We start from the raw sequence: 54,172 nt of genomic DNA, 5'->3' as shown, positions 1-54,172 counted from the left end.
TGTGCACTATATTGCTCACTGAGTGGGGTTGGGCAGTATACTGCGCAACATACGACGCATTGTGCGTCCCCCTCCAGTAGCGTGCAAGGTCATGACGTCGGTGAACTCCCCAATGGCTTCCTCCCGTTTTACAAGGTTCAGCAAGGCCGAATGCGTGCTGGTGCTGATCACCATGGTCTGGGGCGGTACCTTCCTGCTGGTGCAGCATGCGATGACCGTCAGCGGCCCGATGTTTTTCGTCGGCCTGCGCTTTGCCGCCGCCGCAAGCATCGTCGCCCTGTTTTCCTGGCGTCACCTGCGCGAGCTGACCCTGCTCGAACTCAAGGCCGGGGCGTTTATCGGCGTGGCCATCATGCTCGGCTACGGCTTGCAGACGGTCGGGTTGCAGAGCATTCCCAGCAGCCAATCGGCATTCATTACCGCGCTGTACGTCCCGTTTGTGCCGTTGCTGCAATGGCTGGTGCTGGGACGGCGTCCGGGGTTGATGCCAAGCATCGGCATCATGCTGGCCTTTACCGGGTTGATGCTGTTGTCCGGGCCGTCCGGTGCGTCTTTCAACTTCAGCCCCGGTGAAATCGCCACTTTGATCAGTGCCGTGGCCATTGCGGCCGAGATCATCCTGATCAGCACCTATGCCGGCCAGGTCGATGTGCGCCGGGTGACGGTGGTGCAACTGGCGGTCACTTCGGTGCTGTCGTTCCTGATGGTGGTGCCGACCAACGAAGCGATACCGGACTTCTCCTGGTTGCTGTTGTGCAGCGCGCTGGGCCTGGGGGCGGCGAGCGCGGCGATTCAGGTGGCGATGAACTGGGCACAGAAAAGTGTGTCACCGACCCGCGCCACGCTGATCTATGCCGGCGAGCCGGTGTGGGCCGGGATTGTCGGGCGCATTGCCGGGGAACGCTTGCCGGCCATTGCCCTGGTCGGGGCCGGGTTGATTGTAGCGGCGGTGATAGTCAGTGAGTTGAAGACCAAGGGTAAGGGTGCGGCGGTTGATGAAGTGCTGGAAAGCGAAAGCGGCAACTGAAGCATACAGATCAAAAGATCGCAGCCTGCGGCAGCTCCTACATTGAAATGCGTACCCTGTAGGAGCTGCCGCAGGCTGCGATCTTTTTTGCCTCCCGATGAAACAATGTGAATCAGGGCTTTTCCGTCTACCGTGTAGGATTCTGCGACAGCTTGGCGTTTGGTGATCCGGGAGCTGGCACGTATGATGCTTCACAAACTTCCGCAGATTAGAAGCCTATGTCCCTGATAGTTCTACTGCTTCTGCCTTTCATAGGCAGCTGTTTGGCGGCCGTGCTGCCGCACAATGCCCGTAACGCCGAATCCTTGCTGGCTGGCCTGATCGCCCTGATCGGCACCGTTCAGGTCGCCTTCCTGTACCCGCAGATCGCCGATGGCGGCGTCATTCGCGAAGAGTTTTCATGGCTGCCCAGCCTGGGCCTGGACTTCGTCCTGCGCATGGACGGTTTCGCCTGGCTGTTCTCCATGCTGGTGCTGGGCATCGGCACCCTGGTTTCGCTGTACGCCCGCTACTACATGTCGCCGAACGATCCGGTGCCGCGATTCTTCGCGTTTTTCCTGGCCTTCATGGGCGCCATGCTTGGCCTGGTGATTTCCGGCAACCTGATCCAGATCGTGTTTTTCTGGGAGCTGACCAGCCTCTTCTCGTTCCTGTTGATCGGCTACTGGCACCATCGCGCCGATGCCCGGCGCGGCGCCTACATGGCGTTGATGGTGACCGGTGCGGGCGGTTTGTGCCTGCTGGCGGGGGTCATGCTGCTTGGCCATGTGGTCGGCAGCTATGACCTGGACAAGGTCCTGGCCGCCGGCGACCTTATTCGCGCCCATGCCCTCTACCCGATCCTGTTGCCCCTGATCCTGATCGGCGCCCTGACCAAAAGTGCGCAATTTCCCTTTCACTTCTGGCTGCCCCACGCCATGGCCGCGCCGACGCCCGTGTCGGCGTATTTGCACTCGGCGACCATGGTCAAGGCCGGGGTCTTTCTGCTTGCACGGCTATGGCCTTCGCTATCGGGCAGTGAAGAATGGTTCTACATCGTCAGCGGCGCCGGTGCCTGCACCCTGTTGCTCGGGGCGTACTGCGCGATGTTCCAGAACGACCTCAAGGGACTGCTGGCCTACTCGACCATCAGCCATCTGGGCCTGATCACCCTGTTGCTGGGCTTGAACAGCCCGCTGGCCGCCGTCGCCGCGGTGTTCCACATCCTCAACCATGCGACGTTCAAGGCCTCGCTGTTCATGGCTGCCGGCATCATCGACCACGAAAGCGGCACCCGCGATATCCGCAAACTCAGCGGCCTGTACAAGCTGATGCCGTTTACCGCCACCCTGGCCATGGTCGCCAGCGCCTCGATGGCCGGTGTACCGTTGCTCAACGGCTTCCTTTCCAAAGAGATGTTCTTCGCCGAAACCGTGTTCATCAATGCCACGCGCTGGGTCGAACTGAGCCTGCCGATCGTGGCAACCATTGCCGGCACCTTCAGCGTGGCCTACTCCCTGCGTTTCACCGTGGATGTGTTCTTCGGTCCGCCCGCGACCGACCTGCCCCACACGCCTCACGAGCCACCGCGCTGGATGCGCGCACCGGTCGAGTTGCTGGTATTCACTTGCCTGCTGGTGGGGATCTTCCCGGCCCAGATAGTCGGCCCGCTGCTCGCGGCGGCGGCGCAACCGGTGGTTGGCGGCACGCTGCCCGAGTACAGCCTGGCCATCTGGCACGGCCTGAACGCGCCGATGATCATGAGCCTGATCGCCTTGTCCTGCGGCTCCGTGCTTTACCTGCTGCTGCGCAATCAATTCAAGCGCGGGCGCTTCGGTCGGCCGCCCGTCATCGGTCGCCTGGACGGCAAGCACCTGTTCGAATACGCGCTGGTCGCCATCATGCGCCTTGCCCGTCGCCTGGAACCGCGAATTGGCACCCGGCGCCTGCAAATGCAGTTGTTCCTGGTGGTGCTCGCCGCCGTGCTGGCCGGGTTGATTCCCATGCTCCACAGCAGCCTTCACTGGGGTGACCGGCCGAAAATCCCCGGGTCGATCGTGTTCGTTACCTTGTGGTTGCTGGCCATCGCCTGCGCCCTTGGTGCGGCTTATCAGGCCAAGTATCACCGTCTCGCCGCCCTGACCATGGTCAGCGTCTGCGGCCTGATGACTTGCGTCACCTTCGTCTGGTTTTCCGCGCCGGACCTGGCCCTGACCCAACTGGCGGTCGAAGTGGTGACCACGGTGCTGATCCTGCTGGGCCTGCGCTGGCTGCCACGACGGATCGAGGAGGTCTCGCCGTTGCCGGGCAGCCTGCGTCGGGCGCGGGTACGGCGTATCCGCGACTTGCTGCTGTCGACCTCGGTCGGTATCGGCATGGCATTGCTGGCCTACGCCATGCTGACCCGCCAGACCCCCAACGACATTTCCTCTTTCTACCTCAGTCGCGCCTTGCCTGAAGGCGGCGGCAGCAACGTGGTCAACGTGATGCTGGTGGACTTCCGTGGTTTCGACACCCTCGGTGAAATCACCGTACTGGTGGCCGTGGCCCTGACCGTGTATGCACTGCTACGCCGTTTCCGCCCGCCGAAAGAAAGCCTGCAACTGCCGGCCCAGCAGCGCTTGCTCGCGCCGGATGTGGTCACCGACCTGGTCAACCCGCGTCACGCCAGCGACACCGCGCTCGGCTTCATGATGGTGCCGGCGGTGCTGGTGCGCCTGCTGTTGCCGGTGGCGCTGGTGGTGTCGTTCTACCTGTTCATGCGTGGGCACAATCAACCGGGCGGTGGCTTTGTCGCCGGGCTGGTGATGTCGGTGGCGTTCATCCTGCAATACATGGTCGCAGGCACGCAGTGGGTCGAGGCGCAAATGAGCCTGCGGCCACTGCGCTGGATGGGCACCGGACTGATGATTGCCACGGCCACGGGCCTGGGCGCGATGGTCGTCGGCTATCCGTTCCTGACCACTCATACCTGGCATTTCTCATTGCCGCTGCTGGGTGACATTCACCTGGCCAGCGCGCTGTTCTTCGACATCGGTGTGTACGGCGTGGTGGTCGGCTCGACCCTGTTGATCCTCACCGCCCTCGCCCACCAATCGGTGCGCGGCCACAAAACCGCCGCCCAGCCCAGATCCGTTGCCGCCAAAGGAGCCGTCTGATGGAAGAAGTCATCGCAATCGCCATCGGCGTACTGGCCGCGTCCGGCGTCTGGCTGATCCTGCGCCCACGGACGTTCCAGGTGGTCATGGGCCTGTGCCTGCTGTCCTACGGCGTCAATCTGTTCATCTTCAGCATGGGCAGCCTGTTCATCGGCAAGGAGCCGATCATCAAGGACGGCGTGCCGCAGGACCTGTTGCACTACACCGACCCGTTGCCGCAGGCGCTGGTGCTGACGGCGATCGTCATCAGCTTCGCCATGACCGCGCTGTTCCTGGTGGTGCTGCTGGCCTCCCGGGGCCTGACCGGCACCGACCATGTGGATGGCCGGGAGCCCAGGGAATGATGGCGATGACTCACCTGATCGTCGCGCCCATCCTGCTGCCACTGCTGACCGCCGCGATCATGCTGATGCTCGGCGAGAAGCACCGGCCGCTCAAGGCGAAGATCAATCTGTTCTCCAGCCTGCTCGGCCTGGGTATTGCCGTGGCGTTGCTGCAATGGACGCAGACCACCGGCGTGCCCGGCTCCATCGGTGTGTACCTGCCGAGCAACTGGCAAGTGCCGTTCGGCCTGGTGCTGGTGGTCGATCGCCTGTCGGCGCTGATGCTGGTGCTGACCGGCATCATCGGTGTCAGTGCCCTGCTGTTCGCCATGGCACGCTGGGACAGCGCAGGTTCGAGTTTTCACGCGCTGTTCCAGATCCAGTTGATGGGCCTTTACGGCGCGTTCCTCACTGCTGACCTGTTCAACCTGTTCGTGTTCTTCGAGGTGCTGCTGGCCGCGTCCTATGGGTTGATGCTCCACGGTTCGGGCCGGGCGCGGGTGTCGTCGGGGCTGCATTACATCTCGATCAACCTGCTGGCCTCGTCGCTGTTCCTGATTGGCGCGGCGCTGATCTATGGGGTCACCGGCACCCTGAACATGGCTGACCTGGCGGTAAAAATCCCGCTGGTGTCCGAAGCTGATCGCGGCTTGCTTCACGCCGGCGCGGGGATCCTGGCCATTGCGTTCCTGGCCAAGGCCGGCATGTGGCCGCTGAACTTCTGGCTGGTGCCGGCCTATTCCTCGGCCAGCGCGCCGGTGGCAGCGATGTTCGCGATCATGACCAAGGTCGGCGTGTACACCTTGCTGCGCCTGTGGACGCTGCTGTTTTCCGCCCAGGCCGGGGCCTCGGCGTTCTTTGGCGGCGACTGGCTGATCTACGGCGGCATGGCGACTATCGTCTGCGCCGCCATTGCGATCCTCGCCGCGCAGCGACTGGAGCGCATGGCCAGCCTGAGCATCCTGGTGTCGGCGGGCATTCTGTTGTCGACCATCGGTTTCGCCCAGCCGAACCTGGTTGGCGCGGCGCTGTTCTACCTGTTCAGTTCCACCCTGGCGTTGAGCGCCCTGTTCCTGCTGGCCGAACTGATCGAGCGCTCGCGCTCGGCCAACGAAATCCTGCTCGAAGATGAAACCGAACTGCTGCCCCGCCCCCTGGAATCCCTGCACCCGCCCAAAGGCACCAACCTCGACGACGACCAGAAAGCCGTGGTCGGCCAGGTGATTCCCTGGACCATGGCGTTTCTCGGCCTGAGCTTCATCGCCTGCGCCTTGCTGATCATCGGCATGCCGCCGCTCTCGGGCTTTATCGGCAAACTCGGATTGATCGGCGCCCTGCTCAATCCCCTGGGCCTGGGTAACAGCGGCGACGTACCGGTTTCCAAGGGCGCCTGGGGCCTGTTGGTGTTGTTGATTGTGTCGGGGCTGGCGTCGCTGATCGCATTCTCGCGCCTGGGCATCCAGCGTTCCTGGACGCCAGCGGAACGACCATCGCCCCTGCTGCGACGCCTGGAATGCGTGCCGATCTTCGCCCTGCTGGGCTTGAGCATTGCACTGACCTTCAAGGCCGATCCGCTGCTGCGTTACACCCAGGCCGCCGCCGATGCCTTGTACAACCCGCAGCAATACGTGATGGCGGTGCTCGACACACGCGTTGTACCGAGCCCGTCGGCCGTAGCCCCGCAGGAGGTACAGCCATGAAGCGCCTGTTTCCGGCACCCTTGCTGTCGCTGGCCCTGTGGCTGCTGTGGCTGTTGCTGAACCTGTCGATCAGCCCCGGCAACCTGCTGCTGGGTGCCGCGCTGGGCTTCTGTGCGCCACTGATGATGCGCAGGCTGCGTCCGCTGCCGGTGCGCATCCGTCGTCCCATGGTAATCCTGCGGTTGATCCTGCTGGTCGGGCGCGATGTGCTGGTGTCCAACCTCGCCGTGGCCTGGAGCGTGCTCAATGCCAGTCGCCGCCCGCCCCGCTCGCAATTCATCAAGGTGCCGCTGGACTTGCGTGACGCCAACGGCCTGGCCGCGCTGTCGATGATCACTACGGTGGTACCCGGTACGGTCTGGTCGGAACTGGCGCTGGACCGCAGCATTCTGCTGTTGCACGTCTTCGATCTGGACGACGAGGTGCTGTTCATCCAGCACTTCAAGACGACCTACGAACGTCCGTTGATGGAGATCTTCGAATGAGCCCCTTGCTGTCGAACGCGATCCTGTTGAGCCTGTTCTTCTTTTCCCTGGCGATGATCCTGACCCTGATCCGCCTGTTCAAGGGGCCGTCGGCCCAGGATCGGGTCCTGGCGCTGGACTACCTGTACATCGTCGCGATGCTGATGATGCTCGCGCTGGGCATTCGCTATGCCAGTGACACCTACTTCGAGGCGGCGTTGCTGATCGCCCTGTTCGGTTTCGTCGGCTCGTTCGCCCTGGCGAAATTCCTGCTGCGTGGCGAGGTGATCGAATGAATATGCCATTGTCGTTGTGGGTGGAGATCCCGGTGGCGATCCTGCTGGTACTCGGCAGCCTGTTTACTTTGATCGGCGCCACGGGCCTGCTGCGCATGAAAGACTACTTCCAGCGCATGCACCCACCCGCCCTGGCCTCGACGCTCGGGACCTGGTGCGTGGCGCTGGCTTCGATCATCTATTTTTCGGCACTCAAGTCCGCGCCGGTATTGCACGCCTGGCTGATTCCGATCCTGCTGGCGATTACTGTGCCGGTGACGACCTTGCTGCTGGCCCGGGCGGCGCTGTTTCGCAAACGCATGGCCGGGGATGATGTACCGGCCGAAGTGAGCAGCCGGCGGAGTGAGAGCGGTAGTTAAAGCAAAATTTTGTATTGACTGGACCGGCCTCTTCGCGGGCAAGCCCGCTCCCACAGGGTTCAGCGCAATCCCTGTGGGAGCGGGCTTGCTCGCGAAGGCTATAGACCAGCCAACACAGCAAGACCGGTCTGTCTCAAATCCAGGCCACCGCCAACAACCCCGCCCCCAGCACCACACACAATGGCGAGTAAACCCAGGTGTCGAGCCGGGCGAACCTCGATCCTTTGACCTCTTTGAAAAAACCCACCAGTTCCGAATCGCCAATGGCCCGGGCAAACAGCAAAATCGCGATCGCGCTGATCACCCACTGCAACGACCAGTGATGCAAGGGTGGCAGGCACCAACCCACCCGCAAGCACACCAGCACGGCAATCAACAGCAACAACCCGGCCACCACCAGGGTGATCCAGCCTCGCGGCTTGAACGCTGGCCTCAGTTGCGCAGTGCCCTCCAGCGGTACTTGCGGGACCGCCGCCACCGCCGCCCACTCGCCACCCAACGCCCAATACACATGCACCAGACTGATCACGGCGAAGATCGTCACCAGCGACTGAGCCAACAACAGGGTCATGGTTCAGAGATCCTTGAAAGGGATATGAACAGAACATTGTAGGAGCTGCCGCCAGCTGCGATGTTTTGATTTTGCTTTTTTTAGACAAGATCAAAACATCGCAGCCTGCGCCAGTTCCTACAGGGTGGCGGAGACTTTATCCGCCACGTCCTTGGGCAGCCAGGCCCGCCAGACGTCCGGATGAGCCTTCATGAACGCCTGCGCTGCCTGACGCGGTGGCGTATGTTTCTCGCTCATCTCGGCCAGTGCTTTGTTCAAGGGATCGATCGGAAAGTCGACTTTGGCAAAGAACTCGGCAATCTGCGGATATTGCTTCTGGAAGGGGGTGGACACACCGATCGACAGCTTGGAGGCCAAAGAACGAGTCGGCCGTGGATTGGGGTTGTCGGCGTCGGTCAGGGTCTTCCAGGCTTCGGCGTCGAACGGCGGCTCTTCGAGTTGAATCAGCTTGAAGCGGCCGAGCAACGGCGTGGGCGACCAGTAGTAAAACAGCACCGGCTTGCCACGATGAATTGACGAACTGATCTCGGCATCCAGAGCCGCCCCCGAACCGCTGCGGAAGTTCACATAGCTGTCGTCCAGCCCGTAGGCCTTGAGCTTCTGTTTGTTGACCACTTCCGAGGTCCAGCCGATGGGACTGTTGAGGAATCGTCCCTTGGTCGGGGCTTCCGGGTCCTTGAACACGTCTTTGTATTTTGGCAGGTCACTGACGCTGCGCAGGTCCGGCGCCAGCGGCTTGATGCCCTTGGCCGGGTCGCCCTTGATCACATACTCCGGCACCCACCAGCCTTCGGTAGCGCCCTTGACCGTGTCGCCGAGGCTGACGACCTTGCCTTCGGCTTCCGCCTTGACCCACACCGGGCTGCGACCGGCCCACTCCTCGCCAATGACCTGGATGTCATTGTTGGCCAGCGCGGTTTCCAGGGTGATGGTGGTGCCCGGCAAGGTGTCGGTCGGCAGCCCGTAGCCCTTCTCGACAATGATGCGCAGGACATCGGTAATCAGGCTGCCGCTTTCCCAGTTCAGGTCGGCGAAGTGGATCGGCGTCTGGGCGGCAGACACCGGGACGGGTGTCGCCAGCAAACCGAAAGTGGCCAGGACCGCAGCCAGCAACCGTCGAAATCCGTTCATGCTTTTGCACCTCGTGCTGTTCACAGCAATAGCAGGATGGCCTGGCAGTAGACCGCGAAGCCTCTGAATACTCAGTCCAATGACTGTAGTAGAGGTTCCTGCTTTCGAGGTGCGTGGATCAGTTTTCGCCAGTGTCCTGCAAACGCATCAGTTCTCGTCTGACCATGCTGGCGTATGGCGCCGGTTGCAGTTGGTAAAGCTGTGACGCCACCCAGTTCAGCCAGGCTCCTTGCAGAATGGTCTTCTGCCCGAACAGCCGCCGCGCTTCGTCTTGAGCGCTGGCCAGGTTCTGCTCGTGGAAATCGGCGCGGGTCAGGGTCATCACTCGCTGGCCTTGAAGGTCACCAGCTCGCCTTTGCGCCACTTGGCCGCTTTGGCCGTCACGGCCTTGAGGGTCTTGGTCAGGCCTTCCTGCAACTGTTGATGGGCGGCGAACACCATCACCACGCTGTGACCTTCCTTGAACACGATTCCCTGACCGTCGGCCGTCGTCACGAAGGCGTAGTCGCCTATTCCGTAAACCGTCAGCTTGATGTCGCGGAACTTGATGTCCAGCTTGCCGCCTTCGCGACTGGGCAGCACGGACGCGCTGAAATGGTCGCCGACCTTGAGCTTGAGTCCGGGCTTGTCGTCCACCACCAGGGCTGATTCGGTGTCGATTTCGGCAATGTAGATGCCTTCAGCGTTCTGTTCGGTGATGTAAACGAAACGAGACTGAAACTGCTTGACCAGCTTTGCGCGCAAATCACCCAGCACAAACAAGGCATGCATATCGAGATTACTTACTGCCAAGGAAACATCCCCACATCTGAATAATGGTGCCGTGCGCGAAAAATGAACGCACAGCCAAAAAAGCGGCAATGCCGAAGGTGTAGCCAAAGAACCCGGGTTGAGAGTCCTGAATGAGCAGTGCACTCATTCATCACGAAGCTTGAGAAGACTACTGGAACGTCACTCGCGTCGTCCTGACTGGTGTTCGCCACAGACTGAAGGAAAACGCCCTTCCTGCTGCCGGAAAATTATGGACTATCAACTTCGGGGAAAAATCTCATCAAGAAAAAAACTTTTCCTACATATCGTCCGCAAAAAATTGCTTTAGATAAACATCATTCACCCACCAGTAGGGGTGATTCTAGAGCAGCGATGCTCTTGGAGACTAGCCAAAACGACGTACATACGTCGGTAAAACAATGAAAAGGACTTCATATGTGCACGCTGACACACTTTGCCTATCCCTTGGTGCCTGATTCGGAAACAGCTCCGGCCCCGCACCCGACAAGGCTCGCCCTACATGAACCGGCTCCCGATGCCTCGGCCCGCCCACGATTTCAAGTGGTTATGGCGGGCATTGCCTTCTTTCACATCAAGGATATTTCTACAGGCAGTGTAAGAGGTTTCCGAGCCAATCATAACGAAGCCTGTGCCCTCGCCCGGCTCCTCGAATCACACGGTTGACAGGCCCACCGCGCTCGCCTCTATCGACGTTTCGTCTGCCCGCCGACTTATCTCAGCCGTCGACGGGCAACTGCTGCCATACTGCCCGCCCAATAAAACGGATCCGCAGAAAATCGGGTTGCGTTGACAACAACAATGTTTTTCCAAGGGAAGTCTGCAACGTGACGGAATTTGATATCGGCGAGTTTTTCATCCGGGGTGAAGCCAGAGAAGTCGAGGGTGAATTCCAGGCCGTGATTGTCATGCGCGCCAAACCACCGCTCAAGACCGTGACCTATCACCAGGTCGAAAAGGATCGCTGGTTCAAAACCCCGGATGTCGCCGCCATGGCGGCCCAGGAATCGGCCCGGGAACTCAAGGCCGCGGTCGATGCGGGCGCATTGAAAGCCTGATGATCGGGTTGGCGGTCTATGCTCATGGTTGCACTTGAACATCGTGATCGAACTCCACCGCTGCGGCGCCCTCGAATCCTGGGTGCGCCTCGTCCCTCGACCCGACTGATGACCTGCAAGGAGATGAAGATGGAATCACCGACCCATGACTTGAAAGGCCTGTTCGACCAGCTTGGCCTGGACTCCAGCCAGAAAGCGATCGACGACTTCATTGCCGGCCATTTCCTGCCTGACGACAAGAAACTCATCGACGCCGACTTCTGGTCACCGCAACAGGCCGGCTTCCTCAAGGAACAACTTCGCGAAGACGCAGACTGGGCGCGGGTGGTCGACGACCTGAACCTGCGCATGCACCAGACCCACTGACAACCTCAATGCAGGCTGCCAGGACTTTCGGCGTTCAATTGTGCCAGCCAGGCGGCCCTGCACTCCTCCGCTTCGTCGCGACTGGAGTACGCCGTGCCCCGGCGCTCGCCATTGAGTAACACGACCCAGCAAACCTTGCGTCCCATGGAGCGAAGGTTGGCAGGTACCCCGCTGCCGATCATGACCGCGACATCAACTTTGCCTTGCATGCTGCCCCCCCTCCGAACTTAATTAGCAACCTAATTAGTAGGCATGTTAATTAGTTTTCCGGCGAGGAAACAGCAACACCCTGCACAGGTTAATTGCAGAATTCGTAACAGTCGCCCCGCAGCCTTGTTTTTTAGCGCGGCTTTTCCGGCTTGTAGCCCAGACGTAAACCACCCCAATGCCGGCCCTTGAGCATGATCGGTACCGAAAGATCGTGCATCAACTCGCCGGTATCACGGGTATAGGTTTGCAGCAGCACGGCCTTCTGATGGCTGCCACAGCGGATCCCGGTGCGGTCAGCGAACTTGCGTTTGGTCCGGTTCTGCAAGGCATCGACCTGCGCATCTCCCGTCAACGGCTGGCTGAACAGCTTGTTGTGGGTCGGCACATACCCCTGTTGGGTGCAGGCGATGGCGAACACCAATCCTTCATGACGCGGTAACAACGGCTCTTGAATCGCTGGCAATACCTGATCGGTGTAGCGGTCGAAACGTGTCTGGTACTTGGTCGGGCTGGTATTGGGGATGACCTGGTAATTGCGGTCGAACAGATCGTCGATGCTGATTCGACCGGCATCGATATCCGCTTCAAAACGCGCTGCAATCTGGCTCGCGGCTTCCCGGGCCAGGTCATAGATGCGCTGGTGATAGTCATCCAGCCCCACTTCGGCAAGACGCTCGCTGATGGTTTCGGCTTGCCCTTCCATTTGCACCGCCGCCTGGGCCAGGCGCTGTGTCTGCTGGTCGCTGACCACCAGATCGCTGCGCATCTGCCCGATGGCGTGAAACAGACTGTCGAGTTGCAAACGGTTGATGTCTGCCCCTTGGGCGATTTCCCCGACCTGGGACTCGACGCTGGCCGCCAGTCGGGCAATGTTCTCCAGGTGCTGGCCCGTGCGCTCGACCTGCTCGACGCCGGAGTCAAGGTCGCTGGACAGTTGGCGGATCTGCTCCACCACCTGCGCCGTGCGATGCTGGATGTCGGCCACCATTTCGCCCACCTCCCCCGTAGCGGTCGCCGTGCGTGCGGCGAGCCCGCGTACCTCGTCGGCCACCACGGCAAACCCGCGACCGTGCTCCCCCGCCCGCGCCGCTTCTATCGCGGCGTTCAACGCCAACAGATTGGTCTGGCTGGCGATGGACTGAATCACCAGGGTCACCCTCTGGATATCATCGCTGCGCAGGCTCAAGGCTTCGATCAGTTCACGACTGTTGCTGGCGCGCTGGCTGAGCTGATGCATGCGCGCGATGGACTCGATCAATTCCGTACGCCCGACCACTCCGCTTTGATGCGCCTCGCTGGCGGCACTGAGCGCCTGGCGACTGAGGGTCGAGGTGGCCTGTTCGGTGGTGATCATGACCTCGGCATTGCTGACGATCTGTGCCGCCGCCGTGAGCTGCGATTGCAGTTTGTCCGCCAGTTGCCGAACCGAAAACGCCACGCCGGCGGCCGACAGTGCGTTATGGCTGGTGGTGCAGGAAAGATCGCGAGCCAACTCGCCGATGGCATCGCGGTTGGCGGGGGCAGCAGCCTCAGGGGTCGCGCGCGCGCGCAGGCGAGGCAGCCAGACAATCAATATGGCCAGGGGCAGGCCAAGGTAGAGCGACCATCCGCCCAGCGTCATGCCACATAACAACAGCATCAGGGCGATGCTTTGCAGCATTGGCGTCAGCCAGCGGTTTTTCGGCAACAGCACGGGTGCGGGCACTGCCGCAACCAGAGACCCGTCTCTTGTCATCATCGTCACCCCGTAAAGCTTCTAATTGTTGTCTTCGCATTAAACGCCACCATAAAGCCATTATCCATGAGCCTTTAGTCGCGAACGTTGCAGCAGATCAATAGAAGAACCGGGAAATCGAAGACGGCAGAAAACGAAGATCGCAGCCTGCAACAGCGCCCGACTTCAATTAAGTAGGAGCTGCCGCAGGCTGCGATCTTTTCAAGGCAGCCCGGATCAAAGGGGCTGCCTCGCAGAATCAGGCCTGACGCTGGTGCTTGTCGATTTGCTCGTGACGTTCCTGAGCTTCGATGCAGTACTTGGTGGTCGGGCTGATCAGCAGGCGCTTGAGGCCAATCGCCTCGCCGCTGTCGTCGCACCAGCCGAAGCTGTCTTCCTTGATGCGCTCAAGGGCTTGTTCCAACTGAGGCAGCATGCGCTGGTCGCGATCGATCGCATTCACCAGCCAGGTGCGTTCTTCTTCGACCGAGGCCGCGTCTGCCGGATCGGCCGGGGTGTCCAGGCTTTCGATGGCGATGCGGTTCTGCTCGATGCGCTCATGGGTTTCGACTTTCATGTTCTGCAACAGCTCGGAGAAAAAAGCATGTTGCTCGGCATTCATGTAGTCATCCGCCGGCATGGCCAGCAACTTGTCCTTTGTCATTGATATCTCTATAAAAAAACGTGCATTAAGGCGAATAAGGGAGCGTTCCGGCAGACCTGGGCAGGCCATCGGAAAGGCGCCGTTTGTTCCAAGCGCCACCCGGCACTCAATTTACGAGGGGCGGCAGTCTACGGCCGACTTGAGGCCTCAGCAACCGAAAAGACTGCGAATTTGTCCGACAAAGCCCTGAAAATGCTCTAAGGCAGGCTTTGAGGCGGTAATCGGAGTGCGTTTATAGCAAGAAATTCAATCGAGCGGCTGTATATAGAAGACAAACGGCTGGCACCGGGCATTATTCACGGTCATTTGCAGGGCCGCGAACCTCAGCTAAGGTTGTCCCTCCCGAAATGGCCATATAAAGGAAAGGACCATGAAGCTGATCGGTATGCTGGACTCGCCCTATGTCAGGCGCGCCGCCATTTCTGCCAAATGCCTGGGAATCGCGCTGGAACACCGACCGGTCTCGGTGTTCCGCCACTTCGAACAATTCCAGCAGATCAACCCGGTGGTCAAGGCGCCCACCCTGGTGCTGGATGACGGTGAGGTGTTGATGGACTCGACACTGATCATCGACTACCTGGAAACCCTGGCCGGCAACAGCCTGATGCCCGTCGAGCCGGGTCAGCGCCTGCGCGCGTTGCGCCTGATCGGCCTGGCCCTGGCCGCCAGCGAAAAATCCGTTCAGCTTTACTACGAGCGCAACCTGCGGCCCGAGGATATTCAATTCGAGCCCTGGGTACAGCGGGTCGAAGGTCAACTGACGGCAGCCTATTCGGCGCTGGAGCGGGAGCTGGAAAAGCAGCCGTTGAAGACTGGCGGTTCGATTGAGCAGGATGGCATCACCCTGGCAGTGGCCTGGAGCTTCACCAACCTGGTGGTGCCGGACCAGGTGAGTGCGGCGCGGTTTCCGCGGATCGCCGCATTCACGACGTATGCCGAGGGGCTTGAGGTGTTTGTCAGTACGCCGATTGACTGACGGATTCACTTTGCCTGTTCTGCCGTCATCGCGAGCAAGCTCGCTCCCACAGGGAATTGCGGTGAACCGGTAGGTTCAGCGAGCTTGGCGCATTGACCGAAACCCGGTATGTCCATGAACTTTTATTTAGAAAGCCTGCGATCATTTCTTGGCAAAATGCTGCACAACGTTGTGAACATTTAATCAGGCCAGCCCTATGACCCGCATCTTGACCATCGAAGACGACGCCGTGACCGCCCGGGAAATTGTCGCCGAACTGAGTAGCCACGGCCTCGACGTCGACTGGGTCGACAATGGCCGCGAAGGGCTGGAACGTGCGGTCAACGGCAACTATGACCTGATCACCCTCGACCGCATGTTGCCCGAGCTCGATGGCCTGGCGATTGTCACCACGCTGCGGACCATGGGCGTGGCCACGCCGATCCTGATGATCAGCGCACTGTCCGACGTCGATGAGCGCGTACGCGGCCTGCGCGCCGGCGGCGACGACTACCTGACCAAACCCTTCGCCACCGATGAAATGGCCGCCCGGGTCGAAGTCCTGCTGCGCCGGCAGAACACCGTGACCGCCCAGGCCACCACGCTGCGGGTGGCGGATCTGGAGCTGAACCTGATCAGCCACGAAGCCAGCCGCGACGGTCAACTGCTGACGCTATTGCCCACCGAATACAAACTGCTGGAATTCCTGATGCGCAATACCGGGCAAATCCTCTCGCGGATGATGATTTTCGAAGAGGTCTGGGGTTACCACTTCGACCCCGGCACCAACCTGATCGACGTCCACATCGGCCGTCTGCGCAAAAAGATCGACCCGCCTGGCAATGCCCCACTGATTCGGACCGTGCGAGGCTCGGGTTATGTCATTGCCGAACCCGTCTAAAGGCTGGCGTTCTTCCAGCAGCCGTCTGCTGGCGCTCTACAGTTCGCTGTTCGTGATCTGGAGCGGGATCCTCATGGGGGTCATGTACTACGAGGTTTCCGCTTACCTGGACAACCTGGCCAAGCATTCGCTGATGCAACGCCAGCACCTGTTTTCGCGCTTCTCCGGCGAGCAACTGGTGGACGCCCTCGCCGTGAGTATGACCTTCGACATCCGCGGCATCGACGCCTACGGCCTGTTCGATGCCCAACACCGTTATCTCAGCGGCGCCTTGCGCTACATTCCGGACGGCTTGCCGCTCGATGGCAAGATCCACATGCTGCTCGATTGCGATGCCTCCGACGACAGCGACGAACAGACGCTGCCCGCCGACAGTTGCGACGCCGTGGCGACCCGCACCCTCGACGGCCGCTGGCTGGTGCTGGTACGCGACAACGGATCGTTGTTCGCCGTGACCCGGATCATCCTTCACGCCTTGTTCTGGGGTATGACCCTGACCATCGTGCCGGGCATCGTTGGCTGGTATTTGCTGCGCCGCCGGCCGTTGCGGCGCATTCGCGGGATTCAGGCCAGTGCCGAAGCCATTGTCGCCGGCGACCTGAGCCGGCGCTTGCCACTGTCCAATCGGCGTGACGAACTGGACATGCTCGCCGCCATCGTCAACGCCATGCTCGAACGCATCGAGCGCTTGATGAACGAGGTCAAGGGCGTGTGCGACAACATCGCCCATGACCTGCGCACGCCCCTGACCCGTCTGCGCGCGCAGCTTTACCGCATGCAACAGCAAGCCGGCGAAGGCTCGCCGCAGGCCATGCAACTGGACCTGGTACTGGCCGAGGCCGATACGCTGATGGCGCGTTTCCGTGGCTTACTGAGGATCTCCGAACTGGAAGACCGCCAGCGTCGCTCCGGATTCGTGCAAGTGGACCCGGTGGCGCTGCTGCAAGAACTGCATGAGTTCTACCTGCCCCTGGCGGAAGACGACGACCTGGTGTTCCAGTTGCACCTGCCCGCGTCATTGCCGCCCCTCCATGGCGACCGCGCACTGATGTTCGAAGCGGTGGCGAACCTGCTCAGCAACTCGATCAAATTCACCCCGCCCGGTGGTGCAGTGATTTTGCGCGGGGTCAATGATAGCGGGCACACGCGAATCGAAGTGCTCGACTCCGGCCCGGGCATTCCCGAGGCGGAACGTGAAGCGGTGTTCCAGCGTTTCTACCGCGCCGAAGCGGGCAATCACAAAAGCGGCTTCGGGCTGGGGCTGTCCATCGTCGCGGCGATTGTCAGCCTGCACGGGTTTACCCTGGAGGTGGGCAATAGCGAACTGGGTGGCGCGCGGCTGGTGCTCGACTGTAGGGAGAGTCTGATTCCTCAAGCCTGATACAAGTCCGCCTGAGCGGACACAGTACCTGTGGGAGCGAGCTTGCTCGCGATGACGATGTATCAGGTAAAAATGTATCGCCTGACACTCCGCTATCGCGAGCAAGCTCGCTCTCACAGGGGCAAGCGCTCGACTACCACCGCGCCATCGCCGGTTTCCAGCCGGCGTACCCGCCCACCTTCACTGAGCTCGCTCTTGGGAATGAACGAAATCCAATCCGGCAGCGAGTTGAAACCGCCAATCAATTGCCAGACCTGATCGGCCGATGCCTGGACCTCGATCGTTGATGATGCAGTTGCCAGGTCGGGGGCTCTCTCAAAGTTTTTGGGGCTCAGATGGCCAGGCTGTCGACGACACCGCCGTCGACCCGCAAGGCGGCACCGGTGGTGGCCGAGGATAACGGCGAAGCGATGTAGGCCACCAGATTGGCGACTTCCTCGACATCCGCCACGCGCTGGATGATCGATGTCGGCCGGGCCTTGCGCACGAACGCATCGGCTTCGTCCCGGGCGCTGCGTCCGGACTCGGCCGTGGCGTCCTTGAGCATGTCTTCCAGGCCATCGGTAAAGGTCGGGCCGGGCAGGATCGCATTGACCGTCACGCCGGTGCCGGCCAGGCGTTTGGCCAGGCCATGGGACACCGCCAGGTTGGCGCTTTTGGTCACGCCATAGTTGATCATGTCCGCCGGGGTCGCCACGCCGGATTCCGAAGACAGGAAGATCACCCGCCCCCAGCCCTGCTTGACCATGTCCGGCGTGTAATGCCGGGACAGGCGCACGCCGGAGATCACGTTGACCTCGTAGAAGCGCGTCCACTCACTGTCCGGGGCGTCGAAGAAATCCACCGTATTGAAGATCCCGAGGTTGTTCACCAGGATGTCCGCCCGCGGTTCGGCGGCGAACAGTTTTTCGGCGCCCTGAACGGTGCCGAGGTCAGCGGTCACCCCACGCAATTGCGCAGCAGGAACACGCTGGCGAATGCTCGCCATTGCCTGCTCGACCTTGGCCGTGTCGCGGCCGACCACCACCACGGCGGCGCCCGCCTCGGCCAGTGCCTTGCTGATGCCCAGGCCGATGCCGGCAGTGCTGCCGCTGACAATTGCGAGTTTTCCGCTCAAATCAATTTTCATGCTCAAGCTCCAGCAAAGGGTAAGGCAGTACGCTCGGACACAGCGCGAAAAGGTCGGAAAGAGTGTAGCCGCCGCTCGGAACAAGGGGCAGTTCACTCGTCTCGAAGGGTGTTTTACGGCTGTCAGAGCTACTTCATGAAAGCTACGGTCGCTTGCGCCGTTGCTTACGTGTACGCCAGAGTCCGCCGACTTGTGCGCACTCAGTACCGAATCGAGCCGCAATGCGCTGCTGGGCATTGTGCAGGTGATCATGCTGGATGAACTGGCGGTGAACCGGGCACTGGATCAGCTTGATCCGCCTCAGTAGCTTGGCCTGCACCCTCGCCATTGTGCTGTGAAAGCGGTCAATGGTCTGCAACGGAACTCAACGATAACGATCCGGCAAAACACTCGTCGCACTGGAAAATTGCACAGCACATGGCGGCGCCACTATCGGGGCATTGATCGCCTGCAGGAACACCGGCTCGGAGTCGCGCAGGTACACCGGCATGTCGGTCACCGGTGGCATGGCCGGAATCTCGAAGTACATCTGCACCACCCAGCCACGGTGATAGCTGGCGTGGTTGACCACGTGCATCAGCATCGCGCCGGCGCTCATGGTGCCGCTTTCGCCTGAGACAAAGGTGAATTCCAGGGGCTTGTCCAGGGAGGCATCGGTTTGCCGGGCGCTCCAGTCGCAGTACCAGCGATCGATGGCTTTTTGCGCCATGCGCAGTTCGGACAGATCGGCATGCAGCAGGTCGTGCGAGGTCTTGAAGCCATGCCCCCGGCCTTCGAGGTGCGCCTGCCAGATGCAATCGACCACGTAGACGTGATTAAGGATGCCGATCATGTTTTTGAACACCGACACCCGTTCTTTTTTGACTTCGCCCGGAGGGAGCGCCGCGAGGCTGTCAAAGAGGCGCTGATTGGCCCAGCGTTTGTAATCGGCCAGCAGGCAGGCAGTGCGTACGGTGATCATCAGAGTTCTCCGATGGCGGTAAGCGCACCCCCTAGCATAGACCCGATGGCCGCCCGGCAGTGCCAGCCCTGATCATCGGTCGTCCAGGCGTTTCACCACGTGTTCGGCGAGTGCCAGGCAACTGGTCAGTCCCGGTGATTCGATGCCGAACAGATTGACCAGCCCCGGCACCCCATGTTCGGCGCGAGCGCTGATGAGAAAGTCGGCAGCCGGCTCAGTCGGCCCGCTGATTTTCGGTCGAATGCCGCTGTAGGCCGGTTGCAGGCTGTTGTCCGGCAAACCCGGCCAATAGCGGCGGATCGCCTGATAGAAGCCCTCGGCCCTGTGAGGCTCGACGCGGTAATCGATGTGCTCGACCCATTCGACATCCGGGCCGAAGCGCGCCTGCCCGCCAAGGTCCAGGGTCATGTGCACACCCAGTCCGGCGCTCTCCGGGGCCGGATACACGAGGTGGAGAAACGGCGCCCGGCCACTGAAACTGAAATAACTGCCCTTGCACAGATACGCCCGGGGAATGAATTGCCCAGGCAGCCCGACGATGCTGCTTGCCACCTCGGGAGCGGACAGTCCCGCGCAGTTGATCAATTCGCGGCAGCACAGCGTCATGGGTTGGTTGCCGCCCATGTGCAGCTCGAAACCCCGTTCGATGCAACGGGCCGACAGCAACGGCGTGTGCAAGGCCAGCGTGGCGCCGAGCCTCTGGGCATCGCCCTGGAGCGCCAGCATCAGCCCGTGGGAGTCGACGATGCCGGTCGACGGCGACCACAGCGCCGCGACGCAGGACAACGCCGGTTCAAGCTCCCGGGCCTGCGGGCCATCGAGCCATTGCAGGTCATCGACACCATTGACACGCCCCTGCTGCAACAGACGCTGCAAAGCCGCGCGCTGCTGCTCGTCGGTGGCCACGATCAGCTTGCCCACGCGCCGGTAATCGACACCGTGCTCATCGCAATAGGCGTAGAGACGCTGCTTGCCCTCCACGCACAACCGCGCCTTGAGGCTGCCGCCCGGGTAATAGATGCCGGCGTGAATCACTTCCGAGTTACGCGAACTGATGCCCGTGCCGATACCCCCTCCGGCCTCTACCACCAGCACTTCCCGCCCGCTCCTGGCCAGCGCCCTGGCCACCGCCAGCCCGACCACGCCGGCCCCGACCACCACGCTTTGAATATCGACGTTCAACGACCTTGCCTCCCTCTCAGCCCGTTCCTCGCTAATGCCAGGGAACTCTCGGCGACCGTCACGCATCCTAAACTATGTGGTACTTCCCTTATGCTTCATGCTGTCGGAGGACACCGTCATGCGCCGGATGTTTATCATTTCTTCCCTGGTACTTTGTTTACCCTTCGGCTCGGCTCTAGCCAAAGTGGATGCGGGTGACGTCGCCACTTCCGCCGGGGTTTCCGCTTCGCTGTACTCAACGTTCAAAGACCACAAACTGATGATTCCCGCCCGGGATGACGCTTCCAGCTTCGTCGCCAGTGGCGGTGCGATTCGTGGTGCCTATCTGGAGGCGGTGTTGAAAAAAATCCGTCAGGACAATCCCGCCCTCAACAACGCAAGCGACGAAGACCTGGCCCGCGCCATTCTCGTCCAGGAGGGCGTTGCCACCGATCACTGAAGATCGTCATCGCCAGCGGTGGGGCTTGTGACACCGGGATAGCGTTTCCAGCCCTACCTGGCGTGCGTGCCAGTGGACAATCGTGCCCACCCGGCCACGAGTTGCGCGTTGATACTCACCCCGCCGCACACCACGATCACCACGTCATTGGCATCGGCAATCGCCGGGTGATCCAGGTAGGCAATCGCCAACGAAACCCCGCACGCCGGTTCGACCAGCTGACGCAAATCATTGGCGTAACGCACCACGCCCATGATCGCCTCATCATCGCTGAGCACCACGCACTCATGGGAAAAATCGCTGATGTGCCTGACCGGCCAGGCGGCCACTTGCGCGGCGCCCAGGGACGTGGCGACCGTGTCGATTTTCGCCAGTTTGACCGGGTGCCCGGCCGCCACCGCCGCGGCGAACGACGCCGCGCCTTCCGTTTCGCAGGCTACGATGCGGCAATCGGTGTGCCGATGACGAATCAGGCCGGTGAGCAGCCCCGCCAGCAAGCCACCACCGCCCACCGATGTCACCAGCACATCCACTGGCGGGCAGTCTTCAAGGATTTCATCGACCATGGTGCTGTGTCCTTCCCACAACAGCGGATGGTCGAAGGCCGGCACAAATTCACTGCGTGGGTCCTGGGCGAGTTCCCGGGCCCGTTGATTGGCTTCGTCCCAGACCTTGCCGTGGACGATCACCTCGGCGCCGGTATTGCTGATCCGCGCCCGGGTGCTTTGCGCGGTGGTATTCGGCACCACGATGCATGCCTTGAGCCCCAGGCATGCAGCGGCCATGGCCGTGGCCAGTCCCGCGTTACCGCCGGAGGGACAGACCACCTTGCGCTTGCCCTGCTGCGCCGCCCGGCTGCACAGCAAGCCGATGCCGCGTATTTTGAACGAGCCGCCAGGTTGCAGGTTTTCCAGTTTCAGCCAGATTCGGCGGGTCGGGGTCGAGAGGCCAGGGTGCAGGATCAAAGGCGTGCGGATGTGAAGCATACAGGCTCCTGTTTCACGCCACCGGCTCGCCGAACAGATCAACGAACCAGCGGTGAACGGTCCTCTCATGCAAGTTTAGTTCACGCGGCCTCGGGGCGACCGTCTCAGCGGCCTGGCGCAGGTGCAGGCCGCGATCTTTTACCCATGGAAACTCGAAGGCCAATGAACGATCAAAAGATCGCAGCCTACGGCAGCTCCTACGTAAGCCAATTCGTGGAGGCACCATGAAAATCTCGGTCAAACTGGCGTTTTTCGCCGTCGTCAGCACCCTCGCCTACCTCACCCTGGCGATCTGGGGGCTGGGTGGTTTCGCAGCCTTTTTCAGCCACGGCTCACTGGTTGTCGTTGCCCTGGCCACCCTGATCATGGCTGTCGCATCACTGTTCACCGAGGTCAACCTGAGTTCAGGGGAACGCGAAGACCGGGACAACCGCTGGGTCATCCCGGCCTTCGGCGTGATCGGGTTGCTGAGCGGTTTTCTGCCGGCCTATACCGACCGCATCGATTTCTGGACCTTTGGCGGTGAAGGCGTGCGCTGGCTCGGCGCACTGTTGTTCATCGTCGGCGGCGCGCTGCGGTTGTGGCCGGTGTTTGTGCTGGGCAAGCGCTTCAGTGGGCTGGTGGCCATTCAGCCGGGGCACCGACTGGTCACGGAGGGGATCTACCGCAACCTGCGCAACCCCAGTTATCTGGGGATGATGGTCATCGGCATGGGTTGGGCGCTGGCCTTTCGTTCGGGGGTCGGGCTGATATTGGTGGCGCTGACGCTGATCCCGCTGATCGCGCGCATTCACTCGGAAGAAGCCTTGCTCAGGGCGCAGTTCGGCAGTGAGTACGAGGCCTATTGCGCCCGCAGCTGGCGGTTGATCCCTAAAATTTACTGAAGCGTCGATCACAAAAAGTGCAGGCAACACATTAAAAGTGTGGGAGCGGGCTTGCTCGCGAAAGCGGAGTATCAGTCGACATTGCAATTGCCTGACAAACCGCCTTCGCGAGCAAGCCCGCTCCCACAGGGGAATGTTTCGTTCACAAAAGCTGCAAACGAATCAGACCGCCGGCATCCACGCTCGCGACAACCATGTCATAACCCGCCAACGTCCCATGCAACGTCTCGATCGGCTGCTCATGGGTCGCCGTGACAATCATCAAGTTCGCCCCCGCTGCCTCGGCCGCCAGAATCCCCACCGTGGCATCTTCAAACACCAGGCACTGCCCAGGCTCGACACCCAGGCGCCGGGCCGCGAGGCGGTAACCGGCGGGGTCCGGTTTGCCGGCAGTCACATCCTCGGCGGTGATCATGACGGCAGGCTCGGGAATCCCTGCCGCCGCCAACCGCCGCAACGCCAGTTCCCGAGGGGCGGAAGTGACGATCGCCCACTGGCTGAGGGGCAAGGACCGCAAGAATTTCGCCGCGCCTGCCACTTCCAATACCCCGTCGACGTCGACGATTTCCGCTTCGGTAATCCAGGCGGCTTCGACCTCGGCATCCACACCGGGCAAGCCCAGGCGCCTGATGGTGTCGATGGCGCGGGCACCGTGAATGGTCGGCAGGAAGGTCTCGACATCGACACCATGGCGCACGGCCCAGGTGGTCCAGACCCGCTCGGCGGCGGCGATGGACGTCAGGACGGTGCCGTCCATGTCGAACAGAAAGGCACGGTAGGTCGAGTTGAAAACAGAGTGATCGGACAAGGAAAGGAGCCTCGCAGGTGCCGGACGGATTTGCCCGGCAATGTAGCATCTGCGCGCAGGTCAGTTGAGTCGTTTGGACTTGAAGGTCTGGCCCACGCAATCGAGCAACCCGCCAATCATCCAGGGTTTCTTGATGAAAGAGACCTCGTGCCGCACGCCTGCGCTTTCAGGGGTTTCGAAACCGGACATGATCATGATCGGCTTCTCCGGCCACCGATCACCGAACTGGTTGGCCAGGTCCGCGCCGTTGAGCCTGCCGGGCATGGTGATGTCTGTCAGCAGCATGTGCACTTGCGGCGCATGCTGCTCCAGATAGATCGCTGCCGCGTCCGCACTGAGTTGCGGTTCGACGACAAAACCTTCCTCCTGAAGAATCTCACAGAGAAACTCCAGGATCAGCGGGTCGTCCTCAACCACCAGAATCAACCCGCCAGGAAGATCCCCACCCGCCGTCGGTACTCGACTCATGACCGTGCCGCTCCCTGATTGCCTCAATGATTTCGCGGGTACTAATCCGCCACCTAAAAGGTATGAGCAGCGGACTCGACGGAAATTCATTTTTGATACAGCGGATCGACAATAGGAAAAACCACAGGGTTTGTGTTGCCTTTGATTATTGCGACATGGCGTCTTTGCTCATGCCGTCCCTGGACATGGCGTCTTTTTTCATCGCGTCCCTGGACATTGCATCCTTGGACATACCGTCTTTGGACATTGCATCCTTGGACATACCGTCTTTGGACATTGCGTCCCTGGACATCGAATCGGTCTTCTTCATTGCATCCTTGGACATGGCGTCTTTGGACATGGCGTCTTTGGACATCGAATCCTTGCTCATGCTGTCGTTGCTCATGGTGTCAGCAGCGAACACAGAGGCGGCACCAACGGCCAGGCACATGGACAGAACAACAGTGGTCAACTTTTTCATGATGAAACTCCTTGGAGCGTGTGTTGTGGGGTGTGAAATAGCCAGGCACCCGTCAGCTGCCACCGAACCAGTTGTAACCCTGGTCTTCCCAGTAGCCGCCGCTGTAGGTATTGCTGACGAAAATCGCCTGAATGTGTTTGGGGTTCTTGTAGCCAAGCTTGGTGGGCATGCGCAGCTTCATCGGGAAGCCGTATTCTCGCGGCAGCACTGCGCCGTCCCAAGTCAGTGCCAGCAGGGTCTGCGCGTGCAGCGCGGTGGCCATGTCGATGCTGGTGTAGTAGTCGTCGGCGCATTTGAAACCGACATATTTGGCGTCGGTGTCGGCGCCGATGCGCTTGAGGAAATCGCTGAAGCGCACGCCACCCCAACGCCCGATCGCGCTCCAGCCTTCGACACAAATGTGCCGGGTGATCTGCTCGGTCTGGGCCATGGCCCGCAGTTCTTCGAGGCGCCAGCTGCGCTTGTCGGCGACCAGGCCGGTGACTTCCAGGCGATAGTCCTCCTCATGCACCGTCGGCGCCTCGTCGATGCCGTAGAAGGCATTGAAGGGAAACGGCCGGGTGATCATCGATTCGGGATAGGTGGGCGCCATCGCGTTGGGGTTGAACAGCCAGCCCTGCACCCGGTCGTTGAAGCGCGACATGGATGACAGCGCGGTCTCGACGCTGTCGTTGTCGGTGATATTGCAACCGGACAACATCGCTACGCCGCCGAGGGTCAGGCCGCGCAACAGGAACGAGCGGCGCGAGTGGTCTTCGATCTGCGGGGCGAGGATCTTGCGGGCGTCGGTGAGGATCGACGCCTCGTCCAGTCCGGGTACCTGAATGCGCTTTTTCATACCTGCTCCTTGCGGCCGACGATCATGGCCAACAGCGTTTTCGGAACCAGTGCGACCATCACCAGATGCACCGCCACAAAGGCCACCAACAGAGCCATGGCGAAGAAGTGCACACGGCGTGCACCTTCGTATCCCCACAGCAACTCACGCAACAGCGGGAACTGCACCGACTTCCACAGCACCAGCCCGGAGAGCACCAGCAGGAGGATGTCGACCATCACGAACAGGTACGCAACACGCTGCACCTGGTTGTAATGCGAGAGGTCGGCATGGCTCAGTTTTCCGCGTAATGCGGCCCCGAGGTCATGCAGCACAGCTTTGGGCGAGACCGGGAAGAAACGCCGCTTCAGGCGTCCGCTGAACAGGTTGAATGCCAGGTAGATCAAGCCGTTGATCGCCAGGAACCACATCGCCGCGAAATGCCATTGCAGCGCACCACCCAGCCAACCGCCGAGGGTGATCGACTTGGGAAAGCTGAAGTCGTAGATCGGCGAAGCGTTGTAGATGCGCCAGCCGCTGGTGACCATTACCAGCACCGCCAGGGCGTTGAGCCAATGGGTCAGGCGTAGCCAGCGTGGATGAGTGGACTTGGGTGAAGCAGTGGTCTGCGACATGTCCGGCTCCGGATTGTTGTTGTTCGTTGGGGCCGAGTATGGGAGCCGGAAGATCGCCAAATCCTCACGTAAAGTTAAATTAAACGTGATAACTCGCATCCGAATGCCCCCCCGCTCCCACAAGGTTTTGTGTGGTCCGCCGAATGCGCAATTATGGTTAAATGCCGCCCCCACAAATGATCGACACGACCCGATGAACCCTGAAGCCCTCGCCACCCTCAACCAGCACCTGCTGACCGCCCTGGCAGCCGCCCCCGCCGAAACCCGCCGCCTGTTTCACGGCCGTGGCCGCTGCTGGCCGGGGCTGGAGCAAGTGACCGTGGACTGGTTGCAGGGCGTGGTGCTGGTGGCGCTGTTCAAGGAGCCGGAAGCGGCGCAACTGGAAGACCTGAAGCAGGTGCTGATGGCGATCACCCAGTCTGAGCAGTGGGCAAAATCCGGCGCCCATACCCTGTTGCTGCAACACCGCTACCTGCTGCAAAGCACCACCGAGTGGCTGCTCGGGGACGTGATCGAGGAAATGACCATCACCGAGGGTGGCCTGAAGTACCGGGTGGACTTGGGCCGCAAACAGAACACCGGGTTGTTCCTCGACATGCGCTACGGCCGCGATTGGGTCCGCGCCAATGCCGAGGGCAAGCGGGTATTGAACCTGTTCGCCTACACCTGCGGTTTCTCGGTGGCGGCCATCGAAGGCGGTGCGAGCCACGTGGTCAACCTCGACATGTCGAGCCCGGCCTTGAACCGTGGCCGCGACAACCACCGGCTCAACGGCCACGACATGAGCAAGGTCGGTTTCCTCGGCCACGACCTGTTCAAATCCTGGGGCAAGGTGATCGGCAAGGGGCCGTACGACCTGGTGATCATCGACCCGCCGTCGTTCCAGAAAGGCAGCTTCCTGCTGACCAAGGACTACCAGCGCGTACTGCGTCGGTTGCCGGAATTGCTCAGCCCTCAAGGTACCGTGCTGGCGTGCATGAACGACCCGGCCTTTGGCGCCGACTTCCTGATCGAGGGCGTGACCCGCGAAGCGCCGAGCCTGCGGTTTGAACAGCGGCTGGAGAACCCGCCGGAGTTTCCGGATGCTGATGTGGAGTGTGGGTTGAAGGCGTTGGTGTTCAAGCTGCAGAGCTGAAAGATCGCAGCCTGCGGCAGCTCCTACGGGCCTGTGCATACCCCTGTAGGAGCTGGCGAAGCCTGCGATCTTTTTGACTTGGATCTCAACGCGGCCGCAACACCAGCGCAAACAACTCGCCATGCCCGTTCACGTTGAGCTTGTGATAGAGATTGCGCCGATGCACCTTCACCGTTTCCGGGGAGATGCCCATTTGCTGGGCGATGGCCTTGCTGGAGAAGCCCTGGAGAATCAGGCGCGCGGTTTCGATTTCCCGCAGGGTCAGGCGTGCGTCGAAGCGATCGAGCAAGGTCGCCAGATCGCCGGCCGGTAGTTCGGCGGCCGGCCCTTCCGGTGGCAGCAAATCCAGGTGTCGGCGCATCGCCGCCAGCACCCAGTCACGCACGCACAGCAAGCGGCCCTGCTCTTCGAGGCTGAAGCGTGTCGCACGCCCCAGGGACAGGCCAAGCACGGCACCATCGACGTTGACCATGAACTGCAACTCGTCGCCACCGACTACGGTGCTGAAGTAACTCAGGTAGTACTCGCTGTGCTGGAACTGGTCGGGGGCCACCGATTCGAGGCTGTGCAAACCGTCGGCGATACCCGCACAGGCGGCTTGATAGAACGGGTCGAGCAGGTACATGCCGGCGCGGTAGTCCGCCAGTTCTTCATGTTCTTCGGTGGTGCCCTTGGCATCGAAGTCAATCAGCAGGCGCGGCACATGCCCCGGGCGCATCAGCGCCACCAGCGCGTTATCCAGCGGCACCAGCAAGCGCAGGGTATCGACCAGCGCGCGCCAGAAGCCGTCCCGCCCCACCGCCGTGAAGACCCGCGCCAGCCCCTGGTGCACCGGCAACTCTTTCAACAACGCGTCCACGCACTACCCCTTTTGAGTAACCCATGATGGGAATGGGTGAAAGCCACCCCGGTCGATACGCTGCAAACTCCTGATTACCACCGGCCGCAACAGGCCAGGAGTGCCGCATCATGAGTCGTCACCGCTTGTATTTCAATCTGGGGTTTGGCGCCTGTCTGGCGGTTTCGCTGTCGGCTTTTGCGGTCGAAGCCCCGACGGTGCACGTGTACAACTGGTACGACTACATCGGCCCGACCACCTTGCAGGACTTCAAGCGTGACACCGGGATTGCGCCGGTCTACGACACCTTCGACAGCGCCGAAGTGCTGGAAGGCAAGTTGCTCACCAGCCGCAGCGGCTACGACGTGGTGGTGGCCAGCAACTTCAGCTTGCCCACGCTGATCAAGGCCGGCGCCCTCGCCCCTCTGCCCCGTGCGCAGATGCCGGACTTCAAGAACATGGACACCGAACTGCTGGCGAAACTGGCCAACAACGATCCGGGCAACCAGTACGCCGTACCCTATCTGTGGGGCACCAACGGCATCGGCTACAACATCGACAAAGTCCGCGCAGCCCTGGGTGACAAGGCGCCGGTGGATTCCTGGGACCTGGTGTTCAAGGAAGAGAACCTGGCCAAGCTCGGCGAATGCGGCGTGGCCATGCTCGACTCGCCGTCGGAGATGCTGCCGGTCGCCCTGCACTACCTCGGCCTGCCGCCCAACAGTACCAACCCCGAGGACTACAAGAAGGCCGAAGCACTGCTGCTGAAACTGCGCCCGCACATTGCCTACTTCAACTCATCGAAATTCATCAGCGACCTGTCCAACGGCAACATCTGCGTGGCGGTGGGCTGGTCCGGCGCGATGCTCGAAGCCAAGAGCACCGCCGAGCAGGCCGGCAACGGCGTGAAGATCGCCTACAGCCTGCCCAAGGAAGGCGCGCCGGTGTGGTTCGACACCCTGGTGCTGCTCAAGGACGCACCGCACCCGGAACAAGGCATGGCCTTCATCGACTACCTGATGCGCGCCGAGGTCATCGCCCCGGTCAGCGACCACCTCAACTACCCCAACGGCAACCGCAGCGCGACCACACTGGTGGCCGAGGCAACCCGCAGCAACCCGGCCGTCTATCCGCCCGCCGAAGCCATGGCCACCTTGTTCACCCTCCAACCCCTGCCGCCGGCTACCGAGCGCGTGCGCACGCGGATCTGGAGCAAGGTCAAGAACGGTCAGTAGGAGCTGCCGAAGGCTGCGATCTTTTGATCTTGAAAGATTGCGGATCGACAAAAACAAAAAATCAAAAGATCGCAGCCTTCGGCAGCTCCTACAGGTGTTGACCGCATTTTTCTGCCAAAAATTGAAAATGAGAAAACCCATGAAACCACGCGCCCGCGACCTCAACATCCAGTTCGGCCAACTGCAACCCGGTCCGCTCAATGCCATCACCGACGTCCCTGGCGTACGGGTCGGCCACAGCGATGTACGAGGCCGCACCGTCAATGGCCGCGACATCCTCACCGGCGTCACCGTCATCGAACCCCGGGCCGGTTCCACCAGCCAGCAACCCTGCTTTGCCGGTGTGCATGTGCTCAACGGCAATGGCGATGCCACGGGGCTGGAGTGGATTCGCGAGGCCGGCTTGCTGACCAGCCCCATCGCCTTCACCAACACCCACAGCCTGGGCGTGGTGCGCGACGCACTGATCGTGCTCGACCGCGAGCAGCAACCGGATGACGGGCGCCTGTACTGGAACATGCCGGTGGTGCTGGAAACCTTCGATGGCTTGCTCAACGACATCAACGGCTTTCACGTCAAGCCGGAACACGTGGCCCAGGCCGTGCATTCGGCGGTGGGCGGCCCGGTTGCCGAAGGCAATGTCGGCGGTGGCAGCGGCATGATCTGCCACGAATTCAAAGGCGGTATCGGCACCGCGTCGCGCCGCTTGAACAGCGACCAGGGCGGCTGGACAGTCGGCGCAATTGTCCAGGCCAACCATGGTATTCGCAATGAATTGCGCGTCGATGGCTACCCGGTCGGGCGCTACATGGAACAGGTCGATTCGCCATTCCTCAAGGCCTCGCTGCCCCATCCGGGCATGGGTTCGATCGTGGTCTGCCTGGCCACCGATGCGCCGTTGCTGCCACATCAGTGCACCCGTCTGGCTCAACGCGCCAGCCTCGGCCTGGCCCGCACCGGCGGCGGCAATGAAGACCACAGCGGCGACATCTTCATCGCCTTCGCCACCGGTAACGATCACGTGCCACCGGCCGCCTACGAGAGCAAGAAAGCGCCGACCACTCACAACCTGAGCATGGTCAACAACGACCACATCAGCGAGCTGTTCCTGGCCGCCACCGAAGCCGTGGAAGAAGCCATCATCAATGCCCTGCTCGCCGCCGAAACGGCCGAAGGCAACGGACATGGGGTGCAAGGGCTGGATGCCGAGACCTTGCTCAAGGCATTGCGCCGCGCCGGCTGGCCGGGGGACACGACTAGCGGTACTTGAGTAAAACACTAGGTCTTTTTAGGATGAACTTACGCAGCCGCCTGTTTGTGCAAGCCGCTGCGTAGGTGGTGAGTGCACTGAACCCCTACCAAGCTCACCGCTTGTTTCACGCGCATCTTGAGCCTCACGGCTCCACTTCCTCCCCATCAAGAGCTTTGAGGCTCTTTTTTAACCTCCGAAAACCATCTTCCTATCAATACATCTCCAATGTAGGAGCGGGCTTGCTCGCGAAGGCGTCGTGTCAGTCGCCATGAATGTTGGCTGACACACCGCTTTCGCGAGCAAGCCCGTTCCCACAGGGGAAAGTCATTGTGTTTCGGTGGTGCACAACGACCGCCACGCCGCCTCCGCCAGCATGTCCCGATAGGCCTTCGGGCTGCCCTTGACCCGGCCCGACAACCAGGCGCGGCAGTAACTGTCTGCCTGGCCGACGATCAGCGACGGGATCAGCTCCGCCGGAAAACGCCCCAGCTCATTACCCTGCGCGCCCAGCCACTCCAGCAACTGCTTGTTGCGCGTCTTGTTGCGGGAAGCGAGTTCGTCCTTGAACGGCCCCTTGGTGACGGCAAACCGTGCGTGGTACTGGAACCGCGCCCACTCCGGCTGGCTATCGACCCAGTCCACATAGCTGTGCACCAGCGCATGCACCCCGGCTTGAGCGGTGTGTGCGTCAGCCAGGTAGCTGTCACGCAAGCGGGCCTGATCATCGAGGGCGGTAAAAAACAGCGCCGCCACCAGGCCTTCCTTGTTGCCGAAATGGTGATAGATCGCGCCGACGCTGGTATCGCATTCGGCGCGGATCATTTCGATGGTGGTGGCCTCGATCCCCTGTTCGTTGAACAGGCCCAGGGCCGTTCTGAAGATGTCGCGCTTGAGTTCGGCGCGTCGTCCGGGGTAGCAGCGTTCGAGCAGATCGGCGGTTTCCATGCGCAAGGACAGTCCGGAAGAGTCATGGGTGGAGGCTGGCGGTGGCCAGCAAACAAGTGGCGCTAGGTTGACAGATTTCCCTTCGACAGAATACTGTTCCATCACAGAATATTATTCTGTTAAAGAATATTATTCTGCAACCGTCATCCTCAAGAGGCAAAAAAATGAGTCAGTTCCTCAGCATGTTCAACAGCGCAGGCCCGCAAGCATTCAGCAAAATGGCCTGCCAGGTGGCGCCCTACTTCTCCACCATCAACCCGTTGGTCAAGGATTTGCGCAAAGGCAGCGCCACCGTTCACGTGCCGTTTGCCCGGGAGATCACCAATCATTTGGGTACGGTGCATGCAATTGCCATGTGCAACGCCGCCGAACTGGCCGCCGGGATGATGACCGACGTTTCCATTCCCGCCGGCGCACGCTGGATTCCCAAAGGCATGACCGTGGAATACCTGGCCAAGGCCAAGAGCGATGTGACGGCGGTGGCCGAAGGGGAGACGGTGGACTGGACCACCGAAGGCGACAAGATCGTGCCGGTGGATATTCACGACGCCGAGGGCAAGAAGGTGTTCACGGCGCGGATAACCATGAATGTGAAGCTGGCCTAAACGCTGACCGCGGTTAAATGTGGGAGCGGGCTTGCTCGCTCCCACAGGGGGATTTGTGGTGTTTAGGAGAGTACGGTCAGACCAGGCGCAATCGAGGTCCGCTAGCCGGCACCGCATCGTCCCCCAACCGCCCACGCACAAATTCATTGGCCTTGCGCGTCAACTGGTCCAGATGCCGGTCGCGTTGTTTTTCCGCGTCGGTCATGGCCCGCTTGCCATGCTTTTGCAGCAGGTAGGTATGAATCTGTCGCACCTCCAGCGAACTGTAGATCGACGCCACATCCAGCAGTGCCATCAAGCCATCGGTGGCGTGGTCGCGGGTGTTCATCAACACTTGGGTCGCACGCACGCCCACCACCTCAAAACCCATCGCCTCGAAATACGGCACCTTGGCCACCGCACAGGTCAGCTCGGCATGGGGATAGCGACCGACCACTTCCCGCAGCATCCGCCGGGCCACGCCCTGGCGCCGATACTCGGCCTGCACCGCCATGTACGCCACGCCGCAGGCCTCGGGGTCATCCTGCACCGGCAGGTACAGCACAAAGCCCGTCACCGTTTGCGGATCGTCTTCGTCGGTGGCGACAATCAACTCCACGGCAATGCCTTTTTCACCGTTCAGCGCCTCCAGATACAGGTGCACCTCATAGCCGATCGCGTATTGGTAGAGGTTGTACAGCAGGTTGCTGGGCGGGATCGCGACCATGCTGATGTCGGTCAGGTTGTCGACCACCATCTGCAGGATCTGGCTATTGATGTGCTCGGGGCACGGGGTCTTGAAGTGGCTGATCAGGGGCATTGCGGTGACAGGCTCCGGGAGGCGAGGACCGCCTATCATAGCGCGCCTGGCACCTGTGGTCCGAAGGGTGATGGACAGACATCCCCCATTGACGGCCCATGCGCATCGCCGGCGGACGCCTGGTTGCGTTTTCGAGGCTGACAACAGCGACTCCGGCACACATTGTGCTGGATGAACGTGCCTCTTCGCGATCAGGCCCGCTCCCTCAGGGGACTGCGGTTTTGCCCACTCCTCGATCTTCTGTGGGAGCTCGCCTGCTCGTGAAAGCGCCCACCACCACTCCGGACCGGGGTGTGAGTGGGGGGAAATGGGTGGGTCAAAGCCCCCAACTTTGAGGATTCCCACCCATTGCATCTTTAGGACCAAAGTCCAAAACGCCAGTCTTTTGATATCAAACAGTTTTTTGTCTTCCCCCGGACCTCCCGGAGATTGGCGCACCTCTTGCAGCGAGCCAATGGCCAACATCAGCCACACCGGCGCGCCCCCGAGGGGAACAACATGAAAAAAATGCCTGACCTCAAACCGCTCGGCTTTCTCAGCAAACCGGGCATCGCCGCTGTGATGCTGATCAACTTCAGCCTCGGCACCGTCAACGCCGCGCCGCTTGACGATGTCAGCCCGCCGCCGCCAACAGATCCTTCGGCGTATACCAACCCGCCGACCGACCCCCAGGCCGCGCTGGATGCCATAGAGACCATGTCTCCCACCAACCAGGGCTCCTATGCCCTGCCCAATGGTATGTACGGCACCCGCACCACGCCAACGACCGACAACGTGCTGCCGCCAGCCCTGCAGACATCCTTCAAAATCCCCACCAATGGCAAACCCAGCCCATTGTTCGGGGCCCAGCCGTACACTCAGCAACTGCTGCTGTTCGAAGAGTTCGGTACGGAAAAACTCGACCCGACACTGCCGCCGCCCACCCTGACCTTCCCGGTGCCGATCGTCGGCCCGGCGCCCACCCAGGACCCGAACAACATCGCCCGCAGCGGCCCTTCGGCCGCGGCGCTGGAAGCCTTCATGCGCCAGCCGGGGCTGTACCCGTTTCCGTCGCAGTATTCCAACGTGCTGGACCGCAACCCCTGGAAAGCGCAGATCGAAGCCTTCCTCAACCGCCATCCGGTCGGCTCGCCAGCCGAAGGTCGTCCGCCAGGAAAAGGCTGGTCGCACCAGCGCTGGAACGAGTTCTACCCACAGGTCGCCTTCAAGACCACTCAAGCGGGCGCCAAGCTCAACGGCGGCATGCGCGACCGCCGGCAGTTGCACAACTACGCCGTCGGTGAGTTCGGGCCTGGCGGGCTCTACAACCAGACCTCGGACACCCCGATCATAACGGGCACCACCAAAGGCATCGACACCCGCTTTCACCCCAACATGCCGATTCAGAACCACAAGGCGCTCTGGACCTTCGACGGCACCTTCCCGCCAAAACTGCTGATGGTGCGGTACGGCCAACCGGTGCTGATGCGTCACTACAACGCCCTGCCGATCGATCCGTCAGCCAACATGGGTTTCGGCCTGCACACACTCAGCACCCATGAACACAATGGCCACTCCCCGGCCGAAAGCGATGGCTATTCCAATGCGTTTTTCTTTCCGGGGCAGTACTACGACTATCGCTGGCCGATCCAGTTGGCCGGTTACGACACCATCAACACCAGCGCCCAGGATCCGCGCGCGGCGTTCCCCTGCGCCCCCGGTGAAACCCTGTATGTCAACGATGCCACGCCGGGCCTCAAGACCTGCAACAACGGCAGCATCAAGATCCGTGGCGACTGGCGCGAAACCATGAGCACTCATTGGTTCCACGACCACATGCTCGATTTCACCGCGCAGAACGTCTACAAGGGCAACGCGGTGATGATGAATTACTACAGCGCCATGGATCGTGGCAACGAAGCACTGCAAGACGGCGTCAACCTGCGCCTGCCCAGCGGTTCGGCGTTGCCCTGGGGCAACCGCGACTATGACGTCAACCTGATGCTGGCCGACAAGGCCTGGGACGCCAATGGCCAGCTGTGGTTCAACCCGTTCAACACCGATGGCTTTCTCGGCGATCAACTCCTGGTCAACTGGCAGTACCAGCCACGCCTGAACGTGCGGGCACGCAGCTATCGCTTCCGCATTCTCAATGGCTCGGTGTCGCGCTACTTCAGGATCGCGCTGGTGCGTGAAGTCGTCGGCACCGGTGGCGAATATCCTGGCCCGGTCGGTTCCGGCCTGTCCTACACCCGCGTGCCGTTCCACATGATCGCCAACGACGGCAACATAATGGAACACGCCGTGCCGTTCGACGGCAGCATGGACCTGGACGCTGACGGCGACCTGCAGGACCACAACGCCATTCTGCCCACCATGGGCATCGCCGAGCGTTACGACATCATCGTCAACTTCGCGAAAAACGGGATCAGCACCGGCGACAAGTTGTACTTCGTCAACCTGATGGAGCACCACGACGGCAAGGGTCCGGAAAGTCTGCCGCTGAGCCTGGCCGATGTCCTGTCCGGCAAGTACAAGGCGGTGCTCAAGCTCGGTAGCAACGGACTGCAATGGGACGCCGGCGACCCGGTGGTGGGCAAGTTCCTGCAGATGGTAGTCCAGCCTTATGCCGGCCAGGACGTGAGCATGAACCCCGCCGACTACGAACCCGCCAAACCGGGCAAGCCGATGGGTAAAACCATGCTGCCGCTGACCCTCAACCGTGACGACCCGACGGTGCAGGCCAGACTGAAACTGGCACGGCATCGCGAGTTCACCTTTGGCCGCTCCGACGGCACCGACGACGAACCCTGGACCATCAAGACCGACGGCGGTCTGGGCTACCAGATGGACCCCCGAATCATCAGCGCCGCTCCGCAACTGGCCAATGGCCCGACCGCTGCCGGCTTCTCCGGCGACGGCACCCTGGAAGTGTGGAAAATCAGGAACGGCGGCAACGGCTGGAACCACCCGGTGCACGTGCACTTCGAAGAAGGCATCGTCCTCCACCGCGACGGCAAGGCCCCACCGGAATGGGAAAAATGGGCGCGCAAGGACGTCTATCGCATCGGCGAGGGCATCGACAGCTCGGTGGACGTGGAAATGGCGATCCGCTTCCGGGAATTCGCCGGGACCTACATGGAGCACTGCCACAATACCCAGCACGAGGACACCTCCATGCTGCTGCGCTGGGATGTCGAGAACCCTGGCCAGTTCCAGTTGATGCCAACCCCCCTGCCCGGCTGGGACGGCGTCAACTACGTCAACTCCGCCGCGCTGCCGACCTTCCGCACTGGCGATACCCGTGTCGAGGACGCCGCTAACCAAAAACCGGTCGCTAACCCCGACAGCGCCATCAGTAACACCGGCCAACCGGTGATCATCAACGTGCTGGCCAACGACACCGACCCTGACGGGAACGTGCCGCTCAAAGTGGTGGGCCTGGAGCAACCGGACTCCGGCAAGGGCGTGGTCAGCACCGACGGCCTGCGCGTGACCTACACACCACCGGCCACGATCCCCGCACCGTTCACCGCGACCTTTTCCTATAGGGCCAGCGATGCCAAGGACGCGGAGTCGGCACCGGCGACGGTGTCCGTGGCAGTCTCGGCAGCGATCAACGAGAGTCTGATCGTCACCAGCGCCACCGTCACCGCCCGCAGCAACAGCCGCTGGTATTGGGTCCTGTCCGGCACCACTTCCCGTGGCACGGGCAATACCATCACGGCAACGGCCACGACCACCACCGGTACGGTGAACCTTGGCGCCGCCGTCCTGACGCCTACGGCCACAGGCGCGCGCTGGAACATAGCGGTGACCACCGCCGGCAGTGGCCCGTCGCCTGGCGCGACGGCAACCATCAAGTCGGCCTTCGGCAAAACCGTGACGGTGCCGATAAAGGCGAACTAGAGCGGCTTGATCGACGCCCGGTCCATGCAATGTGGATCGGGCGTTTTTCTTTGTACAGCGCCCACCATTGAATCGGCGTCGTACTCAGATTTTGCATTCACCAAAGATCAAATGTGGGAGCGAGCCTGCTCGCGATGGCGCAGTGTCAGGCAACATAGAATCTCCCACAACAGGAGTGTCGTTGACCGCAAGTTAACGTTCGGCCCGACTCACCGCTGCGGCGCCACCATCCGGAAGCGGATATTGATCTCGTTGGACACCACACTGTCCGCCCACTCGCCCTCACCTATCTTGAAGTCGTCACGCTTGAGCACCAGTTGGCCCTCGAAGATACCGATGGCGCTCTGCGATTTCAGCAGCACCGGTACACTCACTTCCCGAGTGAGCCCCCGCAGGGAAAGCGTGCCGGTGATGGTGTAGCGGTTATTGCCCTGGGCCTTGATGGAGGTCGACTCGAAGGTCGCCACCGGATAAGTCGCGGTGTCGAACCACGCCGGCTTTTGCAGCTCGGTGTTGGCGTCGCTGCTGCCGGCATCGATGCTTTTCAGGTCGATGGTCAGCACGGCATGGGCGGCGCCGGGGTTATCGGTATCGAAGTCGAGTTTGGCCTTGAACTTACCAAAGGTGCCGTAGGCTTTCGACCCCATCTGCACATAGGTGAAGCTCAAGGTGCTGGCCCTGGCGTTCACATCCTTGTACTCCACGGCTTGCGCAAACGGCACCAGGCCGAACACCAACATGCCGGCCAGAGCGACGCAATGCGCGGATCGAAGATTCATGGCACTCTCCGGGAGGGTTCCCGTCTTGAGTTGGCGTGCCGCACAGGTCGGGTGGCACCAGATGGACTAAAGCAAACAACCGGCGTTTATTCCACCTCACCCGTTGATTTACCACCACCTGCCCCGCACTCCCCGCGTTGCCATGCCCTGTGCAACAGGTCGATCACCTCGGCATCCGAGGTCTGGGCAAAGTCCATGTACCAATGGCCAATCGAGGTGAACCACTCGGGCATCAGCGGGCAGATCAACTCATCCACCTCGCTGCGCAACGCCTGCACCGTTTCGATCGGCGCCACCGGCACCGCCACCACGATGCGCGATGGCGCCTGCGCCCGCAGCGCCTGGATCGCCGCCATCATCGAGGCGCCGGTGGCCAGGCCGTCGTCGATCAGGATCACCACCTGATCCTTGAGCTGCACCGCCGGCCGCTTGCCCCGATAGACCTGCTCGCGGCGCAATAGCTCGCGGCTTTCCCGTTCGACCACGGCGTCGAATGCAGCCTTGGCAATCGGATGCACCCGCAGCGCTTCTTCATTACGAATCTGGATACCGCCGCTGGCAATCGCGCCCATGGCGTACTCCGGGTGGGACGGCACGCCGAGCTTGCGCACCAGCATCAGGTCCAGGCGAACCTTCAGCGCCGTGGCCACCTCATAAGCCACCGGCACGCCGCCACGGGGCAAGGCCAGAACGATGACGTCGGAACGATTGGCGTAAGGCAGCAACGGTTCAATCAAACGCCGCCCGGCTGCCGGCCGGTCTTGCAGGATGGAATGGGACAAGGGGCTCATTTGAAACCTCCCCAGGCGATTGCGCCTGCGAACTTCAGCCATACCTGCCTTTTGTGGCGAGCGAGCTTGCTCCCGCTGGGCTACGCAGCGCGAGCAAGCTCGCTCGCCACAAACCTGGTCCAAAGCATTATCCGCTCCTTTACCCCGCCTATACCAACCGCTCAATCTTCTGATGCTGCCACACCAGTTTGTAATACAGCGTCTGCAACACCAGCATTCCCAGATACGCCACCGGAAACGCCATCCACACCCCTTGCAGCCCGAACTTCGCATCCAGCAGATACGCCGCCGGCAACTGCACACCCACCACGCACACAATGGAAATCGCCACCGGCACCATCACCGTGCCGCTGGCGCGCATGATGCCGCCGATGATCGCCTGGAAACCAAACACCAACAGGCTCCAGAGCATGATGTGCAACAGGTGCTCAGCCATGTTGAGCGTCGCCTCTTCGGTGAGGAACGACGCCAGCAACCAGCTCGACAACAAGTACCCGAGCACCACCAGGCCACCGGTCAAACACACGTTGATCATCAGTCCAGTCTTCAAAATCGGCCCGATACGCTCAATGCGCCCCGCCCCAATCGCCTGCGCTCCAAGGATCGATGCCGTGATCGCAATCGACAGCGCCGGGAACTGCACGTAATTGACGATCTGCGTCACCGCGCCATACGCCGCCGTCGCCTGGGACCCGTGCTGGTTCACCAGCGCCAGAATCACCAGCTCCGACAGCGACAACACCACCATCTGCAACCCGGTGGGCAAACCGATGCGTAGCACCTTGCCGAGAATCGCCATGTCCAGCTTCATCGCCGCGAAGAACTCACGGTCCGGCGCCAGCGGATGGCCCTTGCCAAGCAAGCGCCACGCCAGCAGCCCCATCGCCACCAGGTTACCCACCAGCCCGGCAATCGCCGCACTCTGAATCCCCATCGGCGCAAAACCCAACCACCCGCGAATCAACGCCGGCGTCAGCGCCAGCCCGACACAGGTGGACACCACCAGCGCCAGCAACGGCGACAAGGTATCGCTCACCCCGCGCAGCAACTGGGTGAACAACACAAACACCAACAGCGACGGCATGATCCACAACATCACATGGGCATACGCCACCGCATCGTCCAGCACGTCGGCCGGCGTCCCCAACCCCACCAACGCCGACCGCGCAAATACACTCCCCACCACCGCCGCCACCAACCCGATCAACACCCCCAGCAACAAGGTCGCCCCGGCAATCGCCTTCACCAGATGCGTCTCCCGCGCCCCCCACGCCTGCCCGATCAACACCCCCGCCCCCGCACCGAGGCCGATCACCAGGGCGATGAAGAAAAACACGATGGGGAACATGCCCGACACCGCCGCCAGGGCCTGGGTGCCGAGCATCTGGCCGATGTAGATGCTGTTGACCGTGCCGGACATGGATTGCAGGAAGTTCGACAGGACCATCGGGGCGAGGAAAAACAGGTAGGTTTTCCAGAGGGGGCGTTGGGGGTTCGGGGTTTGCATTCGGGAAGGTCCATTTCGACGGCGAGAGCAATGAGTAAGGATAGCGTGGGTGGCTGAATCCAAGGGGCCGTGAACATCTCAGGTCTGTGTTTATATTTCCAGCGACCTGAGGTGAAAGGTCTGAAGTTTCATCGTCGCGGGTCCTACATAAAGCTCGGAATGTCTCACCTTCCCGCGCTGATCTTATGCGGCTTATAGTCGGCGCTGTCGCCCAAATGGCGATTCGGGTTTGGCGACCTGACAACAGAGAATGACCGACTGACGGCCTTGAGCCCATCTAAAAGAGATCATTCAAAATGAATCGATATATGCCTCTCACCGGAATCGACCTGGTTCCGGCTTCCCTGCTCATCGACACCCAAGCGCCACTCGACGTCCTGCAAGCCATGGCGGATTACCGTATCCGTACGGTCACGCAGGTGCTGGAAAACATTGCCTACCGATCTGAACTCGGTTGCGACACTGTAGTGCTGGAGGACTTTGCCAAGCTGCTGGTCATTCCGTTGCGCGATGGGTGTGATTTGATGGATGTGATTGGGCGGCGGTTGCGGGCGCAGGCGGCGGAGTAAAGAAAAACGGGTGCTCTCGCGCCCGTTTTATTGCTACTCCAGAAAGAGGTTGCTCCTCAGCTTGATTCGAGGCTGCGAAAAACCGATCAGGCGAAGATACTCAATATGCTCGTAACAAAGAGAAGAGCCGCTGCGGCAGCGGCTCAACCTGGGAAGCCTTCGATGATTTAAACGACTGGACAAGGGAACTGGACGGCCACGAAATGATGGCTACGGTCACCGCTCTCTGGCACCTGCGCTCAGGTACTTGGTGCTGTCAGTCAAAGGTATATTTGCCTTCGAGCATGAATGCCGGCTCTCTCCAGTTGGGTCCTCTCACTACTATGCACCCATTATTTTTTATAAAACCGGCATCACACATTTTCTTGACAAGGTTCAATAGCCCTATGTTGTTCTCCACATGCGCCCAGTTAGCCCGATTATAAAGGCCATCAAGCCGAGGAAAGGAGATGCCCAATTCATTTTTGGTAAGAAATAGAATTACCTCTTCAGGCTTCTCGTTTAGTACGATGTTTTTTATGACGTTCATCGTTTTATTCCTCCAATTTGCTTGGACTCTCTGTCCGTTTGTTTGTTGTCTGCCTCTATAGCCTCGGGCGTGTAGAGTAATTCAAAATCATCTTTTAGCTTGTAGTCTTCCAGCGTCGCGGCGTGAGTATTGTTCCAAATAACACCGTCGTCATTCGGGTTTACACCGTCAACCACACCTAATGCTCTGAAACGTTCCAGCTCTCTGAGTTCATGAGTATAGAAGCGTTTGTCAGCATCTGTGATTACCAATTCACCCAGCAGAATTTTTTTCAAGCGAAAAATCATAATGGCATTGGCGTCCGAAGGACCAAAGCGTCCAGTATGTAATTTTACCAGGTCAATACCCGCCTGGATCACGGAAGCACTTGTCCAATCGAGATCGAGTATTGGCCCCCCGGCTTTGGCGGGATTGAAAAGTCGACCGCTGTATTTTCCCCTTGTGGTTGCTCCTTCATAAGGACTATTAAACACAACGTAGATTGGCGGTAGACCGCTTTCAATCGGAAAGCAGTAAATGCAATCCCTGAAATCAGGCAATTCGACCGCGGGCAAGGTTTCAGGCTGCACAAGCAATGGCGACAGCGTAACTCCAGTGTAAGTCGGTACTTGCGCAGGTCGGGCAGGCGAAGTTGTCGAACCGTTTCCCAAGTGAATAATTGGAAAACTGAGGATAATGGGCGGTGTATCGTTTGACGTGAAACTGTAGCTGCTGGTCGTTGGATCGAATGCCAATGCTCGTACTGGCACTTTTTCCGAGACGCTCCCTCCAGCCGGGGTTGCAACGAGTGTGTATTGGTTAAGGTCGCCATAAATCCGATAAGGAAGGTCAATGGTTCCTTCGGCAGCGGCGATTTCATTCAGGTTTGACGGCAGCTTTGGTAAAAAAGTGGTACCGGGTAGTTTGAGAGCTGTTTGAGGAAAGCGTTCGCCGTTAGCAAGAGCAGGTGAATAGAACAAGGCTCCGATCCCAACAGCAGTGGCCCGACTGATTAGTGCTTCCCCCAACCCTGCCAATAACCTAATGCCTCCCTGGATTCGCGCCCCGAAGGTCCAACCGTCGGCGAAATGGATGGCAATGGCACCCGCCACGGTTCCTGCCTCTTCGCCATGACCAATGGGCAACCTGTAGGTGTAGGCGACTTCGCCCCTTGCCAAGGCGCGATGGATTTCAGCGTCTGCAGTTGCGGAAGCGTCCTCCAAAATGCGAACGGCCTCGATAAGGATTCGTTTAACGTAGGCGGCAGTTAGCGACAACAGGAATTCTTCATAAAAACTTAGTCGTACTTCATCATCTCTTTCTGACTCCACATCACTTGCAAAAAACTCGGCAATTGTTTCTCTGTCTAGCGACAATGCGTCCACGCCAATATGCAATATTGCATCGTGCCAACTTCCGTGCATTGTGACCCTTTGCAAAAGTTCAACGATGATCACTTTCTTTTTTAAGGCAGCTTCCAGCGCATTTAACTCTTGGGAGTCAATGCCTGCGGCTATGCGCTTCTCTAGATAATCTCGAATATTCGGTGCACCACCCGAAAAAACATTCGTTATCTGATCGTGCGCCGAAAGAAATATCGCCACTAATTGTTGGTATTCGTTTCTGGTTTTTTTGACGCCCTCAATACTATGCGGCGTAGTAACCGCCGGGACATTCCCATCCCAAAACAAAATACTATCGAAGCTTGAAGGAAAAACTGAGGCTTGCGCAGCTTGAACCGGCAGAGACCCAGACGTTATTGAAGATGAATAATGAGTAACTGGTTTTTGCATATAGCACTCCATGCAACAATATTAATTCCATTAAATAGACAGAACAAAAGTTATGCCGCAACAACGTAGCAATTTCAATACTTCAACATTTACTGTATGCATCGCGCGAAAAATAGCATTAGGCCCAAACAACCTCTGCGGCTTCCAGCAAAATCCTCACAGTTGGCCATTCCGTTACACGATGTGTTGTGACTTGATAGATGTGATTGGGCGGCGGTTACGGGCGCAGGCTTCTGAGTAAAGGAAAACGGGCATCAAAGGTGCCCGTTTTTTGTCTGACGAGAAAAGTGGTTTACTTGTTCTGAGGCCCGATCCTGGCGAAGCGCGCCAGGCTTTATCTTTTTTCCGTCGGTTTGACGTTTGGATGCCTTATGGAGATGAACCGTACAAAGCAGTTAGTTCGCGGATCAACTCAACACAACAACCCTCTTGAGCTCCTCATTCATGTGCTGGAGGCATCCCTCGAATTGATTTCGCTTCCTGAGAATGACTTCTGCTGGTGTTTTTGGGCTGACAGCGATGAAGCAAAAGCAGAGCTGGAGGGATTGATCAACTCACTTAGAGGCGGAGTGCTGCCCGCAAGAACCCACTTTGCTGTACTTTTTGCGCCAACAGGTCCGCTGCAAGAGCTCAGTCTCAGTAGTGGGTGGGCGGAAACCTTTTTGAAAGTCGCCAGTAAATATGACGAAGCAGAGGCACGGTTGTGGTGAGGGAATGATGCCGGCTTGGCGTGTGCCAGAGTCACTCTACGCGCTGTTCGAGTGCCACGTTCTGACGACGCCGCGTAAGTATATTCACCAGCGAAAACTGGAATGCGCCCACGCGTGCCTCGCCGATCCCACTTGCAATGTGGCCAACGTCACAGAACTGGCTTTGGACTACGGCTTCTTGCACCTGGGGCGCTTCTCACAAAGCTACCGCCAGCAAGTTAGCGAGCTGCCTTCGACTACCTTGAAGCGCCGCTGTTGCAGATCTGACTCTTCGCAGGATCACTGCGCAGTGGCAAACGGGTAACGGCGATCATGAGTTTGATCCAATCTGCGCGTCTCAACGGACATGGTCCGTATGCTTACTTGAAGGGCGTGCTCGCGCGCCGTCGGCGCAACGGGCGAGTGATAATGCGGGTCTGACATCCTGCAGATGGTGCAACAGCTGACGATGAATCGTCCGTCTAAGGCCCGCGGGAGTGGTGAGGTTCACGCCACCATAGTTGCCCTTCACTATCCGGAGGAGGTGCCAAATACGCGTTGTGGGATAGGTTTTCATGGGGCATGTGTCGCGCCCGAAATCGCGTGCGCTCCCAATTGAATCGCCTATTCACTTGGGAGCATTACGTTTTACTTTCTGTGCAGCTTCCATGCATCGGCAAACGGTGCAGTACCTTTGTCATACGGCTTGAACACGGCCATGTAAAACAAGCCAAAAACAATGACAACTGCGGCGGTGAGCAAAATGCCGTAATTGCTGTACCAAGGGGCATCCGGCGTACGCGGCCAGGACATATTGGCGATCGCGAGCAAGCCGTAGATCAGCGCCAGGATGTTCACGATCCAGCCCCAACCGCCCAGGGTGAACTGACCTGCCGGCTTCCAACCGCGAATTCGAGCGAACAGCGCCCCACCCACGATCATCTGGAACGACAAATAAATACCGATCGCCGCGAAGCTCACGATGATTGCGATGGCGTTCTCCAGGTAGAACCCTGCACAAACGATAGCCGCCGGGATCACGCCACAAGTGATCAACGCTGCAGTGGGCACACGCGTGTTGGGTGAAAGACGCTTGAGTACGCTGCTGCCCATGACCATTTCGTCCCGGGCAAAGGAGTACAGCAAGCGACTGGCCGCCGCCTGCAAGCTCAGGACGCAGGAGACGAAGGAGACTGTGATCACCGCCGTCACGATGCGCCATCCGGTCGGCCCGAACGCATTGGCCATGATGGTCGACATCGGATCCTTGTCTTCGCCCGACAGCACCTTGGCAATATCCGGAACCGCCAGGATCAATGCCAACGCGGCGAAGATCGCTGCGCCACCACCGATGTAGATGGTCATGCGCATGGCCTTGGGAATGCGCTTGCTCGGGTTTGGCGTTTCTTCAGCCACATCGCCGCACGCTTCAAAGCCATAATAGAGAAACATGCCAGCCAGCGACGCGGTCAGGAACGCTGGCCAGTAACTGCCATCGATGCTGATGTCGAAAGTATTGAACAGCACCGAAAACGGCTGGTGGCGTTCGAATATCAACAGGTAACCACCGATCACGATCGCGCCCAGCAACTCGCAGATAAAACCGAACATGGCGACTTTGGCCAGCAGCTTGGTTCCGCTCAGGTTTAGCACGGTCGCCATCACCGTCAGGGCCAGGGCGACGAATGTGTTGGTCACCGGACTGGGTTCGAAGCCAAGCATCGCGGCAATGTAAGGACCGGCACCCAGCGCTACGGCGGCGATGGTCACGCACAGCGAAACGGAGTAGATCCAGCCCACCATCCAGGCCCAGCGCTTACCCACCAGGCGACGTGCCCACGGGTAGACACCCCCGGAAATCGGAAACTGCGAAACCACTTCGCAGAAGATCAGGCAGACCAACATCTGCCCGAAGCCGACCAGCAAGTACGACCAGAACATTGGCGGCCCGCCCGCAGCCAGGCACAGGCCGAAGAGCGTATAAACGCCCACGACCGGCGAAAGGTAGGTGAAGCCCAGCGCAAAGTTTTCCCAGAGGCTCATGCTTCTTTCGAAGTTGGACGTATAGCCAAGTGCCCTGAGCTGGGCGGCATCGCTGTCCGCTGCAGTGAATTCGGAACTGTTCATGTTGTTATCCTGAGGACAAGGTCCTGTCGGCTGTTATTGTTTTGGCTTTGCTGACTTACAACTTGATCCAAGTGGCTTTGAGCTCGGTGTATTTGTCGAACGCATGCAGCGACTTGTCGCGGCCGTTGCCCGATTGCTTAAAGCCACCGAACGGCGCGGTCATGTCGCCGCCATCGTACTGGTTGACCCAAACGCTACCGGCGCGCAGCGCCCTGGCGGTCAGGTGGGCCTTGGAGATGTCGGCGGTCCAGACGGCTGCAGCCAGGCCGTACGGGGTGTCGTTGGCGATATTGATGGCTTCTTCGATGGTGTCGAAGGTGATCACCGACAGCACCGGGCCGAAAATTTCTTCCTGGGCGATCTTCATGGCGTTGCTGACGCCGTCGAAAATGGTCGGCTCGACGTAGGTGCCACCGGTTTCCTGCAGGGTGCGCTTGCCGCCCACCAGCAGTTTGGCGCCCTCGTTGTGACCGGACTCGATGTAAGACAGCACGGTGTTCATCTGCTGGGTATCGACCAGGGCACCGACGTTGGTGTCCGGGTCCAGCGGGTTGCCCGGCTTCCAGCCCTTGAGGGCCTCGACTACCAGGGGCAGGAACTTGTCCTTGATCGAACGCTCCACCAGCAGGCGCGAGCCGGCGGTGCAGACTTCGCCCTGGTTGAACGCAATGGCACCGGCCGCCGATTCGGCCGCGGCCTGCAGGTCGGCGGCATCGGCGAAGACGATGTTCGGGCTCTTGCCACCGGCTTCCAGCCAGACGCGCTTCATGTTCGACTCACCGGAGTAGATCAGCAGCTGCTTGGCGATCTTGGTCGATCCGGTGAACACCAGGGTGTCGACGTCCATGTGCAGGGCCAGGGCCTTGCCGACGGTGTGGCCGTAGCCTGGCAGCACGTTGAGCACGCCGGCCGGAATGCCGGCCTCGATGGCCAGTTGGGCGATGCGGATGGCGGTCAGTGGCGATTTTTCCGACGGTTTGAGGATCACCGAGTTACCGGTCGACAGCGCCGGGCCCAGTTTCCAGCAGGCCATCATCAGCGGGAAGTTCCACGGCACGATAGCCGCGACCACACCGACCGGCTCGCGGGTGACCAGACCCAGTTGATCGTGCGGGGTGGCGGCCACTTCGTCGTAGATCTTGTCGATGGCCTCGCCGCTCCAGCTCAGCGCTTGTGCCGCTTGCGGCACGTCGACGGCCAGCGAATCGCTGATCGGCTTGCCCATGTCCAGGGTTTCCAGCAGCGCCAATTCATCGGCATTGGCTTCCAGCAAGGCGGCGAAACGAACCATAACCTGCTTTCTGTCCGCCGGCGCCATGCGCGACCAGACGCCCGAATCGAACGTAGCGCGAGCAACTTCAACGGCGCGATCAGCGTCTGCGGCCGAGCAGCTTGCGACCTTGGTCAGCAGGCGGCCATCGATTGGGCTCAGACAATCAAACGTTTCTCCCTCGACGGCGTGGGTATAGTCCCCGCCGATAAATGCGCGCCCTTCTATCTTCAGTGCCTGTGCGCGTGCTTCCCAAGTGCTAAGCGTTGGATTCGTCATGACGGTGCCATTCCTCTGTGTCGATGCCAGTGCATTTCAGCGCTCCGGGCAGGTCCCGGAGCCAGGCTTTTTATTAAACATATGAAACCATATCTTATGATTTAAAAGCTGCCAAATAATGTGTCGTTTTTATCCAATCACGACATTCTCGCGGCCGAACTCGGGCTAAAAACCGCTTTCATGTTGCGCGCCAGACGGGATATGACTAAAAGAAACCTAGTTCCATATTTTTTACGACGAATAGGATGACTCAACTGAATAAAGTGAACCGGCTTTCCCTGCTGCAGGTCAGCCAGGAAGGCAAGCCCGAGGAAGTGGCTCGCCGGCTGATCGAGGTCATCGAGCTGGGCCTGATTGGCGAGGGCGAACAATTGCCCAGCGAAAGCGAGCTGGCGACACGCTTCGGCGTGGCCACCGTAACGTTGCGCGACGCGTTGGCGATCCTCCGTCAGCGCGGCGTTGTCGCTACAAAACGCGGCAGAAATGGCGGCAGTTTCGTCTGCGCCCCCGTGGAAGTTTCCGATGACTTTCTCAAGGCCAGGTTGAGCGCCATGAGCTCGCTGGAACTTCGCGACCTCTGCGACGAACAGATCGCGATTTCGGCTACCGCCGCTGGCCTGGCGGCCAGCCGCTCCTCCAGCGCCCAGCACCAAAGGCTGGAAAATTTCGTGACGGCACTGCAGGGCGCCACCACACGCAGCGAGTTGCGACGTGCCGATGCGCGATTTCACATCGAAGTCGCCGTCGCGGCCCAATCGGTGCGCTTGACCCACGCTGAAATGCGGTTGCAGTCCGAAATGGGCGAGCTGCAATGGATCGCCATGAGCGACAGGCAGAAAAACACCGCCATTGCCGAGCACCGGGCCATCCTGCAGGCCGTGATGGCCGGCGAATCCAATCTGGCCAGCGCGTTGACAGAAGCCCATATCAAGGAAGGCATCAAGCGCCTGATGGATTTGCGCTTCGAACTACTCAGGCTGCAAGAGAACGCATTGTCATGATCACGACAGAACAGAACGAAGACCTTCGCCAGTGCACCCAGCGTCTGGAAGAGGTTTTCAGCAAGGTGTTCGAGCAACTCAACATGCTGGCCGAACAAGTGGTGACGGTCTGGGACGCGCTTGCCACTGAAGGCAGAAAACCCACCTCGAAAGACCTGATATTCCTGCAGGCGACCATCGAAGAGCGGCTCTCAACAAACGATACGTACATCCATGGCACCGGTGTGGTGCTGGAACCGGGCGAGCTCGCCGATCAAGAGCTGTTCCTCGAATGGTTCTACCGCCCCGTCCGCGGAAAAATCGCGCCGATGATGCTGAACTTCAATCGCCAAAGCGAAAGCTTCTACAACTACCAGAGCATGCCCTGGTTCACCCGCCCCAAGCTGACGGGCCAAGCGTCGGTCGAGGGTCCGTTTGTGGACCTCTACGGCACCGAACTCTACATACTGGCCTTCTCGGTGCCGATCTTCGCCGGCGGGCATTTTGTCGGCGTCGCGGCGGCGGATATTGCCCTGCACGAATTTGATCAGTTGCTCACCCGCTGCCTGCTGCGCATGAAGAACGAAGCCTTCATCATCAACGGCGAAGGCCGCATCGTCGCGGCCAATTCAGCGAACTGGTTCGTCGGCAACATGGCCAGTCGTCCTGCCGCCGCCAAGGTGCACAAACTCAAGCCGCTATCGATCGATTGGTCGCTGGTTGAATTGCCTGCCCCGCGATAGGCCGTTGCATGCCCGGGCAAAACTGATTTCCGCACCTCCAACAACAGCAAAAAACGAAGAGGAAATACCATGCACCGGATATCCGCCCATCTCGTCAGCATTCTTGTCTTTCTCTTGTTTGCCCAGTTCTCGGTTGCAGCGGACAAAGAGAAGACCCTGGACGTTATCACCGCCTACATGAGCGCCTGGAACAAACACGATCCCGATGCGGCAGCACAGTATTTTGCCGAGAACGGGGAGTTCCTGGACGCGTCCGTAGGGGTGCCTAAAGTCGGCCGGGAAACTGCCAGGGTCGAGGTCATCAAGCTCTTTATCGATGCAGTGCCTGACTTGAAATGGCAAATGGTTGGCCAGCCCATCATCGAAGGCGACAACATCGCCTTCGAGTGGCAGTTCGATGGGAAGAACACCGGCGCCTGGGCACCTGAAACGCCAGCAACCAACAAGCCGTTGTCTTTCAAGGGCATCAGCTTCATTCGGCTGAAGGATGGCAAGATCGCGATGCAGCATGACTATTATGATGCGCTGTCGTTCAACAAGCAGCTGGGTTGGTAGTTCAAACACTGGCTACAAGAAACGAGCCCATCGAACGGGCTCGTTTTTCGACATATCGGGATGCTTCCCTTGAGCAATGTCGACTATATGGTTGAAGAGGAGGTAGTGGTTGCGAAAGGCAAACGCAAACCTTTACCCACCGACCTTCCGTGATCCAAGTCATTCTCGAACTGCCAGATCACCGGTGGTCCTGTGCCTGCGGTTGCCGTAAACACAGCGTTGAAGAGGAAATCAGCGAGCTGCTCAAGATCGTTCCGATGCAAGTTTGCGTGATCAAACATGCGCACAGGGTCTACGCCTACCATTGCTGTGAAACCGCTTTGGTCATGGCTGACAACACGCCGCTTATTCCGGTGAAATGTGACGGTCCGCTTTGGATTGTGGATTCAACCTTTCGCGACAGGCAGAAATCGGCCAGAAGCGGTCGGTCGCTCAAAACACTTAAAAACCACTGATTGCTAAAGTAATCAGGATCCGAAAATTGCTCACTCGGTCGAAGGGACGGATGCTTTGCTACCCAAGCGGATTAGTTCATTGGAGAAACACAGGCCGACGATGATCAGTGCCGCTCCCGCGTACAGGCTTTCGCGCGGTATTTCGTTGAGCGCCACAAACGCCAGCAGCGCGGCGAACAGTGGCTCGGTCAGCTCCAACGCCTGCACTTGGGATGGCTTGAGATACTCGATGGCCTTGGTGGTGCAGAAGAAGCCCAGGATTGTCGGCAGCGTGGCCAGCGCCAGCAGCGCGGCGATCGCCAGCGGCGACAGCTCGCCCATCGCGAAACCATCGGCCGCAGCCGGCATCAGCAAGTACAGGCTGCCAAAGAACAACAATTGTCGGGTGAAGTGCAGCCCCCCCGACACTCCCATACGCTTCATGGCAACCGAAAAGGCCCCATAGCCGGAGCCGGCCATGGAGGCGAGTGCAGCACCTTGCAGGGTAAAGCCCTGCTGCAGGTCGCCGCCGAAGATCACCGAGATCCCGGCGATAGCCAGTGCAGCACCAACGGTAGCGTTCGCGGTGATGGCATCCTTGAGGAAAATACGCCCCAGAATGATCGAGGAAATTGAGGCACTGGCCATCAGCACCACCACCACACCTGCCGCAGCGTAGTGTCGATAGGCGGACGTTTCGAAATGGAACAGCACAAAGATGCCAAGGAATGCGCAGATAGCCGCCTGAGTCCATTTGGTCGACGCCGCCGGGCGCTTGAGGAAAAACAACAGGATCGAGAGAAGCACGCAACCCAGTACGGTCTTGATGACAGCGACACTGCTAGCGGTAAAACCATTACTCATGAGTATTTTGCTGAGTACACCGATCGTTGCGTTCAGTGCCGCAGCGGAGAGTGCAAATATGACGCCTTTGCTGAAAGTAGATTGCATGGATGACGATCCCTGTCGCTGAAGTGTCGTTCGATAGAATGCCGCCCTGTATCGACGGCGCAAAGTTTGAAGATACGAAGATCCCACCAACCCCAGTATTTATTGTGGCATAAGCACTGGACCGCCCAGTAGGATGCTATTCGCCTTCTTATCGCCGCCAAGGGAGAAGTCAGAGGGTCTGGCCCTTGCCTATGCAATATGAGTTGACGAACGTTGCAGTGTGCTGCAAAGACTGACGTATATCCGGTTTGGCTATTCCATGTCTGTTGGCAAATTGCTCGACCGCCGCTGTATCAAAACGAGTGGTCTGGATAAAGTCCAAGGCTTCGGGTTTTGTATTCAAAAACCACGCGACGGGAGGAATACTCAGTAGCAACTTCAGCAATCGGAGTGAAATGTGATGCTTGGGAGACTTTAAGCCCAAAGGGTGTGCCACCTGTATCAGGAGTTCTCGCAAGTTTGGAGTTTGGTCATCCAGCGCCAGCAGTTCCTGGTCCACCATGGCCGGATCAAAAGCACAAACTGCCACCAGTTCAACCAGGTAATCCACGGTGACCAGTGGCAGCCAGTGCTCGGCGGTACCGGGCACTGCAGTCAGCTTTCCCTGCACAAGGTTGCGTATCAGCTCCACCAGCGGCTGACCGTCAAGGATATGCCCCGTGCGGCTATGACCACAGACAGTCGCAGGGTGGACAACGGTAATCTCCCCGCCCTTGGCGGCCATGACCTCCAGGGTCGCAAAATGCGCCTCCAGCTTGCTTCCCTCGTAACCACCGACATGTCGGTAGACGGCAGGCCAATTCGTCAACTGCGGATGACGAGGATCAATTCCGATGCGTTGCAGATGTTCATGATTTTTCAGCATGTAGCCGCCGATCATCACTAAACGGCTTTTTTGCTCAGCCGCCAACAGCGCCACGCGCTTTGCCCCTTCCACATTCACCGCACGAGAATGCTCCACTGAAAGCCCCCATGCGAAGTGGGCGCCCAGGTGGAATATGACTCTGGCGTGCCTTAGCACTTCTCGGTCAGCAAGACTCAGCCCGAGGTTGTCCCGTTCCAGATCGCCAGCTACGGCAAATACCCGGGTTGCGCACCCTCCCAAATTATCGACTTGCTCGCGCAGTGCAGCTAGTCGCTCTGGGCGACGCATCAACACCCGAATGGTGTGACCTTTTGCACTCAGGCACGCCACCAAATGTTGACCGACGAAGCCGGTACCCCCCGTGACAAAGCACTCCACGCTCATTTCCCTGCTCCTTGTTTAAGGTGAAAAATCAAGCGTAAACTATCGACCCAACTCTATAGTCAAGCGGTGTTTTAATGAAAATCGGCGAACTCGAGGCCCGCAGCGGCGCCAGCCGCCATACGCTCCGTTACTACGAGCAAATCGGCCTGATCTCACCGCTGCGGCAAACTAACAACTATCGCGTTTACACAGTGCAAACTCTGCAGGATCTGGACTTTATCCAGCGCGCGCAAAGCATGGGGTTTTCCCTGGGGGAAATAGGCGAGATTCTGGATGCGCAGCGGAACAAACTGATCGATTGTGCTGACGGCGCGAAGCTAATTGAAAAGAAGATGGCAGAAATCAAACAGAAAATCGCCAACTTCCAAAGCATTTATCGGTATCTGGATGAAGAGCGTGCAACCCTCGAAGCCAGTGCTGCCAAGCAACTTGAGCTTCAGCAACTGAGCAACTCTTCCAACTGAACTGTCAGCATCTGGGAAACGGAAGCAGCAGCCTGCCTCCAGTTTCAAGCCCATCGCTTACGCATTTTCTATTAGTGGGTTTTCCATTGAGCATGATCAGCACCACCTATCGCTCGGTCCTGCCTCCATTTCAATTTTTCACGCTTCTGTATAAACCGTCATTCCCGCCCCCTGATTTTCTGCGGCAATGACTTGAGGCGAATTGCTACTGATGAGCTATGGTGACTTGGTAAACCACGCTCTGGGCAGATCATCCATGAACACGTACGCCACTCTGTTCTTCGGCATGTTCACCACCCTTTTGGCAATCATCAATCCACTTGAGGCCATTCCGGTATTCTTGGGCCTGCTGCAAGACAAAGACGCCGCCGAGCGGCGCCAGGTGGCACGCAAGGCCTGCCTTTATGCGCTGGCGCTGATGTTTTTCTTTCTGATCTTCGGCAACCTGCTGCTGCGTCTGTTCGAGGTTCCCTTGAGTATGATCCGGGTGGTCGGCGGGGTGATCCTCATGCGTATCGGCTTCGAGCTTTTCGCCCCCTCGCCAAACAGCAGCCTGATTCCAGGCAGTAGCAAGGGTAACCAGGACGTATCCTTCATTCCCATGGCCATGCCGATCATGTTCGGCCCTGGCGCCATTGCCACGGTGATCGGCCTGACCAGTACCATCAAGGATTCCGACCGCGCCATACTGTCCTTCGCGGTAGTAGCATTGGCGATCTTCGCCACCATGTTTACCACCTACCTGTCTCTGGCTTACGCCAATGACATCCTCAAAAAGATTGGTCCGCAAGGCATTGACGCGGCGACACGCATTGTCGGCTTCTTCGTTTCGGCAATGGGCGTGGGCCTGATCTTCCACGGCACGGTGGAGTTTCTCCAGTCGTACGGAGTCCTGCTCAACGGGGTAACAAAGTAGGGCTTTTGATTTTATTTCAGCTGTATGCCGATCCGATCGATATGAGTGAAATACCCCCCGCCATGAACTCGCACTGCTTAGTTGATAAAGACTGACTTTTTCAAGCAAACCATAGCGTATTAATGAGCTATACCCAATATTCCCCTATGCACTTCTTCCACTATTGGAGGTGTCAATGAAACCCAGTACTGCCCTGCCAGCGCTACTGATCATGGCAAGTCTCTTCGGCTGCAGCAGTTCATCGAACCATTCGATGAACCTTCCTTTGGCGGCTACCCACAATAATCCTGGCCAGATCGCCAGCACCACGTTGACCAGTGTCGGCAATCAAACCAATTTTGACTTCGACATCACAGGCGTTCCAACCGGAACCCTGCTGCCCCCTCGCCTGTACACGTTCATCCATAAAGGTAGCTGCCAACAACCCGGGGCTGTCGCCTTCGCCATGAACGATAAGGTCAATACCAAAAGCACCGCTGGAACCAACGGTTGGACCTTCTACCGAAGCGCGCCCATAGCCATGAAAGACCTGCTTGCCGGCACGTACTCCATCGTCGTACGTACGGCACCCGAGGATGGCAATAGCGATATTTTCTGCGGCGATATTGCGCAAGCAACTCGCTGAAACGGCCACAGTGATTGGTGAGTCGAGAACTTTAGGCTGAATACCATTAGGCATGGGCGGCCCGACTGCGCGATCAAATAATAGTTGTGACATGGCCCTCTAAAAAATCGCAGTTGCCACGTTCAACTTCCGAATCCGCACTAGACTCTGACGTGGGCCTTAATCCGTGCGTAGTCATGCAAAAAGTAGGAAATGATTCTGTATGCAGTACCTAGGCTAATTACTCGATGGTCAATGCACCAAAGGACAATATTGAGGTGCACTCATCACCCGGTTGCTGACACCATGAAAAAACAAGGAATATTGGTATGGAAAAGCTGTCGGATCGTTTTAGGCTTTCTATCGTGTTTGCTGCACTTTTGTCATTGAATGGGGTTGCCCAAGCCGCCCAGACGGACAAGACGAACATCCTGTTCATTGTCTCCGATGAC

General features: G+C 59.6%; 57 protein-coding genes and 5 pseudogenes (1 of these 62 cut by a window edge). 32 read left to right on the top strand and 30 right to left on the bottom strand.

Annotated elements, in window-relative coordinates; translation table 11 throughout:
* Positions 1-7 carry the beginning of a helix-turn-helix domain-containing protein gene (locus tag ACM6IT_RS04605; protein ID WP_414917608.1) on the bottom strand. Its footprint begins 557 nt before the window's first position, so the window shows 7 of its 564 coding nt (coding positions 1-7); it begins with the start codon at positions 5-7; its stop codon lies beyond the left edge, outside the window.
* 84 nt (positions 8-91) lie between these two features.
* Here ACM6IT_RS04605 and ACM6IT_RS04600 point away from each other — a divergent pair, with 84 nt between their 5' ends.
* The 7 genes from ACM6IT_RS04600 to ACM6IT_RS04570 all read left to right on the top strand — a co-directional run bounded on the left by ACM6IT_RS04600 (position 92) and on the right by ACM6IT_RS04570 (position 7,306).
* The gene (locus ACM6IT_RS04600; RefSeq protein WP_414912865.1) at positions 92-1,027 is read left to right on the top strand and encodes a DMT family transporter; all 936 of its coding nucleotides are present in this window, start codon (positions 92-94) and stop codon (positions 1,025-1,027) included.
* 218 nt (positions 1,028-1,245) lie between these two features.
* Positions 1,246-4,164, top strand: a complete 2,919-nt coding sequence (locus tag ACM6IT_RS04595; protein WP_056723920.1) for a monovalent cation/H+ antiporter subunit A — start codon at positions 1,246-1,248, stop codon at positions 4,162-4,164.
* Positions 4,164-4,508 (top strand): Na+/H+ antiporter subunit C, encoded by a 345-nt coding sequence (locus ACM6IT_RS04590; protein ID WP_007973781.1) that lies wholly within the window; start codon positions 4,164-4,166, stop codon positions 4,506-4,508. Before ACM6IT_RS04595 ends, ACM6IT_RS04590 begins: the two co-directional genes overlap by 1 nt.
* Positions 4,505-6,187, top strand: a complete 1,683-nt coding sequence (locus ACM6IT_RS04585; RefSeq protein WP_414917607.1) for a monovalent cation/H+ antiporter subunit D — start codon at positions 4,505-4,507, stop codon at positions 6,185-6,187. Before ACM6IT_RS04590 ends, ACM6IT_RS04585 begins: the two co-directional genes overlap by 4 nt.
* A complete protein-coding gene (locus tag ACM6IT_RS04580) occupies positions 6,184-6,672 on the top strand; it encodes a Na+/H+ antiporter subunit E (protein WP_056723917.1) in 489 nt (162 codons plus the stop codon). The genes ACM6IT_RS04585 and ACM6IT_RS04580 overlap by 4 nt, the downstream gene beginning before the upstream one ends.
* Entirely contained in the window at positions 6,669-6,947 is a 279-nt protein-coding gene (locus ACM6IT_RS04575) for a K+/H+ antiporter subunit F (protein WP_007986253.1), read from the top strand. Before ACM6IT_RS04580 ends, ACM6IT_RS04575 begins: the two co-directional genes overlap by 4 nt.
* Complete coding sequence (locus tag ACM6IT_RS04570; RefSeq protein ID WP_056723915.1) at positions 6,944-7,306, top strand: Na+/H+ antiporter subunit G; 363 nt, start codon at positions 6,944-6,946, stop codon at positions 7,304-7,306. The genes ACM6IT_RS04575 and ACM6IT_RS04570 overlap by 4 nt, the downstream gene beginning before the upstream one ends.
* Positions 7,307-7,439: 133 nt before the next feature.
* On the opposite strand, the gene ACM6IT_RS04565 is transcribed toward ACM6IT_RS04570, so the two are convergent.
* The 4 genes from ACM6IT_RS04565 to ACM6IT_RS04550 form a co-directional block, all read right to left on the bottom strand.
* The gene (locus ACM6IT_RS04565) at positions 7,440-7,877 is read right to left on the bottom strand and encodes a DUF3995 domain-containing protein (RefSeq protein ID WP_056723913.1); all 438 of its coding nucleotides are present in this window, start codon (positions 7,875-7,877) and stop codon (positions 7,440-7,442) included.
* A gap of 117 nt (positions 7,878-7,994) precedes the next feature.
* Positions 7,995-9,008, bottom strand: coding sequence for a glycine betaine ABC transporter substrate-binding protein (locus ACM6IT_RS04560; protein WP_223541953.1), 1,014 nt, complete (start codon positions 9,006-9,008; stop codon positions 7,995-7,997).
* A 118-nt stretch (positions 9,009-9,126) separates the two neighbouring features.
* On the bottom strand, positions 9,127-9,330 hold the full coding sequence (locus ACM6IT_RS04555; RefSeq protein WP_056723908.1) for a hypothetical protein: 204 nt from the start codon (positions 9,328-9,330) through the stop codon (positions 9,127-9,129).
* Complete coding sequence (locus ACM6IT_RS04550) at positions 9,330-9,800, bottom strand: hypothetical protein (RefSeq protein ID WP_007986246.1); 471 nt, start codon at positions 9,798-9,800, stop codon at positions 9,330-9,332. Before ACM6IT_RS04550 ends, ACM6IT_RS04555 begins: the two co-directional genes overlap by 1 nt.
* Before the next feature lie 414 nt (positions 9,801-10,214).
* On the opposite strand from ACM6IT_RS04550, the gene ACM6IT_RS04545 reads away from it, so the two are divergent.
* From ACM6IT_RS04545 to ACM6IT_RS04535, 3 genes are all read left to right on the top strand, one after another.
* Positions 10,215-10,463 carry a hypothetical protein gene (locus ACM6IT_RS04545; protein WP_223541952.1) on the top strand — a complete coding sequence of 83 codons (249 nt, stop codon included), beginning with the start codon at positions 10,215-10,217 and terminating at the stop codon, positions 10,461-10,463.
* 161 nt (positions 10,464-10,624) lie between these two features.
* On the top strand, positions 10,625-10,855 hold the full coding sequence (locus ACM6IT_RS04540) for a hypothetical protein (RefSeq protein ID WP_056723906.1): 231 nt from the start codon (positions 10,625-10,627) through the stop codon (positions 10,853-10,855).
* A 129-nt stretch (positions 10,856-10,984) separates the two neighbouring features.
* Positions 10,985-11,221 (top strand): DUF2789 domain-containing protein, encoded by a 237-nt coding sequence (locus ACM6IT_RS04535; RefSeq protein ID WP_056723903.1) that lies wholly within the window; start codon positions 10,985-10,987, stop codon positions 11,219-11,221.
* Between the two features lie 5 nt (positions 11,222-11,226).
* On the opposite strand, the gene ACM6IT_RS04530 is transcribed toward ACM6IT_RS04535, so the two are convergent.
* The 3 genes from ACM6IT_RS04530 to ACM6IT_RS04520 form a co-directional block, all read right to left on the bottom strand.
* Positions 11,227-11,430, bottom strand: a complete 204-nt coding sequence (locus ACM6IT_RS04530; RefSeq protein ID WP_056723901.1) for a hypothetical protein — start codon at positions 11,428-11,430, stop codon at positions 11,227-11,229.
* A 131-nt stretch (positions 11,431-11,561) separates the two neighbouring features.
* Complete coding sequence (locus ACM6IT_RS04525; RefSeq protein ID WP_409079542.1) at positions 11,562-12,785, bottom strand: methyl-accepting chemotaxis protein; 1,224 nt, start codon at positions 12,783-12,785, stop codon at positions 11,562-11,564.
* Positions 12,786-13,404: 619 nt separating this feature from the next.
* Positions 13,405-13,809 (bottom strand): TraR/DksA family transcriptional regulator, encoded by a 405-nt coding sequence (locus ACM6IT_RS04520; protein ID WP_007907888.1) that lies wholly within the window; start codon positions 13,807-13,809, stop codon positions 13,405-13,407.
* Between the two features lie 370 nt (positions 13,810-14,179).
* On the opposite strand from ACM6IT_RS04520, the gene ACM6IT_RS04515 reads away from it, so the two are divergent.
* From ACM6IT_RS04515 to ACM6IT_RS04505, 3 genes are all read left to right on the top strand, one after another.
* Positions 14,180-14,785 carry a glutathione S-transferase gene (locus ACM6IT_RS04515; RefSeq protein ID WP_414912870.1) on the top strand — a complete coding sequence of 202 codons (606 nt, stop codon included), beginning with the start codon at positions 14,180-14,182 and terminating at the stop codon, positions 14,783-14,785.
* Between the two features lie 196 nt (positions 14,786-14,981).
* A complete protein-coding gene (locus ACM6IT_RS04510; RefSeq protein ID WP_046043625.1) occupies positions 14,982-15,665 on the top strand; it encodes a response regulator transcription factor in 684 nt (227 codons plus the stop codon).
* Positions 15,643-17,046 (top strand): sensor histidine kinase, encoded by a 1,404-nt coding sequence (locus tag ACM6IT_RS04505; RefSeq protein WP_414917606.1) that lies wholly within the window; start codon positions 15,643-15,645, stop codon positions 17,044-17,046. Before ACM6IT_RS04510 ends, ACM6IT_RS04505 begins: the two co-directional genes overlap by 23 nt.
* A gap of 122 nt (positions 17,047-17,168) precedes the next feature.
* Here ACM6IT_RS04505 and ACM6IT_RS04500 read toward each other — a convergent pair.
* Positions 17,169-17,348 (bottom strand): annotated as a pseudogene (locus ACM6IT_RS04500) (SRPBCC family protein); the annotation flags it as partial.
* Between the two features lie 29 nt (positions 17,349-17,377).
* Positions 17,378-18,175, bottom strand: coding sequence for an SDR family NAD(P)-dependent oxidoreductase (locus ACM6IT_RS04495; protein ID WP_414917605.1), 798 nt, complete (start codon positions 18,173-18,175; stop codon positions 17,378-17,380).
* Positions 18,176-18,386: 211 nt separating this feature from the next.
* On the opposite strand from ACM6IT_RS04495, the pseudogene ACM6IT_RS04490 reads away from it, so the two are divergent.
* A pseudogene (locus ACM6IT_RS04490) lies at positions 18,387-18,482 on the top strand (DUF6124 family protein); the annotation flags it as partial.
* 57 nt (positions 18,483-18,539) lie between these two features.
* On the opposite strand, the gene ACM6IT_RS04485 reads toward ACM6IT_RS04490, so the two are convergent.
* Together ACM6IT_RS04485 and ACM6IT_RS04480 are read right to left on the bottom strand one after the other, a co-directional pair.
* A complete protein-coding gene (locus ACM6IT_RS04485) occupies positions 18,540-19,136 on the bottom strand; it encodes a DinB family protein (protein ID WP_056723894.1) in 597 nt (198 codons plus the stop codon).
* A 72-nt stretch (positions 19,137-19,208) separates the two neighbouring features.
* On the bottom strand, positions 19,209-20,318 hold the full coding sequence (locus ACM6IT_RS04480; RefSeq protein WP_409079436.1) for an NAD(P)/FAD-dependent oxidoreductase: 1,110 nt from the start codon (positions 20,316-20,318) through the stop codon (positions 19,209-19,211).
* A gap of 118 nt (positions 20,319-20,436) precedes the next feature.
* Here ACM6IT_RS04480 and ACM6IT_RS04475 point away from each other — a divergent pair, with 118 nt between their 5' ends.
* Entirely contained in the window at positions 20,437-20,757 is a 321-nt protein-coding gene (locus tag ACM6IT_RS04475; protein ID WP_056724010.1) for a DUF2388 domain-containing protein, read from the top strand.
* Positions 20,758-20,810: 53 nt separating this feature from the next.
* Here ACM6IT_RS04475 and ACM6IT_RS04470 read toward each other — a convergent pair whose 3' ends face one another.
* Positions 20,811-21,743 (bottom strand): pyridoxal-phosphate dependent enzyme, encoded by a 933-nt coding sequence (locus ACM6IT_RS04470; protein WP_414912875.1) that lies wholly within the window; start codon positions 21,741-21,743, stop codon positions 20,811-20,813.
* A gap of 224 nt (positions 21,744-21,967) precedes the next feature.
* On the opposite strand from ACM6IT_RS04470, the gene ACM6IT_RS04465 reads away from it, so the two are divergent.
* Positions 21,968-22,627, top strand: a complete 660-nt coding sequence (locus ACM6IT_RS04465; RefSeq protein WP_056723888.1) for a methyltransferase family protein — start codon at positions 21,968-21,970, stop codon at positions 22,625-22,627.
* A gap of 142 nt (positions 22,628-22,769) precedes the next feature.
* On the opposite strand, the gene ACM6IT_RS04460 is transcribed toward ACM6IT_RS04465, so the two are convergent.
* The 5 genes from ACM6IT_RS04460 to ACM6IT_RS04440 all read right to left on the bottom strand — a co-directional run bounded on the left by ACM6IT_RS04460 (position 22,770) and on the right by ACM6IT_RS04440 (position 25,815).
* Complete coding sequence (locus ACM6IT_RS04460) at positions 22,770-23,435, bottom strand: HAD-IA family hydrolase (RefSeq protein WP_414917604.1); 666 nt, start codon at positions 23,433-23,435, stop codon at positions 22,770-22,772.
* Between the two features lie 60 nt (positions 23,436-23,495).
* A complete protein-coding gene (locus tag ACM6IT_RS04455) occupies positions 23,496-23,903 on the bottom strand; it encodes a response regulator (protein ID WP_414917603.1) in 408 nt (135 codons plus the stop codon).
* Positions 23,904-24,048: 145 nt separating this feature from the next.
* Entirely contained in the window at positions 24,049-24,363 is a 315-nt protein-coding gene (locus tag ACM6IT_RS04450) for a pentapeptide MXKDX repeat protein (protein ID WP_414917602.1), read from the bottom strand.
* Between the two features lie 52 nt (positions 24,364-24,415).
* Positions 24,416-25,201: a molybdopterin-dependent oxidoreductase gene (locus ACM6IT_RS04445; protein ID WP_414917601.1), complete on the bottom strand. Its 786-nt coding sequence runs from the start codon at positions 25,199-25,201 to the stop codon at positions 24,416-24,418.
* Complete coding sequence (locus ACM6IT_RS04440) at positions 25,198-25,815, bottom strand: cytochrome b/b6 domain-containing protein (protein WP_056723882.1); 618 nt, start codon at positions 25,813-25,815, stop codon at positions 25,198-25,200. Before ACM6IT_RS04440 ends, ACM6IT_RS04445 begins: the two co-directional genes overlap by 4 nt.
* A 193-nt stretch (positions 25,816-26,008) precedes the next feature.
* Between ACM6IT_RS04440 and ACM6IT_RS04435 the strand changes: the two genes are divergently transcribed.
* A complete protein-coding gene (locus ACM6IT_RS04435; RefSeq protein WP_056723880.1) occupies positions 26,009-26,950 on the top strand; it encodes a class I SAM-dependent methyltransferase in 942 nt (313 codons plus the stop codon).
* Between the two features lie 85 nt (positions 26,951-27,035).
* Here ACM6IT_RS04435 and ACM6IT_RS04430 read toward each other — a convergent pair whose 3' ends face one another.
* Positions 27,036-27,809 (bottom strand): helix-turn-helix transcriptional regulator, encoded by a 774-nt coding sequence (locus ACM6IT_RS04430; RefSeq protein ID WP_056723878.1) that lies wholly within the window; start codon positions 27,807-27,809, stop codon positions 27,036-27,038.
* Positions 27,810-27,919: 110 nt separating this feature from the next.
* Here ACM6IT_RS04430 and ACM6IT_RS04425 point away from each other — a divergent pair, with 110 nt between their 5' ends.
* Together ACM6IT_RS04425 and ACM6IT_RS04420 are read left to right on the top strand one after the other, a co-directional pair.
* Entirely contained in the window at positions 27,920-29,023 is a 1,104-nt protein-coding gene (locus tag ACM6IT_RS04425; RefSeq protein ID WP_056723876.1) for an extracellular solute-binding protein, read from the top strand.
* 139 nt (positions 29,024-29,162) lie between these two features.
* Positions 29,163-30,293: a P1 family peptidase gene (locus ACM6IT_RS04420; RefSeq protein ID WP_414912881.1), complete on the top strand. Its 1,131-nt coding sequence runs from the start codon at positions 29,163-29,165 to the stop codon at positions 30,291-30,293.
* 306 nt (positions 30,294-30,599) lie between these two features.
* Here the strand turns inward: ACM6IT_RS04420 and ACM6IT_RS04415 are convergent, their stop codons facing one another.
* On the bottom strand, positions 30,600-31,220 hold the full coding sequence (locus ACM6IT_RS04415) for a TetR/AcrR family transcriptional regulator (RefSeq protein WP_414917600.1): 621 nt from the start codon (positions 31,218-31,220) through the stop codon (positions 30,600-30,602).
* Positions 31,221-31,384: 164 nt separating this feature from the next.
* On the opposite strand from ACM6IT_RS04415, the gene ACM6IT_RS04410 reads away from it, so the two are divergent.
* Positions 31,385-31,825: a hotdog fold domain-containing protein gene (locus ACM6IT_RS04410; RefSeq protein ID WP_056723871.1), complete on the top strand. Its 441-nt coding sequence runs from the start codon at positions 31,385-31,387 to the stop codon at positions 31,823-31,825.
* A gap of 76 nt (positions 31,826-31,901) precedes the next feature.
* On the opposite strand, the gene ACM6IT_RS04405 is transcribed toward ACM6IT_RS04410, so the two are convergent.
* Positions 31,902-32,624 carry a GNAT family N-acetyltransferase gene (locus tag ACM6IT_RS04405; protein WP_056723869.1) on the bottom strand — a complete coding sequence of 241 codons (723 nt, stop codon included), beginning with the start codon at positions 32,622-32,624 and terminating at the stop codon, positions 31,902-31,904.
* Positions 32,625-33,122: 498 nt separating this feature from the next.
* Between ACM6IT_RS04405 and ACM6IT_RS04400 the strand changes: the two genes are divergently transcribed.
* On the top strand, positions 33,123-36,512 hold the full coding sequence (locus ACM6IT_RS04400) for an Ig-like domain-containing protein (RefSeq protein WP_414917599.1): 3,390 nt from the start codon (positions 33,123-33,125) through the stop codon (positions 36,510-36,512).
* Positions 36,513-36,721: 209 nt separating this feature from the next.
* Here the strand turns inward: ACM6IT_RS04400 and ACM6IT_RS04395 are convergent, their stop codons facing one another.
* The 3 genes from ACM6IT_RS04395 to ACM6IT_RS04385 form a co-directional block, all read right to left on the bottom strand.
* Positions 36,722-37,291: a YceI family protein gene (locus ACM6IT_RS04395; RefSeq protein WP_056725163.1), complete on the bottom strand. Its 570-nt coding sequence runs from the start codon at positions 37,289-37,291 to the stop codon at positions 36,722-36,724.
* Between the two features lie 86 nt (positions 37,292-37,377).
* Positions 37,378-38,082 (bottom strand): phosphoribosyltransferase, encoded by a 705-nt coding sequence (locus ACM6IT_RS04390; RefSeq protein ID WP_056725162.1) that lies wholly within the window; start codon positions 38,080-38,082, stop codon positions 37,378-37,380.
* A gap of 148 nt (positions 38,083-38,230) precedes the next feature.
* Positions 38,231-39,589 carry an MATE family efflux transporter gene (locus ACM6IT_RS04385; RefSeq protein WP_056725160.1) on the bottom strand — a complete coding sequence of 453 codons (1,359 nt, stop codon included), beginning with the start codon at positions 39,587-39,589 and terminating at the stop codon, positions 38,231-38,233.
* Between the two features lie 296 nt (positions 39,590-39,885).
* Here ACM6IT_RS04385 and ACM6IT_RS04380 point away from each other — a divergent pair, with 296 nt between their 5' ends.
* Complete coding sequence (locus ACM6IT_RS04380; protein ID WP_056725158.1) at positions 39,886-40,158, top strand: hypothetical protein; 273 nt, start codon at positions 39,886-39,888, stop codon at positions 40,156-40,158.
* Positions 40,159-40,414: 256 nt separating this feature from the next.
* On the opposite strand, the gene ACM6IT_RS04375 is transcribed toward ACM6IT_RS04380, so the two are convergent.
* Entirely contained in the window at positions 40,415-40,687 is a 273-nt protein-coding gene (locus tag ACM6IT_RS04375) for a hypothetical protein (RefSeq protein WP_056725156.1), read from the bottom strand.
* Positions 40,684-42,459, bottom strand: a complete 1,776-nt coding sequence (locus ACM6IT_RS04370; protein ID WP_414917598.1) for an S-type pyocin domain-containing protein — start codon at positions 42,457-42,459, stop codon at positions 40,684-40,686. The genes ACM6IT_RS04375 and ACM6IT_RS04370 overlap by 4 nt, the downstream gene beginning before the upstream one ends.
* A gap of 371 nt (positions 42,460-42,830) precedes the next feature.
* On the opposite strand from ACM6IT_RS04370, the gene ACM6IT_RS04365 reads away from it, so the two are divergent.
* From ACM6IT_RS04365 to ACM6IT_RS04355, 3 genes and pseudogenes are all read left to right on the top strand, one after another.
* A complete protein-coding gene (locus ACM6IT_RS04365; protein ID WP_223542446.1) occupies positions 42,831-43,169 on the top strand; it encodes a hypothetical protein in 339 nt (112 codons plus the stop codon).
* Between the two features lie 25 nt (positions 43,170-43,194).
* Positions 43,195-43,473 (top strand): annotated as a pseudogene (locus ACM6IT_RS04360) (helix-turn-helix domain-containing protein); the annotation flags it as partial.
* Positions 43,437-43,615, top strand: a pseudogene (locus ACM6IT_RS04355) (transposase domain-containing protein); the annotation flags it as partial. The pseudogenes ACM6IT_RS04360 and ACM6IT_RS04355, both read left to right, overlap by 37 nt.
* Positions 43,616-43,796: 181 nt before the next feature.
* Here ACM6IT_RS04355 and ACM6IT_RS04350 read toward each other — a convergent pair.
* Both ACM6IT_RS04350 and ACM6IT_RS04345 read right to left on the bottom strand, forming a co-directional pair.
* Entirely contained in the window at positions 43,797-45,275 is a 1,479-nt protein-coding gene (locus ACM6IT_RS04350) for an APC family permease (RefSeq protein WP_414912888.1), read from the bottom strand.
* A 55-nt stretch (positions 45,276-45,330) separates the two neighbouring features.
* Positions 45,331-46,824 carry an aldehyde dehydrogenase gene (locus ACM6IT_RS04345; RefSeq protein ID WP_414917597.1) on the bottom strand — a complete coding sequence of 498 codons (1,494 nt, stop codon included), beginning with the start codon at positions 46,822-46,824 and terminating at the stop codon, positions 45,331-45,333.
* Positions 46,825-47,069: 245 nt separating this feature from the next.
* Here ACM6IT_RS04345 and ACM6IT_RS04340 point away from each other — a divergent pair, with 245 nt between their 5' ends.
* The 4 genes and pseudogenes from ACM6IT_RS04340 to ACM6IT_RS04325 all read left to right on the top strand — a co-directional run.
* On the top strand, positions 47,070-47,825 hold the full coding sequence (locus ACM6IT_RS04340) for a FadR/GntR family transcriptional regulator (RefSeq protein ID WP_414912890.1): 756 nt from the start codon (positions 47,070-47,072) through the stop codon (positions 47,823-47,825).
* Positions 47,822-48,547 (top strand): cache domain-containing protein, encoded by a 726-nt coding sequence (locus ACM6IT_RS04335; protein ID WP_414912891.1) that lies wholly within the window; start codon positions 47,822-47,824, stop codon positions 48,545-48,547. The genes ACM6IT_RS04340 and ACM6IT_RS04335 overlap by 4 nt, the downstream gene beginning before the upstream one ends.
* 69 nt (positions 48,548-48,616) lie before the next feature.
* Positions 48,617-49,102 carry an ester cyclase gene (locus ACM6IT_RS04330; protein WP_414912892.1) on the top strand — a complete coding sequence of 162 codons (486 nt, stop codon included), beginning with the start codon at positions 48,617-48,619 and terminating at the stop codon, positions 49,100-49,102.
* A gap of 60 nt (positions 49,103-49,162) precedes the next feature.
* A pseudogene (locus ACM6IT_RS04325) lies at positions 49,163-49,437 on the top strand (IS66 family transposase zinc-finger binding domain-containing protein); the annotation flags it as partial.
* Between the two features lie 150 nt (positions 49,438-49,587).
* On the opposite strand, the gene ACM6IT_RS04320 reads toward ACM6IT_RS04325, so the two are convergent.
* Both ACM6IT_RS04320 and ACM6IT_RS04315 read right to left on the bottom strand, forming a co-directional pair.
* The gene (locus ACM6IT_RS04320) at positions 49,588-50,487 is read right to left on the bottom strand and encodes a DMT family transporter (RefSeq protein ID WP_056725150.1); all 900 of its coding nucleotides are present in this window, start codon (positions 50,485-50,487) and stop codon (positions 49,588-49,590) included.
* 169 nt (positions 50,488-50,656) lie between these two features.
* Positions 50,657-51,736 carry an SDR family oxidoreductase gene (locus tag ACM6IT_RS04315; protein ID WP_414917596.1) on the bottom strand — a complete coding sequence of 360 codons (1,080 nt, stop codon included), beginning with the start codon at positions 51,734-51,736 and terminating at the stop codon, positions 50,657-50,659.
* 74 nt (positions 51,737-51,810) lie between these two features.
* Here ACM6IT_RS04315 and ACM6IT_RS04310 point away from each other — a divergent pair, with 74 nt between their 5' ends.
* From ACM6IT_RS04310 to ACM6IT_RS04300, 3 genes are all read left to right on the top strand, one after another.
* Positions 51,811-52,200, top strand: a complete 390-nt coding sequence (locus tag ACM6IT_RS04310) for a MerR family transcriptional regulator (RefSeq protein WP_414912894.1) — start codon at positions 51,811-51,813, stop codon at positions 52,198-52,200.
* Between the two features lie 211 nt (positions 52,201-52,411).
* On the top strand, positions 52,412-53,116 hold the full coding sequence (locus ACM6IT_RS04305) for a MarC family protein (protein ID WP_223542444.1): 705 nt from the start codon (positions 52,412-52,414) through the stop codon (positions 53,114-53,116).
* 175 nt (positions 53,117-53,291) lie between these two features.
* The gene (locus tag ACM6IT_RS04300) at positions 53,292-53,741 is read left to right on the top strand and encodes a hypothetical protein (RefSeq protein WP_056725143.1); all 450 of its coding nucleotides are present in this window, start codon (positions 53,292-53,294) and stop codon (positions 53,739-53,741) included.
* The last annotated feature ends 431 nt before the right edge of the window (positions 53,742-54,172 follow it).

Origin of the sequence: Pseudomonas sp. IT-P4 (assembly GCF_949767755.1) — a bacterium.
Taxonomy (GTDB): Bacteria; Pseudomonadota; Gammaproteobacteria; order Pseudomonadales; family Pseudomonadaceae; genus Aquipseudomonas; species Aquipseudomonas monachiensis.
The sequence above is the reverse complement of the archived record's forward strand: the minus strand, read 5'-3'. Positions and strand labels throughout refer to the sequence as shown.

What these genes read in the sequence shown, in the direction of transcription:
- ACM6IT_RS04590 (WP_007973781.1), top strand. Translation starts at nt 4,164, where the DNA reads ATGGAAGAAGTCATCGCAATCGCCATCGGCGTACTGGCCGCGTCCGGC.
- ACM6IT_RS04415 (WP_414917600.1), bottom strand. Translation starts at nt 31,220, where the DNA reads ATGGAAACCGCCGATCTGCTCGAACGCTGCTACCCCGGACGACGCGCC.
- ACM6IT_RS04495 (WP_414917605.1), bottom strand. Translation starts at nt 18,175, where the DNA reads ATGAAAATTGATTTGAGCGGAAAACTCGCAATTGTCAGCGGCAGCACT.
- ACM6IT_RS04310 (WP_414912894.1), top strand. Translation starts at nt 51,811, where the DNA reads ATGAAAATCGGCGAACTCGAGGCCCGCAGCGGCGCCAGCCGCCATACG.
- ACM6IT_RS04330 (WP_414912892.1), top strand. Translation starts at nt 48,617, where the DNA reads ATGCACCGGATATCCGCCCATCTCGTCAGCATTCTTGTCTTTCTCTTG.
- ACM6IT_RS04315 (WP_414917596.1), bottom strand. Translation starts at nt 51,736, where the DNA reads ATGAGCGTGGAGTGCTTTGTCACGGGGGGTACCGGCTTCGTCGGTCAA.
- ACM6IT_RS04440 (WP_056723882.1), bottom strand. Translation starts at nt 25,815, where the DNA reads ATGTCGCAGACCACTGCTTCACCCAAGTCCACTCATCCACGCTGGCTA.
- ACM6IT_RS04510 (WP_046043625.1), top strand. Translation starts at nt 14,982, where the DNA reads ATGACCCGCATCTTGACCATCGAAGACGACGCCGTGACCGCCCGGGAA.
- ACM6IT_RS04530 (WP_056723901.1), bottom strand. Translation starts at nt 11,430, where the DNA reads ATGCAAGGCAAAGTTGATGTCGCGGTCATGATCGGCAGCGGGGTACCT.
- ACM6IT_RS04395 (WP_056725163.1), bottom strand. Translation starts at nt 37,291, where the DNA reads ATGAATCTTCGATCCGCGCATTGCGTCGCTCTGGCCGGCATGTTGGTG.
- ACM6IT_RS04340 (WP_414912890.1), top strand. Translation starts at nt 47,070, where the DNA reads ATGACTCAACTGAATAAAGTGAACCGGCTTTCCCTGCTGCAGGTCAGC.
- ACM6IT_RS04570 (WP_056723915.1), top strand. Translation starts at nt 6,944, where the DNA reads ATGAATATGCCATTGTCGTTGTGGGTGGAGATCCCGGTGGCGATCCTG.
- ACM6IT_RS04380 (WP_056725158.1), top strand. Translation starts at nt 39,886, where the DNA reads ATGAATCGATATATGCCTCTCACCGGAATCGACCTGGTTCCGGCTTCC.
- ACM6IT_RS04345 (WP_414917597.1), bottom strand. Translation starts at nt 46,824, where the DNA reads ATGACGAATCCAACGCTTAGCACTTGGGAAGCACGCGCACAGGCACTG.
- ACM6IT_RS04505 (WP_414917606.1), top strand. Translation starts at nt 15,643, where the DNA reads ATGTCATTGCCGAACCCGTCTAAAGGCTGGCGTTCTTCCAGCAGCCGT.
- ACM6IT_RS04390 (WP_056725162.1), bottom strand. Translation starts at nt 38,082, where the DNA reads ATGAGCCCCTTGTCCCATTCCATCCTGCAAGACCGGCCGGCAGCCGGG.
- ACM6IT_RS04425 (WP_056723876.1), top strand. Translation starts at nt 27,920, where the DNA reads ATGAGTCGTCACCGCTTGTATTTCAATCTGGGGTTTGGCGCCTGTCTG.
- ACM6IT_RS04375 (WP_056725156.1), bottom strand. Translation starts at nt 40,687, where the DNA reads ATGAACGTCATAAAAAACATCGTACTAAACGAGAAGCCTGAAGAGGTA.
- ACM6IT_RS04450 (WP_414917602.1), bottom strand. Translation starts at nt 24,363, where the DNA reads ATGAAAAAGTTGACCACTGTTGTTCTGTCCATGTGCCTGGCCGTTGGT.
- ACM6IT_RS04335 (WP_414912891.1), top strand. Translation starts at nt 47,822, where the DNA reads ATGATCACGACAGAACAGAACGAAGACCTTCGCCAGTGCACCCAGCGT.
- ACM6IT_RS04400 (WP_414917599.1), top strand. Translation starts at nt 33,123, where the DNA reads ATGAAAAAAATGCCTGACCTCAAACCGCTCGGCTTTCTCAGCAAACCG.
- ACM6IT_RS04545 (WP_223541952.1), top strand. Translation starts at nt 10,215, where the DNA reads ATGTGCACGCTGACACACTTTGCCTATCCCTTGGTGCCTGATTCGGAA.
- ACM6IT_RS04365 (WP_223542446.1), top strand. Translation starts at nt 42,831, where the DNA reads ATGGAGATGAACCGTACAAAGCAGTTAGTTCGCGGATCAACTCAACAC.
- ACM6IT_RS04535 (WP_056723903.1), top strand. Translation starts at nt 10,985, where the DNA reads ATGGAATCACCGACCCATGACTTGAAAGGCCTGTTCGACCAGCTTGGC.
- ACM6IT_RS04585 (WP_414917607.1), top strand. Translation starts at nt 4,505, where the DNA reads ATGATGGCGATGACTCACCTGATCGTCGCGCCCATCCTGCTGCCACTG.
- ACM6IT_RS04455 (WP_414917603.1), bottom strand. Translation starts at nt 23,903, where the DNA reads ATGAGTCGAGTACCGACGGCGGGTGGGGATCTTCCTGGCGGGTTGATT.
- ACM6IT_RS04555 (WP_056723908.1), bottom strand. Translation starts at nt 9,330, where the DNA reads ATGACCCTGACCCGCGCCGATTTCCACGAGCAGAACCTGGCCAGCGCT.
- ACM6IT_RS04565 (WP_056723913.1), bottom strand. Translation starts at nt 7,877, where the DNA reads ATGACCCTGTTGTTGGCTCAGTCGCTGGTGACGATCTTCGCCGTGATC.
- ACM6IT_RS04515 (WP_414912870.1), top strand. Translation starts at nt 14,180, where the DNA reads ATGAAGCTGATCGGTATGCTGGACTCGCCCTATGTCAGGCGCGCCGCC.
- ACM6IT_RS04305 (WP_223542444.1), top strand. Translation starts at nt 52,412, where the DNA reads ATGAGCTATGGTGACTTGGTAAACCACGCTCTGGGCAGATCATCCATG.
- ACM6IT_RS04475 (WP_056724010.1), top strand. Translation starts at nt 20,437, where the DNA reads ATGCGCCGGATGTTTATCATTTCTTCCCTGGTACTTTGTTTACCCTTC.
- ACM6IT_RS04525 (WP_409079542.1), bottom strand. Translation starts at nt 12,785, where the DNA reads ATGATCACCACCGAACAGGCCACCTCGACCCTCAGTCGCCAGGCGCTC.
- ACM6IT_RS04320 (WP_056725150.1), bottom strand. Translation starts at nt 50,487, where the DNA reads ATGCAATCTACTTTCAGCAAAGGCGTCATATTTGCACTCTCCGCTGCG.
- ACM6IT_RS04420 (WP_414912881.1), top strand. Translation starts at nt 29,163, where the DNA reads ATGAAACCACGCGCCCGCGACCTCAACATCCAGTTCGGCCAACTGCAA.
- ACM6IT_RS04410 (WP_056723871.1), top strand. Translation starts at nt 31,385, where the DNA reads ATGAGTCAGTTCCTCAGCATGTTCAACAGCGCAGGCCCGCAAGCATTC.
- ACM6IT_RS04580 (WP_056723917.1), top strand. Translation starts at nt 6,184, where the DNA reads ATGAAGCGCCTGTTTCCGGCACCCTTGCTGTCGCTGGCCCTGTGGCTG.
- ACM6IT_RS04385 (WP_056725160.1), bottom strand. Translation starts at nt 39,589, where the DNA reads ATGCAAACCCCGAACCCCCAACGCCCCCTCTGGAAAACCTACCTGTTT.
- ACM6IT_RS04350 (WP_414912888.1), bottom strand. Translation starts at nt 45,275, where the DNA reads ATGAACAGTTCCGAATTCACTGCAGCGGACAGCGATGCCGCCCAGCTC.
- ACM6IT_RS04470 (WP_414912875.1), bottom strand. Translation starts at nt 21,743, where the DNA reads ATGCTTCACATCCGCACGCCTTTGATCCTGCACCCTGGCCTCTCGACC.
- ACM6IT_RS04600 (WP_414912865.1), top strand. Translation starts at nt 92, where the DNA reads ATGACGTCGGTGAACTCCCCAATGGCTTCCTCCCGTTTTACAAGGTTC.
- ACM6IT_RS04445 (WP_414917601.1), bottom strand. Translation starts at nt 25,201, where the DNA reads ATGAAAAAGCGCATTCAGGTACCCGGACTGGACGAGGCGTCGATCCTC.
- ACM6IT_RS04485 (WP_056723894.1), bottom strand. Translation starts at nt 19,136, where the DNA reads ATGATCACCGTACGCACTGCCTGCCTGCTGGCCGATTACAAACGCTGG.
- ACM6IT_RS04520 (WP_007907888.1), bottom strand. Translation starts at nt 13,809, where the DNA reads ATGACAAAGGACAAGTTGCTGGCCATGCCGGCGGATGACTACATGAAT.
- ACM6IT_RS04560 (WP_223541953.1), bottom strand. Translation starts at nt 9,008, where the DNA reads ATGAACGGATTTCGACGGTTGCTGGCTGCGGTCCTGGCCACTTTCGGT.
- ACM6IT_RS04405 (WP_056723869.1), bottom strand. Translation starts at nt 32,624, where the DNA reads ATGCCCCTGATCAGCCACTTCAAGACCCCGTGCCCCGAGCACATCAAT.
- ACM6IT_RS04595 (WP_056723920.1), top strand. Translation starts at nt 1,246, where the DNA reads ATGTCCCTGATAGTTCTACTGCTTCTGCCTTTCATAGGCAGCTGTTTG.
- ACM6IT_RS04370 (WP_414917598.1), bottom strand. Translation starts at nt 42,459, where the DNA reads ATGCAAAAACCAGTTACTCATTATTCATCTTCAATAACGTCTGGGTCT.
- ACM6IT_RS04465 (WP_056723888.1), top strand. Translation starts at nt 21,968, where the DNA reads ATGAAAATCTCGGTCAAACTGGCGTTTTTCGCCGTCGTCAGCACCCTC.
- ACM6IT_RS04575 (WP_007986253.1), top strand. Translation starts at nt 6,669, where the DNA reads ATGAGCCCCTTGCTGTCGAACGCGATCCTGTTGAGCCTGTTCTTCTTT.
- ACM6IT_RS04300 (WP_056725143.1), top strand. Translation starts at nt 53,292, where the DNA reads ATGAAACCCAGTACTGCCCTGCCAGCGCTACTGATCATGGCAAGTCTC.
- ACM6IT_RS04435 (WP_056723880.1), top strand. Translation starts at nt 26,009, where the DNA reads ATGAACCCTGAAGCCCTCGCCACCCTCAACCAGCACCTGCTGACCGCC.